The sequence below is a fragment of the Kutzneria sp. NPDC051319 genome (assembly GCF_040682195.1).
Taxonomy (GTDB): Bacteria; Actinomycetota; Actinomycetes; order Mycobacteriales; family Pseudonocardiaceae; genus Kutzneria.
Genome location: NZ_JBFBAM010000030.1, coordinates 55,820 through 105,696 on the forward strand (window position 1 = coordinate 55,820; position 49,877 = coordinate 105,696).

Genomic DNA, 49,877 nt, shown 5'->3' on the forward strand with positions numbered 1-49,877 from the left:
CCGCCGGCTGAACGCACCCGACGGCCGCGCCCCTTCGAGGGCCAGCAGCATCCCCGCGTCATCACGCCGCCGGCCGCCACGCGGGACATCGACGAGACGGACCTGCCCGACGACCGCTACTTCAACCGCGAGCTGTCGTGGCTGGACTTCAACGCCCGCGTGCTGGCGCTGGCCGAGGACGCCTCGCAGCCGCTGCTGGAGCGGGCCAAGTTCCTCGCGATCTTCGCGTCGAACCTGGACGAGTTCTACATGGTGCGGGTGGCCGGACTGAAGCGCCGCGACGAGACCGGCCTCACCGTGCGCAGCGCGGACGGCCTGACGCCGAGCGAGCAGCTGAGCCGGATCGCCGCCCGCAGCCAGGAACTGGTCGACCAACACGCCAAGGCGTTCCTCAACGAGATCCGCCCCGGACTCGAACAGCACAACGTGCGCATCGTGTCCTGGCACGATCTGGACGAGAACGACCAACTGCGGCTGTCCAACCTGTTCAGCGAGCAGGTCTTCCCCGTCCTCACACCGCTCGCGGTCGACCCGGCGCACCCGTTCCCCTACATCTCGGGCCTGTCGCTGAATCTGGCCGTCACCGTGCGCTCGCCCGAGGGCGGTCCCGAGCAGTTCGCCCGCGTGAAGGTGCCGGACAACGTGCCGCGCCTGATCCGGGTCGAGGCCGACCGGCGCAGCGGCACCGCGACGTTCCTGCCGCTGGAGGAACTGATCGCCGCGCACCTCGGCGAGCTGTTCGCCGGCATGGACATCATCGAGTGCCACGTCTTCCGCATCACCCGCAACGCCGACCTCGAGGTCGAGGAGGACCAGGACGAGGACCTGCTCAAGGCCCTGGAACGGGAACTGGCGCGGCGGCGCTTCGGGCCGCCGGTGCGGCTCGAGGTCGGCGACGACATGACCGACCACGTCCTTCGCCTGCTGCTGCGGGAGATGGAGGTGGAGCCCGAGGAGGTCGTCGAGGTTCCCGGTCTGCTGGACCTGTCGTGCCTGTGGCAGGTGTACGGCGTGGACCGCAAGGAGCTCAAGGACCCGCCCTTCGTGCCGGCCACGCATCCCGCGTTCGCCGAGCGGGAGACGCCGCGCAGCGTCTTCGCGACGCTGCGGGACGGGGACGTGCTCGTGCACCACCCCTACGACTCCTTCTCCACGAGCGTGCAGCGCTTCATCGAGCAGGCGGCCGCCGACCCGAACGTGCTGGCCATCAAGCAAACGCTGTACCGCACCTCCGGCGACTCGCCGATCGTGGACGCGCTGATGGACGCGGCCGAGGCCGGCAAGCAGGTGGTGGCCCTGGTCGAGCTGAAGGCGCGGTTCGACGAGGAGGCCAACATCAAGTGGGCCCGTGCGCTGGAAAAGGCCGGCGTGCACGTGGTCTACGGCCTGGTCGGCCTGAAGACGCACTGCAAGACGGCGCTGGTGATCCGCCAGGAGGGCTCGTCCATCAAGCGCTACTGCCACATCGGCACGGGCAACTACAACCCGAAGACCGCGCGGCTGTATGAGGACGTGGGCATCCTGACCGCGGAGCCGACGATCGGCGCCGACCTCACGGATCTGTTCAACGTGCTGACCGGCTATGCCCGCCAGGAGAACTACCGCAGCCTCATGGTCGCGCCCTACGGCGTGCGGCGGGGCATCGTGCGGCGCATCGAGCAGGAGATCGAGCACCAGCGGGCCGGCCGTCCCGCCGGTGTGCGGCTCAAGGTGAACTCGCTCGTGGACGAGCAGGTCATCGACGCCCTGTATCGCGCGTCGCAGGCCGGTGTGCCGGTCGAGGTCATCGTGCGCGGCATCTGCGCGCTCAAGCCGGGCGTGCCCGGTCTGTCGGAGAACATCAAGGTCCGGTCGATCCTGGGACGTTTCCTGGAGCACTCCCGGATCGTGCGGTTCGCCGGTTCGGACGAACTGTGGATCGGCAGCCCGGACATGATGCACCGCAATCTGGACCGCCGGGTCGAGGTGCTGGTGAACGTGACCGACCGCAAACTGGTCGCGCAGTTGGACAGCGTGCTGGATTCGACGATGGATCCGGCCACCCGGTGTTGGGAGCTCACCTCGGACGGGAACTGGGATCCGTCCCCCGCGGACGGTTCCCGCGTTCGCGATCACCAGGTGGAACTGATGAAACTCCACAGTGCGAAGGAACAGCAGGTGTGACTATCCGAGCCGCCGGCGCCGTTGTGTGGCGTCCCAGCAGTGTGACCGAGCAGGTCGAAGTGGCTGTGGTGCATCGACCACGATATGACGATTGGTCACTGCCCAAGGGAAAATTGGACGCTGACGAAACGACGCCGGCGGCAGCGGTTCGAGAAGTGCTGGAGGAGACCGGCTTCTCCATCACCTTGGGCCGCCGTCTGCCGTCCGCCGAATACACGGTGGACGGCAAGGCGAAGGTCGTCGACTACTTCTCGGCCCGCTTCATCGGCGGCGAGTTCGAGGCCAACGACGAGGTCGACCGGCTGAAATGGGTTTCCCCCCGAGCCGCCGGGGATCTCCTTCGCTACCAGCACGACCGCGTGGTGCTGAAGGAGTTCGTCGCGCTGCCCCCGCGTCTGAGCACGTTGTTGCTGGTCCGGCACGCCAAGGCCGGCAAGCGCGACGAGTGGGCGGGCGACGACGACCTGCGGCCGCTGAGCCCTTCCGGGCAACGGCAGGCCGACGCACTGGCACGGCTTCTGCCGCTGTTCGGCGCTGATCGCGTCCATGCCGCGCCGAGGACGCGGTGCGTGGACACAGTGGCCGGGCTGGGCCTGGACATCCGCAGCGAGCCGCTGCTGTCCGAGGAGAGCTACTGGGTCAGCCCGTCCGCCGGCGTGGCCCGGTTGCTGGACATCGTGGCCGCCGGCGGCACTCCCGTGGTGAGCAGCCAAGGTGGCGTCATCCCCGATGTCGTCGCCCGTCTGGCCGACATGAACGGCGTTCGCCTGGACGAGATCGCCAGCAAGAAGGCCAGTTTCTGGCTGCTGTCGTTCCGGCCGCCGACCAGCGGCCGGGAGCCGCGACTGGTCGCCGCCGACTACTTTCCCACCCCGCTGCCGAAACCCTCCGGCCGCTAGCCCTGGGGTCTGCGGGACCCCTTGCCCCCCAGGGGTTGTGGTGACAACTCCTGGGGCGCTGGGGTTTTCCCTATTCTTCGGGCCCCACAAATGGATCAGGGGCCCATGCTGGATGCACGGGCCCCTGCTTCCGAACCGGCACGCGCGGGTCGTGCGCCGGATTCGCGACTACTTCTTGAGAACACGCCCGGCCGAGCGGGTGACTCGGCCGCGCATGGTCACTTCTTGGCGGCAGCGGCCTTCTTCGGCGCGGCCTTCTTGGCGGCGGCGGGCGCGGCCTTCTTCGGCGCGGCCTTGGTCGCGGCCGGCTTCGCGGCAGCGGTGGCGGCAGCGGCCGGCTTGGCGGCGGCCGTGGTGCGCTTCGGAGCGGCCTTCCGCGTGGTGGCGGGCTTCGCGGCCGCGGCGGCCGGCTTGGCGGCAGCAGCGGTGCGACGCGTGGTGGCCGGCTTCGCGGCGGCAGCGGCCGGCTTGGCGGCAGCGGTGCGACGCGTGGTGGTGGCCGGCTTCGCGGCGGCAGCGGCGGTCGTGGTCGCCTTGGCGGCGGCGGCCGGCTTGGCGGCGACAACCTTCGGCAGCTTCTTGGCGCCGCTGATGACGTCCTTGAACGTCGTGCCGGCGCGGAAAGCGGGAACGTTGGTCTTCTTGACCTTCACGGTCTCGCCGGTGCGCGGGTTGCGAGCGGTGCGAGCGGCACGGGCCCGCTTCTCGAACACACCGAAGCCCGTCACGTTGACCTTCTCGCCCTTTTGGACGGTGCGGACCACGATGTCGACGATGCCGTCGACGGCCGAGCTGGCGGCCTTCTTGTCGCCGAGACGCTCGGCCAGAGCCTCAATGAGTTGGGCCTTGTTCACTTCAGTCCCTCCCAGGACACTATCGGCCCGTAGTTGGGCCACTTCAGGCACACGGTAAGCCAACGCGCCAAGAATTTCCACGCGCCACGCCCATTTTTTTGTTGCTGGCGCGTTGGTTCCGCCCCACCGGGGGACATAAGCCCGGTTTTCGAAGCGGCGAGGGAGGGTTCAAGGGCCGCCGGAAACCCGTCCCGGCGGCCCCGCAGATCAGCCCGCGGTGACGGGGTTCGTTGTGGGCAGCCAAGTCGGGCGGCCGCCCTCGAATTCCCCGATCGCATCGACGTTTCGCAAGGTCAGGCCGATATCGTCGAGCCCTTCCAGCAGGCGCCAACGGGTGTAGTCGTCGATCTGGAAGGGGGCCGAGAAGTCCTTGGCGCGGACCGTCTTCGCACTCAGGTCGACCGTGACCTCCGCGCCCGGGTCGTTCTCGAGCAGCTTCCACAACAGTTCGATGTCGGACTGCTCACACTGCGCCGCCACGAGGCCCTGCTTGCCGGCGTTGCCGCGGAAGATGTCGGCGAACCGGGACGAGAGCACCACCCGGAAGCCGTAGTCCATCAGCGCCCAGACGGCGTGCTCGCGCGACGAGCCGGTGCCGAAGTCGGGGCCCGCGACCAGAACACTGCCGGCACGGAAGGGCTCGTGGTTGAGGATGAAGTTCTCGTCCGCGCGCCAGGCCGCGAACAGCCCGTCCTCGAATCCGGTGCGGGTGACCCGCTTGAGGTAGACGGCCGGGATGATCTGGTCGGTGTCCACGTTGGACCGGCGCAGCGGGACGCCGACCCCGGTGTGGCTGGTGAAGGGTTCCATCGGTCTACACCTCTGCTTTTCAGTCCAGGTCGGCCGGGGCCGACAGCGTGCCGCGCACCGCGGTGGCCGCGGCGACCAGCGGCGACACCAGGTGGGTTCGGCCGCCCTTGCCCTGGCGGCCCTCGAAGTTGCGGTTGGAGGTCGACGCGCTGCGCTCGCCCGGCTTGAGCTGATCGGGGTTCATGCCAAGGCACATGGAGCAGCCCGCGGACCGCCACTCGGCGCCCGCCTCCGTGAAGACCTTGTCCAGTCCCTCGGACTCCGCCTGCGCGCGCACCCGCATCGAACCGGGCACCACCAGCATGCGTACGTCGGAGGCGACCTTGCGGCCCTTGAGGATGTCGGCCGCCGCGCGGAGGTCCTCGATGCGGCCGTTGGTGCAGGAACCGAGGAAGACGGTGTCCACGTGGATCTCGCGCAGCGGCGTGCCCGGCTCCAGGCCCATGTACGCCAGCGCCTTCTGCGCCGCCACCTTCGCGTTCTCGTCGCCGATGTCCTCCGGGTCCGGCACAGAGGCGCCCAGCGGCAGGCCCTGTCCCGGATTCGTGCCCCACGTGACGAACGGCGTCAGCGCGTCGGCGTCGATGTCGACCTCGAAGTCGAAGCTCGCGTCCTCGTCCGTGCGCAGGGAACGCCAGTACTCGACCGCCGCGTCCCAGTCCGCGCCCTTCGGCGCGTGCTGGCGGCCCTTGAGGTAGTCGAAGGTGACGTCGTCCGGCGCGATCATGCCGGCGCGCGCGCCCGCCTCGATCGACATGTTGCAGACCGTCATGCGGGCTTCCATCGACATCGCTTCGATGGTGTCGCCCCGGTACTCCAGGATGTAGCCCTGCCCGCCGCCGGTGCCGATCTTCGCGATCACCGCCAGGATCACGTCCTTGGACGTGACGCCCGGGCGCAGCGCGCCGTTGACGTTGACCGCCATCGTCTTGAACGGCCGCAGCGGCAGCGTCTGCGTGGCCATCACGTGCTCGACCTCGGAAGTGCCGATGCCGAAGGCGATCGAGCCGAACGCGCCGTGGGTCGAGGTGTGGCTGTCCCCGCACACCACCGTCATGCCCGGCTGGGTCAGGCCCAGCTGCGGGCCCACCACGTGGACGATGCCCTGTTCCGCGTCGCCCATCGGGTGCAGGCGGACGCCGAACTCCGCGCAGTTGCGCCGAAGCGTCTCCACCTGGGTCCGCGACACCGGGTCCGCGATGGGAAGTTCGACGTCCACCGTAGGAACATTGTGGTCCTCGGTGGCGATCGTCAGGTCCGGCCTGCGCAGTTTCCGGCCGGCGAGCCGCAGTCCGTCGAAGGCCTGCGGGCTGGTGACCTCGTGCACCAGGTGCAGGTCGATGTAGATGAGGTCCGGTTCGGCTCCGTCGCCCTTGCGCACCAGGTGCGCGTCCCAGACTTTCTCCGCGAGCGTGCGGCCCATGGTCTCCTCCCCCTTCGGGGATGTCGGTGTCAGATCGGGATTCTCAGATGGTGGCGCGGCTGGACTTCCCACATCGCGGGAAGCTAGTATCGCGACGTGGGACAGCATAGCGGGATCGGCGTTCTGGACAAGGCGGTGGCGGTGCTCAGCGCCGTCGCCAAGGACCCCTGCGGACTGGCGGAACTCTGTAACCGCACCGGTCTTCCCCGCGCCACCGCGCACCGCCTCGCCGTAGGCCTTGAGGTGCATCGCTTGCTGCGCCGCGGTTCCGACGGCCGCTGGCGCCCCGGCGCCGCCCTGGCCGAACTGGCCGGCGGCGCCACCGATCCCCTCCTGGACGCCGCGAGCTCCGTCCTGCCCCGCCTCCGCGACATCACCGGGGAAAGCGTCCAGCTCTACCGCCGCGATGGCATGCAACGCATCTGCGTCGCCGCCGCCGAGCCCCCCTCCGGCCTCCGCGACACCGTCCCCGTAGGCGCCCGCCTCCCCATGACTGCAGGCTCCGGCGCCAAAGTCCTTGCCGCCTGGGCCGATTCCCCCACCCAGCGCGCCCTTCTCACCGACGCCCTCTTCGGCGAGCGCACCCTCCTGGAAGTGCGCCGCCGCGGCTGGGCCCAATCCGTCGGTGAACGCGAGCCCGGAGTAGCCAGCGTCTCCGCCCCCGTCCGCGACTCCTCCGGCACCGTCATCGCCGCCGTCTCCGTCTCCGGCCCCGTAGACCGCATAGGCCGCCGCCCCGGCGGCCGCTGGGCCGCAGACCTCCTAGCCGCCGCCGAAGCCCTCCAAAACCGCCTCTGATCCCACAGACGCGCGCTTAGTTGGCACAGCCGGCGATGCGCAGCGAGCCCCCCTCCGGCGCCGCACCCCTCCGCTCTCAGAGCCTCTAACCGAGAGTGGGGGGTGCAGGGGGGCGAAGCCCGCCCTGCCTGGGGGTCTGGGGCGCGAGCCCCAGTGTAAAAATGCGAAAGATCCCTGTGCGGTCACACCGCACAGGGATCTCCCGATCTTTCGCGTAGCCCCGACGGGATTCGAACCCGCGCTACCGCCTTGAGAGGGCGGCGTCCTAGGCCGCTAGACGACGGGGCCAGGACTTAGTTTTCTTGCCGGGAGGTACCCTAGCACATCGCTTTGGGTGCCTCACGCTGGGGTACCAGGACTCGAACCTAGACTAACTGAACCAGAATCAGTCGTGCTGCCAATTACACCATACCCCATTGGCATTCTGGATCAGCTTTGGTGTAGCTGGAGGCCGTCCGCCCTGCCGGAATGAATACTAGACCATGACGGGCCCGATCACGAAATCGCCCCCGGGGGTCGGCCGATCGCGCAGGTCAGAGGCCGTCGACGCCGGGGGTGGTGAGCTCGCAGACGAGGAGCTCGGGGAGCTCGGCGAGGCTGTTGATGGTCCACACTCCGTCGGGCGCGGTCTGGTGGTCGGCGCCGTCGCGGTTGAGCCACACGCCGTGCATGCCGGCGTCGCGGGCGCCGATGGCGTCGAGATCGAGGCGGTCGCCGACGTGCACGGTCTCGGCCGGCAGCACGTCGAGGTCGAGGCAGGCGGTGTGGAATATCACCGGGTCGGGCTTGGCGACGCCCAGTTCACCTGCGATGACGACGCGGTCGAAGAATTCGGACAGTCCGACGGCGGCGATCTTGGCGCGCTGCCGGGAGCCGGAGGCGTTGGTGACGGCGGCGACCTTGATGCCGCTGGCGCGCAGCCAGTCGAGCAGGGGCAGGGTGTCGTCGAAGACGCGCCAGGACCGTTCCATGACGGCGAGGCGGCAGTCTTCGCGCCTGCGCACCTCGGCGTCGTCGAGGTGTTCGCCGAGCACGGCGAAGAAGGCCTTGGTGCGCTGCCAGCGCATGGTGTCGTAGTCGAACTCGCCGGAGATGGCGCGGGCGACATGCTCGTCGGTGGTGCGCTGCCATGCCGGCCATGCGCCGTCATGTCCGACAAGGGCGGTCAACGCGGTTCTCGCCGATCCGTCGTAGTCAATCAGCGTGTCGTCGATGTCCAGGCAAACGGCACGGATTTCGACGGTGGTGCGGGTGGTGAATGCGGAGAGAACTGGCGTCACCAGGAGAGGCTAGGTGCGGATCCCTTGTCCGCGATTCGGCTAACAAGGTGAAGCTGCCCCTTGATCGTGGTCACTCTCCGCCGTCCCGCGATTCCGCTGCGCGTGCGACACATCCCCTTTCTCGGTACCCGACAACGGGTTTCTCCGACTCGTGGCGCATCGGTGACGGGGCGCTACCGGGCCGGGTGCCGCGTGTCACGTCTAGCTGTACGGGTGAACCGGGTTGACGGGGGCGGCCCCCGCGAGCATCCTTGACTTATTCAACAGGCGTTGAAAAGAGGGATGGCGATGGAACGCACGACGTGCTGCGTGGTGGGCGGCGGCCCGGCCGGGATGATGCTGGGACTGCTGCTGGCCAGGGCGGGCGTGGACGTGACCGTGCTCGAGAAGCACGGCGATTTCCTGCGGGACTTCCGCGGCGACACGGTGCACGCCTCGACGCTGCGGCTGCTGGACGAGCTGGGCCTGGCCGAGAAGTTCGCCAAGGTCCCGCACCGGCTGCTGACCCAGCTGGGGCTGCCGGTCGGCCCGACCAGCACCGCGCTGATCGACATGAGCCGGCTGCCCGGCCCGCACAAGCACATCGCGATGGTGCCGCAGTGGGACTTCCTCGACATGGTCGCCGACGCGGCGGCGGCCGAGCCGACTTTCCGCCTGCGCATGAACACCGAGGCGACCGGTCTGACCACGAAGGACGGCCGCGTCACCGGCATCACGTACCGCACGAAGGACGGCGAGACCGGTGAGATCCAGGCCGACCTCACCGTCGCCTGCGACGGGCGGCGCTCGATCCTGCGCAGCGCGTTGGGGCTGGGTATCCGCAGCTGGCGGGTGCCGATGGACTGCTGGTGGCTGCGGGTGCCGCGGCACGAGGGCGACCCGGTGGGCATCGGCGGCATGATCGGCGAAGGGCGCATGGTCGTCTACATCGACCGCGGCGACTACTTCCAGCTGGCCTTCCTGATCGAGAAGGGCTCGGACGCGCGCTGGCGCGAAGCCGGCCTGCAGTCGTTCCGGGACAGCCTCGCCGGCGTCCTGCCGTGGCTGGCCGACCGTGTGGACGAGATCAAGTCGCTGGACGACGCCAAGCTGCTGGACGTGAAACTGGACCGGCTGACCAAGTGGTACAGCGACGGTCTGCTGTGCATCGGCGACGCCGCGCACGCCATGTCACCGGTCGGCGGCGTCGGCATCAACCTGGCCGTGCAGGATGCCGTTGCCACCGCGCGGATCCTGGCCGCGCCGCTGCGCCGAGGGACCGTCACGACCGCTGATCTGGCCAAGGTGCAGCGCCGTCGCGGGCCGGCCACCACCATCACGCAGGGCATGCAGCGACTGATGCATGACAACGCTGTCGGTCCCGCGTTGAGCGGCCGTATCGATCTGAGTAAGCGAACCCCGCTCGCATTGCGACTGCTGAACCGCTTCCCGAAGCTCGGCCTGATTCCGGCCTATCTGGTGGCCATCGGCTTCCGCCCCGAACACGCCCCCGATTTCGCCCGGCGTTGAGTGGGGACGCCGTCACGTGGAAAAGCGAGGCCCCGCCCCTGCTTCGCCCGGTTGCCGGATTTTTCGAGGTCCGCCACCCACGGTGCCCCGCCACCGAGCCGATGCGGGCCTCGAAAAATCCGGCAAGGGCGAGGCAGGGGTCACGAGGGGCCGAGCCGCGACGCCGGAGGCGGCGCCATTCAACGCGGCACCCGTCCACTGAGGACCATAGCCACGACCTGTGCCCGGTCCTTGGCGCCCAGTTTGCGCAGAATGGCCTTCACGTGGGTCTTCACGGTGTCCGTGCTGATGAACAGGTGGTGCGCGATGGTCTGGTTGTCCAGGCCCTTGATCATCTCGGCCAGCACGTCGAACTCGCGGGCCGACAGCTGCGGCAGCACGGCGTGCGGCGGCAGGTCGGTGGACATCTGCACCTGCCCGCCCAGCCGGGGATCGAGCACGTGCGTCGCGCCGGCCAGCACCTCGCTGAACACCGACAGCAGTTCCCGCAGGGGCGTCGTCTTGAGCAGGTAGGCGGCGGCGCCCTGGTTCAGCGCCGCCTTGGCCCACTCCGGGCTGTCCATCTCGCTGACCACCACGGTGGTCGCCGACGGCCGCTGGGCCCGCACGTCGCGCACAGTGCGCAGCGCACCAGCGCCCGGCACCGACAGATCCGTCACGACGAGGTCGACGAGCAGCCCGCGCAGGCAGCGCAGCGCCTCGGACGAGGTGTGGGCCACCCCCACCACCCGGAAGCGCTGGGTGCGCTGCAGACAGACGCGCAGACCCTCGGTGATCAGCTGAGAGGCGTCGACCAGCAGCACCCTTGCGGGGTCAGGGACCACCATGCGATCACCTCCGCTGCGCCGCGGCCAACCGGTCCGAGCCGGATTGCTGACCTCACTGGTTTCGCAATCGGCTCAACGCGGAATAGCACGCCATGGTTCAGCAGCGGAAGCCGTCGAAGGGCCGGCCGGCGCGAAGTTGCGCCGACCGGCCCTTCGATCATGGGCCAAGGCGACTAGACGGACACGACCTTGTTGGTGAGTGTGCCGATCCCCTCGACGGACACCGAGACCGTCTGTCCCGCGGTCATCGGGCCGACCCCGGCCGGCGTTCCGGTCAGCACCACGTCGCCCGGCAGCAGCGTCATGCCGGCCGTGATCCACTCCAGGATCTCGCCCACGCCGTGCAGCAGGTCGCTGGTATTGCCGTCCTGCTTGAGCTCGCCGTCCAGCTCCGTACGCAGGTCGAGGCCCGACGGGTCGAGGTTGGTCTCGATCCACGGCCCCAGCGGGCAGAACGTGTCATGGCCCTTGCCGCGCGTCCACTGGCCGTCGGCTTTCTGCTGCTCGCGGGCCGTGACATCGTTGGCGATGGTGTAGCCCAGGATGGCCGAGCCGGCGTTCTCGGCCTTGAGCCGGCGTACCGGCAGGCCGCCGATCACGATCGCCAGCTCGCCCTCGTAGTCCACCCGGCCCAGCCCGGCCGGCACCTCGATGGCCGCGTCCGGGCCGATCACCGAGGTCGACGGCTTGATGAAGATGACCGGGTCGGCCGGCGGCTCCCCGCCCATCTCGCGGGCGTGGTCGGCGTAGTTCTTGCCGATGCACACCACCTTGGACGGGCGGATCGGGGCCAGCAGCTGGACCGAGGCCAGCGGCCAGGTCCGCCCCGTGAACTTCGGGTCCTCGAACACCGAGGTCGACAGTTCCGCAGCGATCAGGCTGTCCGGCTCGCCGCCGATGGCGACGAAGGAAGCCCCTTCTGAGTGAGAGATCCGAGCGAAGCGCACGGGATCGAGCCTAGTCCGACCGACCCCCGACGTGCCCGCAGCGGTCAAGTGAGCCACTCATGTGGCATTCCTGACACACGTGAGTGGCTCATGTGCCATTTCCAGCGCAAATGAGCCACTCACGTGAGATGTCAGGCCAGTTGCCGCACTCGCATCGCCTTGTGGGCCAGTGCGTCGCACAGGGCGAGCCAGCTGGCCTCGACGATGTTGTCGTGCACACCCACCGTGGTCCACTCGTGCTCGCCGTCGGTGGACTCCACCAGCACGCGGGTGACGGCGTCGGTGCCGGGATGGTCGGTCAGGATGCGCACCTTGTAGTCGGCCAGCTCGACACTGTCCATCCAGGACAGATGGGGCCGCAGCGCCTGGCGCAGCGCGGCGTCCAGGGCGTGCACGGGGCCGGTGCCTTCGGCGGTGGCGATCACACGTTCGCCGCCGACGTGCACCTTGACCGTGGCCTCGGACATGATCGTGCCGTCCTGTTGGTGGTCAAGGAGAACGCGGTAGGACTCCAAAGTGAACGGAGGCTCGTCCACTTCGGACAGCTCGTTGCGCAGCAGCAGTTCCAGCGAGGCGTCGGCCGCCTCGAAGGACCAGCCCTTGGCCTCCAGCTCCTTCACCTTCCGCACCGCGTTGCCGACGGCGTCGGGCCGGCCGGCCAGGTCGAGCCCGAGCTCTCGTCCCTTGAGCTCAAGACTCGCCCGGCCGGCCATCTCGGTGACCAGGACCCGCATGCCGTTGCCGACGGTGGCCGGATCGATGTGGTTGTAGAGATCCGGATCCACCTTGATCGCGCTCGCGTGCAGCCCCGCCTTGTGGGCGAAGGCCGACGCCCCGACATAGGCCTGGTGGGTGTCGGGGGCGATGTTCGCGATCTCGGCGAGGGCATGGGACACGCGGGTCAGCTCGGCGACGGAGTCGGCGGGTACCACCGGCATCCCGAGCTTGGTCACGAGGTTCCCGATGACGGCGAACAGGTCGGCGTTGCCGGCCCGCTCCCCGTAGCCGTTGGCCGTGCACTGGACGTGGGTCGCGCCGGCCTGGACCGCCGCGATGGTGTTGGCCACCGCGCAGGACGTGTCGTCCTGGCAGTGGATGCCGACGCGCAGGCCGGTGCGGGCCATCACCTCGGTGACGGTCTGCCCGAGCTGCACCGGCAGCTGGCCGCCGTTGGTGTCGCACAGCACCACCACGTCGGCCCCCGCCTCGCCGGCCGCCTGCAACACACGCAGCGCGCACTCCGGGTCGTAGGCGTAGCCGTCGAAGAAGTGCTCCGCGTCGAGGAACACACGGCGGCCGTTGGCCACCAGGTACCGGACCGTGTCGCGGACCATGGCGCAGTTCTCGTCGACGTCGGTGCGCAGCGCGCGCTCGATGTGCCGGCGGTCGGACTTGGCGACCAGGGTGACGACCGGGGCCTTCGAGTCCAGCAGGGCCTGCACCTGCTTGTCGTCCTCGACCTTCACGCCGGCCTTGCGCGTCGAGCCGAAGGCCACCAGCGCCGCGTGCTGCAACTCCAGCTCGCCGGCCGCCGCACGGGCGAAGAACTCCGTGTCCTTGGGCAGGGCGCCCGGCCAGCCGCCCTCGATGAAGCCGACGCCGATGCCGTCGAGCAGACGGGCCACCGCCAGCTTGTCCGTCACGGAGTAGGTGATGCCCTCGCGCTGGGCGCCGTCCCGCAGGGTGGTGTCGAAGACGTGGAAGCCGTCGCCCAGTGGCGTGCCGGCCGGGGTTGTCCTGCTCAACGGTCTACTCCTCGCGAGGGGGTGGCTGACGTGGCCCAGAAAAGCAAAAAGACCCCCTGCGAATGCAAGAGGTCTGCGCGCCGGGTGCCTGCGGGGGCACTACCCGGCGCGCTGCGAAATGATGATCACGGTGTGGAGAGCCACACCCGCATGCTGCCACACCCGCCCGGCGATGACCAAGCATCGGACGAAATATCCCACCATTCGGGAAATTTCACCGAGACAGCCCATGACCGGTCCACCTGGCCAAAATTGGACTGGTCCAATTTCGTTCGAAGGAGCAGCCTATCCGGTAGCCGCCTTCGTCGAAGGGAGAAGGCTGCGTGGTCACAGTCGTCCTGCTGGGCGCGCCGAACGCCGAAGGCGCCGAGTACGCCTGGTTGATGGACCGCGTCCGCGTCGGGGGCTGCGAGCCGGTCGCTCTCGACGGGGCGGGGGCCGCCGATGTGCTCGTCAAGCTGCACGAACAGGGCCGCCTGCACGGTGTTTTAGCCGTGGGCGGGCCCACCGGCGGCTCGCCCGCCTTCGCCGCCCTGCGGGCGTTGCCGATCGGCGTGCCCAAGCTGCTCGTCACCGCCCGCGACCACCACACCCACGGCGGCGTCACCGACGTCACCACCATGCACTCCGTCGTCGACATCGTCGGCATCGACCAGGTCTCCGAGCGCATCCTCGACAACGCCGCCGCCGCCATCACCGGCATGGCCCGCAGCTACCACGCCGGCCGGCACAACCCCACCCGCCACACCCGGCCGCTCGTGGCCACCACCGTCTCCGCCACCCGGCCCCGCCTCGAACACTGGGGCTACGCCGTCGTGGTCGTCCCCGACAGCCGCCCCCTGCCGTCCCTTGTGGACAGCGGCTTCCTGGCCGGTGTCATCTCCACCAACCCCACCTCCGCCTACGACGTCCCCCACATCGTCTGCGACGACGCCGCCTTCGCCCAGGAGGCCGCCGACACCCTCCACCACCTCATCACCGGCTCCCCCTAACCCCGCGAGTCCCGCTGTGGGGACGTCATGAACCGGTTTCATGGCGTCCCCACAGCGGGACTCGCGAAAACACGTGTGCCCCGGCTCCTTGGAGCCGGGGCACACGAGACAGAGCCTGAAGGTCAGGCGGTGGTGCGGGTGTTGGACGACACCAGGGCCGCGAGGCGGTCGCCGATGGCGTAGGTGGCGCCGGGCGAGGCGTGGTCGCGGGTGGCGAGATCGAAGGCGACGGAGGCCTCGATGCGCCGCGCGGACTCGTGCTCGCCGAGGTGGTCGAGCATCAGCGCGACCGAGAGCACGGCGGCGGTGGGGTCGGCGATGCCCTGGCCGGCGATGTCGGGCGCGCTGCCGTGCACCGGCTCGAACATGCTGGGATTGCGGCGGGTCACGTCGAGGTTGCCGCTGGCCGCCAGGCCGATGCCGCCGGTGACGGCGGCCGCGAGGTCGGTGAGGATGTCGCCGAACAGGTTGTCCGTCACGATGACGTCGAACCGACCCGGGTCGGTCACCATGTGGATCGTGGCGGAGTCGACGTGCTGATAGCTGACGGTCACCTCGGGGTGCAGCAGCGACACCTCCTCCACGACCCGGGACCACAGCGAACCGGCGTGCGTCAGCACGTTGGTCTTGTGCACGAGGGTCAGGTGCTTGCGCGGGCGCGCCGTCGCACGGGCGAAGGCGTCCCGGACCACACGGTCGACGCCGAACGAGGTGTTGATGCTGACCTCGGTGGCGATCTCGTGCGGAGTGTCCTTGCGCAGCAGGCCACCGTTGCCGGCGTACAGGCCCTCGGTGCCTTCTCGCACCACGACCATGTCGATGTCGGACGGGTCGGCGAGCGGGCTGCGCACGCCCGGGTACAGCCGAGCCGGCCTCAGGTTCACGTGATGGTCGAGCTCGAAGCGCAGCCGCAGCAGCAGCCCCCGCTCCAGAATGCCGCTGGGCACCGACGGGTCGCCGACCGCGCCGAGCAGAATGGCATCGTGCTGGCGCAGTTCACCGAGCACCGACTCCGGCAGCAGCTCCCCGGTGGCGTGCCACCTCGCCGCACCGAGGTCGTACCGGGTGATCTCCGCCGTCGGAACCACCTCGCCGAGCACCTTCAGCGCCTCGGCAATAACCTCGGGCCCGATCCCGTCACCTGGGATCACAGCGAGCCGCATCCACACACCTCCCGGAGTACGGTCCCCATGCTCGGGACCATCCATCTCTTGCGTGAGGCTACCCGTACTTCCCCCACTAATCGGAGTCCGGACACGCTTCTGGGGTGATCTCTCCCGAAGTGCGGGACACCCGGATGGCGCAATCACCACCCGTACGGGTGACATCGGGCCCCTGACCGGCCCCAACATGCGGTGAAGGGGACCTCCCCGGCGACGACCGCTGGGAAGGTCCCCTTCCGGACAAACGGGTCAGATCAGCGAGATGGACCGCACGGTGTGCGCGCCCACGGCGGCGCCGATCGGCTCCAGCACGCCGGCGTCGACCGCACGGTCGGCGCGGATCAGCATGACGGCGTCGGAGCCGTCCTTGGTCTGCGAGATCTGCGCGGCCTCGATGTTGACGCCGGCTTCGCCGAGCAGGGTGCCGACGGTGCCCATGACGCCGGGCCGGTCGGGGTACTCCAGCAGCACCAGGTCGCCGGCGGCGCGCAGGTCGAAGCCGCGGCCGTTGACCTCCACCAGCTTCTCGATGGCGTCCAAGCCGGACAGCGTGCCCGAGACGCGCAGCGCGGTGCCGTCTGGCAGCGCGGCGCTCACGGTGACCAGGCTGCGGTGGTTCGCGCTCTCGGGCTCCTTGACCAGGTCCACCGCCACGCCGAGGGTCTCGGCCAGCGCCGGCGCGTTCACGAACGTGACCTGCTCGTCGACGATGCCGGAGAACACGCCGCGCAGCGCGGCCAGCGGCAGCACCGAGACATCCTCGTTGGACAGTTCGCCGCGGACGGTGACGGTGACCGAAGCCGGGGCCTTGCCGGCCAGGGCCGACAGCACCACGCCGAGCTTCTGGGTCAGCGGCAGGTACGGGCGGACCTCGTCGTTGACGACGCCGCCGCTGGCCACGTTCACCGCGTCCGGCACGAAGTCGCCGCGCAGGGCCAGCCGCACCGAGCGGGCCACGTCGGTGCCGGCGCGGTCCTGGGCCTCGGCCGTCGAGGCACCCAGGTGCGGCGTCACGACGACGTTCGGCAGCTCGAACAGCGGTGAAGCCGTGGTCGGCTCGGTCTCGAAGACGTCGATGCCGGCGCCGCCGACGTGACCGTCCCGAATGGACTCCGCCAGGGCCGTCTCGTCGACCAGGCCGCCGCGGGCGGCGTTGACGATGATGACGCCCTTCTTGGTGCGGGCGAGCGCCTCCTTGCCGATCAGGCCCTTGGTCTCCGGGGTCTTCGGCAGGTGGATGGAGATGGCGTCGGCCCGCTCCAGCAGCTCGTCCAGGGTGACCAGCTCGATGCCCAGCTGCGCGGCGCGGGCCGGCGCGACGTACGGGTCGTAGGCGATCAGCGTGGTGTTGAAGGCCGCCAGGCGGGCCGCGAACAGCTGGCCGATCTTGCCGAGGCCGACGACGCCGACGGTCTTGCCCGACAGCTCCACGCCCGAGAACGAGCTGCGCTTCCAGGCGCCGCCACGCAGGCTGGTCGAGGCCTCCGGGATGCGGCGGGCGACCGCCAGCAGCAGGCCCACCGCGTGCTCGGCGGCCGAGGTGATGTTGGACGTGGGCGCGTTGACCACCAGCACACCGTGCTTGGTGGCGGCCGGCACCTCCACGTTGTCCAGGCCGACGCCGGCGCGGGCGACCACCTTGAGCTTGCTCGTGGCCGCGAACACCTCGGCGTCCACCTGGGTGGCCGACCGGACCAGCAGCGCGTCCGCGTCGGCGACGGCGGACAGCAGGGCGGGCCGGTCGGTGCCGTCGACGTGGCGGATCTCCACCTCGTCCCCGAACACCTCGATGACGGACGGTGCGAGCTTCTCGGCGATCAGAACGACGGGACGACTGGCATTGGTCACGACACAGCTCCAGGTTTCGGCGCGCGACTTCACGGACGGCCCACCGGCACCCCGTTGTGCTGGACCTCGTCGCATCCTACGAGTTGGCCGCCCCGATGGAAGGGGTGATGTTAACTTCCCCGTAACTACCAGGGCTCATCGAACTCGCCGTCGCGCGCGCCCTTGACGAAGGCGTCCCACTCTGCGGGAGTGAACACCAGAACGGGGCCGTCCGGCTGCGCCGAATTACGCATCACCATGTACGTCACGCCGTCGGTGTGCGGCACCGCCGCGACCTCCACGTGGTCCCCGTCGCCGTCGTCCCCGTCACCCCGCTGCCACTGCGCCCCGGTCAGGTCGAGGCTGCCCCGGACCTGCTTCTTGTCGTCGTAGATGGGCGCAACCTCGTCGCTCATGCGGGCAGGGTAACGGCACACTGCTCCCATGCTGCGAACAGCGCTGGTGGCCGGTCTGCTCCTGGTCGGCACCCTGACGGGCCTCGCTCCCGCGCACGCCGCCGACGCCGGTCCCAGCCGGATCCGGTCCGACGGCACGCGCCTGTACGACACCACGACGAACGCGACGTTCACGCCCAGGGGCGCGAACTACATCCGCCTGGCCGATGACGGCCACGGCGTCTTCCACTCCACCTTCGAACCCGGGCGGTACTCGCCGTCCGACGCCCAGCGAATGCTGAACCAGTTGAGCCATGACGGCTACAACACGGTTCGGGTGTTCGTCGACGCCGGCACGTGGAACTTCGACCACGGGCTGGACACCGATCCGTCGCCGGACGCCCCGTGGCTCAACAAGGCCTATGTGGACAATCTGGCGGCCTTCATCGACGCTGCTGCCGCCGACCACATCTACGTGCTGCCCACGTTCGAGTACGCGCCGATGAACCGGCACTACGCGGACATCGCCGGCGGGACGCGCAATCCGAACGTCGGCGGCACCAACTCGTGGTACCTGGATCGCGGCATGATCGCCGCCAAGAAGGCGTACCTGACGAACATCGCCGCCGCGTTGGAGGGCGAGCTCGGCGTGAACCGGACCGACATCCTGTCGTACGAGATCGACAACGAAGTGTTCTGGCAGACCGATCAGGCGCCGTTCGCGACCATGTCCGGCACGGTGGTCGGCGTGGACGGGATCACCTACGACATGTCGGCGCCGGCGGACCGTCAGCAGGCCGCCGACGCCAGCCTGGTCTGGTACGTCAACCAGGCGGTGCAGGGCGTGCACGCGGCCGACCCGGACGCCCTGGTGTCGATCGGCATGTTCACCAACAACGCGGTCGGGCGGACGGGATTCGACGGCCTGATGGCCGATCCGAACACGCGGCCCCTGTCACCGGGCAACCCGGTGGCCATCGCGCACTGGAGTGCCATCGATTTCATCGACATGCACACCTATCCCTGGGGCGCCGGCTACACGCCGGCGGGCGACCTGGCCAGCTCCGACCTGGGCCGGCCCGGCGTGGAGTCGATGGCCAAGCCGTATCTCGTCGGCGAGCTGGGCGCGCGCAAGGACGTGTACGGCAACGACATCACCTCGGCCGCCTTCGACCTGCGCGACCGGCAGATCCAGACCTGTCACGTCGACCGGGGCGCGCAGGGCTGGCTGCTGTGGACCTACGACACCGACCAGGTGAACCCGGACCTGGCCGGCCAGGGCGACTACTACTCGCTGACCGACAGCGGCGGCGCGATCAACGGCCAGCTGGCCCCGATCGTGCGCCCCGATCCCTGCCGATAAGACGAAACGGCCGTGGGGCGTGCTGCCCCACGGCCGTTTCCGGCAACCAGAAAAAGATCAGGCCGTCTCGGTGATCGGACGGTCCACCCACGACATGAGGCCGCGCAGCTTCTTGCCGACCTGCTCGATCGGGTGAGCCTCGCCCTCGTCCTGCAGCTTGGTGAAGTTGGGACGGCCGGCCTCGTCCTCGGCCACCCACTCCCGCGCGAAGGTGCCGTCCTGGATCTCGCCCAGGATCTTCTGCATCTCCTGCTTGACCGACGCGGTGATGACGCGCGGGCCGCGGGTCAGGTCGCCGTACTCGGCGGTGTCGGAGATCGAGTAGCGCATCTTGGCGATGCCGCCCTCGTACATGAGGTCGACGATCAGCTTCAGCTCGTGCAGCACCTCGAAGTAGGCGATCTCCGGGGCGTAGCCGGCCTCGGTGAGCACCTCGAAACCGGTCTGCACCAGCGCGGAGGCGCCGCCGCAGAGCACGGCCTGCTCACCGAACAGGTCGGTCTCGGTCTCCTCGGTGAAGGTGGTCTTGATGACGCCGGCGCGCGAGCCGCCGATGCCCTTCGCGTAGGACAGGGCGAGCGCCTGCGCGTTGCCGGTGGCGTCCTGCTCCACGGCGATGAGGCAGGGCACGCCCTTGCCGTCCACGAACTGGCGGCGCACGAGGTGGCCGGGGCCCTTGGGGGCGACCATCGCGACGTCCACGCCTGCCGGCGGGGTGATCAGGCCGTAGCGGATGTTGAAGCCGTGCCCGAAGAAGATCGCGTCGCCGTCGTTGAGGTTGGGCGCGATGTCGTCGGCGTAGATCTTGCGCTGCTTGGTGTCCGGAGCCAGGATCATGATCAGGTCGGCCTCGGCGGACGCCTCGGCGGGGGTGAGCACCCGCAGGCCCTCCTCCTCCGCCTTCGCCCGCGACTTGGAGCCCTCCGGCAGGCCGATGCGAACGTCCACACCGGAATCGCGCAGGCTCAGCGCGTGGGCGTGGCCCTGGCTGCCGTAGCCGATGACGGCCACCTTGCGGCCCTGGATGATGCCGAGGTCGGCGTCGTCGTCGTAGAAGGTCTCGACAGTCATGGCTTTCCTTGTGTTCCTTCCGGGATTTTTCAGCGGGCCGCGGTCGCGGTGATGGAGCGGGCGCCGCGTCCGATGGCGACCATGCCGGACTGCACCATCTCACGCAGGCCGTAGGGCTCCAACATCCGCAGCAGGGCGTCGAGCTTGTCGCCCGTTCCGGTTGCCTCAATGGTCAGCGCCTCGGGCGAGACGTCGACCACCTTGGCCCGGAACAGCTGCACCGTCTCCAGCACCTGGCTGCGCACGGTGGCGTCGGCACGGACCTTGACCAGCAGCAACTCGCGCTGCACGGCCGTGGTCGGCTCCAGCTCGACGATCTTGATGACGTTCACCAGCTTGTTCAGCTGCTTGGTGACCTGCTCCAGGGGGAGCTCGTCGACGCCGACGACGATGGTCATGCGGGAGATGTCGGGATGCTCGGTCGGACCGACCGCCAGCGACTCGATGTTGAAGCCACGGCGGGAGAACAGGCCGGCGACACGGGCGAGGACACCGGGCTTGTTCTCGACCAGAACGCTGAGAGTGTGCTTCGTCATGGTCATCACCGCACCTCGCTAGCGCTCGGCGCGGCGCTGACGCTGGTCGCTGTATTGAATGATTCGCTCGCAAGCTCGCTCATCACACGTCCTCGTCGAACAACGGGCGGATGCCGCGGGCGGCCATGATCTGGTCGTTGCCGGTGCCGGCGGCCACCATCGGCCACACCTGCGCGTCCTTGCCGACCACGAAGTCGATCACGACCGGACGGTCGTTGATCTCCATCGCCTGTTGGATCGTGGCGTCCACGTCCTCCTTGCTCTCACACCGGAGGCCGGCGCAGCCCAGCGCCTCGGCGAGCATCTTGAAGTCCGGGATGCGGTGCTTGTGGGTGCCCAGGTCGGTGTGCGAGTACCGCTCGGCGTAGAACAGGTTCTGCCACTGCCGGACCATGCCCAGGTTGCCGTTGTTGATGACGGCGACCTTGATCGGCGCGCCCTCGATGGCGCAGGTGGCCAGCTCCTGGTTGGTCATCTGGAAGCAGCCGTCGCCGTCGATGGCCCACACGACCTTGTCCGGGGAGCCGAACTTCGCGCCCATCGCGGCCGGCACGGCGAAGCCCATCGTGCCGAGGCCGCCGGAGTTGATCCAGCTGCTGGGCCGCTCGTACTTGATGAACTGGGCCGCCCACATCTGGTGCTGGCCGACGCCCGCGGTGTAGATGGCCTCCGGGCCGGCGATCTGCCCGATGCGCTCGATGACGTACTGCGGCGACAGCGCGCCGTCCGACGGCCAGTCGTAACCGAGCGGGTAGTTCTCCCGCCAGCCCGAGGTCTCGGTCACCCACTGCGCGATGTCGACGGTCTCGGTGTGCTCGCGCTCGGCCTTCACGGCGGCGATCAGGTCGCCGAGGATCTCCTTGCAGTCGCCCACGATCGGCACGTCCGCACGGCGGTTCTTGGAGATCTCCGCCGGGTCGATGTCGGCGTGCACGATCTGGGCGTCCGGCGCGAACGAGCTGAGCTGGCCGGTGACGCGGTCGTCGAACCGCGTGCCCAGCGCGATCAGCAGGTCGGACTTCTGCATGGCGGCGACCGCCGCGACGGTGCCGTGCATGCCGGGCATGCCCAGGTGCTGCGGGTGCGAGTCGGGGAACGCGCCGCGGGCCATCAGCGTGGTGACCACGGGAATGCCGGTCAGCTCGGCCAGCTCGAGCAGCTCGGCGGTGGCGCCGGACTTGATGATGCCGCCGCCGACGTAGAGCACCGGCCGGTGCGCGGCGGTGATCAGCTTGGCGGCCTCGCGGACCTGCTTGCCGTGCGGGCGCGTGGTCGGGCGGTAGCCCGGCAGGCGCAGTTCCGGCGGCCAGGAGAAGGAAGTGGTCTCCTGCAGGACGTCCTTGGGGATGTCCACCAGGACCGGGCCGGGTCGGCCGGTGCTGGCGATGTGGAACGCCTCGGCGATCGCCCGCGGGATCTCCGCCGGGTCGGTCACGAGCACGTTGTGCTTGGTGATCGGCATGGTGATGCCGCAGATGTCGGCTTCCTGGAACGCGTCGGTGCCGATGAGGGCCCGGCTCTGCTGGCCGGTGATGGCCACGACCGGCACGGAGTCCATGTACGCGTCGGCCAGCGGGGTGACCAGGTTGGTCGCGCCCGGGCCGGACGTGGCCATGCACACACCGACCTTGCCGGTGGCCTGGGCGTATCCGGTGGCGGCGTGGCCGGCGCCCTGCTCGTGGCGGACGAGCACGTGGCGCAGGGTGGTCGAGTCGAGCAGCGCGTCATAGGCCGGCATGATCGTGCCGCCGGGAATGCCGAACACGATCTCGCAGCCGACGGCCTCGAGCGAGCGCACGAGCGAGGCGGAGCCGGTCACGCGGACCGGGGCGCCGCCGGGCGGCGCGGGTTTCGGGGGCGGGCCGGGGCGCGGCGGTGTCGCGCCGGGGACCGGGGCTTGTCGCGAGGGTGCGCTGGTCATCGGGGCTGCCTCGGGGTCGGTGGTCCTGCGGAAGTTTCATGGTGCAACAAGCATGAAAAAACCCCCGCCAACCACTGGACAAGACGTGGTCGAACGAGGGTCGCGCGCCGACGCGGACTCATGGTCCCTAGGCGTCGGCGCGCCTCGGAAGTACGAGGCCGGTGTCACGCAGCATGCTCGGAAGGTACTGCCGGCCGGGCCGAGGCGTCAACTCTGCGGGAAAACGCTCCCGGATGGTGGAACGAAAAACCCAGGTGCGAGGATCGGAGCGTGACTGAGTCCGCTCCTCCGTCCGTCCAACGAGTGATCTTTCGCGTGCCGACGACGGGCCTGCTTCCGCTGGGCCTGCTCGCCATCTGCGAGACGCCGGTGGTGGCCACCGCCGGACCGGTGTTCTCGCTGCTCTACCTCATCCCGATCGTGTTCGCGGTGTGGATCCTGCGCACGCGCACGGTGGTCGACTCCGAGCAGCTGCGCACCCGCAGCCTGTTCGGCGCGCGCACGCTGAACTGGGCCGACATCCGCTCGCTGCGGCTGCCCCGCCGCGGCTGGGTCAACGCCGTGCTCGACAAGGACGAGCAGGCGCCGCTGCCCGGCGTGCGCACCCGGCATCTGTCGATGCTGGCGGCGCTGTCCGGCGGGCGGCTGTCCGATCCCAACGCCGCCGCCGAGGACGCGGAGTAACCTGGTCTGCGAGCCGCGACCCGGTCCACGTCAACTTTTCCGCAAGGCCAATCAGTTTTTGGAGGAGCAGTGCCCCAGCTGCGCTCCCGCACCACGACCCACGGACGCAACGCCGCGGGCGCCCGCGCGCTGTGGCGGGCCACCGGCATGACCGACAGCGATTTCGGCAAGCCGATCGTGGCGATCGCCAACTCCTACACCCAGTTCGTGCCGGGTCACGTGCACCTTCGCGACCTCGGCGACATCGTGGCCGAGGGCGTGCGCGCCGCCGGCGGCGTGCCCCGCGAGTTCCACACCATCGCCGTCGACGACGGCATCGCGATGGGTCACAGCGGCATGCTGTACTCGCTGCCCTCCCGCGAGATCATCGCCGACTCGGTCGAGTACATGGTCAACGCCCACCAGGCCGACGCGCTGGTGTGCATCTCCAACTGCGACAAGATCACGCCCGGCATGCTCAACGCCGCGCTGCGGCTGAACATCCCCGTGGTCTTCGTCTCGGGCGGGCCGATGGAGGCCGGCAAGGCCGTCGTCGTCGGCGGCGTCGCGCAGGCCCCGACCGACCTGATCACCGCCATCTCGGCGTCGGCCAGTTCCGACGTCGACGACGACGGCCTGGCGGCCGTGGAGCGCTCGGCCTGCCCGACCTGCGGCTCGTGCTCGGGCATGTTCACCGCCAACTCGATGAACTGCCTCACCGAGGCCCTGGGCCTCTCGCTGCCCGGCAACGGCTCCACGCTGGCCACCCACGCGGCCCGGCGCTCGCTGTTCGAGCGGGCCGGCACCACCGTCGTCGAGCTGTGCCGTCGCTGGTACGGCGAGGACGACGAGTCCGCGCTGCCGCGCTCCATCGCCAACCGCAAGGCGTTCGAGAACGCCATGGCGCTGGACATGGCCATGGGCGGCTCCACCAACACGGTGCTGCACATCCTCGCCGCCGCCAACGAGGGCGAGATCGACTTCACGCTGGCCGACATCGACGCGATCGGCCGCCGCGTGCCCTGCCTGTCCAAGGTGGCTCCGAACTCCGACTACCACATGGAGGACGTGCACCGTGCCGGCGGCATTCCCGCGCTGCTGGGCGAACTCTGGCGGGGCGGCCTGCTCAACGAGGACGTGTACTCGGTGCACAGCCCCTCGCTGTCGGAGTGGCTGTCCACCTGGGACATTCGCGCCTCGTCACCGTCGGAAGAGGCCGTCGAGCTCTTCCACGCGGCGCCGGGCGGTGTTCGCACCACACAGGCGTTCTCCACCGAGGCGCGGTGGTCGTCACTGGACACCGACGCCGCCGGCGGCTGCATCCGCGACTTCGCGCACGCGTACACGAAGGACGGTGGCCTCGCGGTGCTGCGCGGCAACCTGTCCGTGGACGGCGCCGTGATCAAGTCGGCCGGGATCGAGGAAGAGCTGTGGCGCTTCCAGGGCCCGGCCCGGGTCGTGGAGAGCCAGGAGGAGGCCGTCTCGGTCATCCTCAACAAGGAGGTCCAGCCGGGCGAGGTCATCGTCGTCCGCTACGAGGGCCCGGCCGGCGGTCCCGGCATGCAGGAGATGCTGCACCCGACCGCCTTCCTGAAGGGCTCCGGCCTCGGCAAGAAGTGCGCGCTGATCACCGACGGCCGCTTCTCCGGCGGCTCCTCGGGCATCTCCGTCGGGCACGTCTCGCCGGAGGCCGCGCACGGCGGCGTCATCGGGCTCGTCGAGGACGGCGACCAGATCCTCATCGACGTGCACGAGCGCAAGCTGGAGCTGCTGGTCGACGAGGCGGTGCTGGCCGAGCGTCGGGCCAAGATGGACTCCAGCGAACGGCCGTGGCAGCCGCGCGACCGCCAGCGCCACGTCACCCTGGCCCTGCGCGCCTACGCCAAGCTCACCACCTCCGCCGCCACCGGCGCCGTCCGCGACCCCTCTCTGTAACCACCCTTTATGCAGGGAAGGACGCCTTACCCTCGTTGAACGAGGGTAAGGCGTCCTTCCCTGCATCGGGGGTCACCTCCAGGGGCGGGGGTCGGTCACCAGGAGTGACCAGATCTCGGCGTCGTGGCGGCGGCCGCCGAACAGGTAGGACTCGCGCATCACGCCGTCCAGGGTCATGCCCAGGCGTTTGGCCGCCGCCTTGCTGCGCTCGTTGGACGTGATGGTGATCCACTCGATGCGGTGCATGCCCCGCGCCTCGAAGGCCCAGTCGATCATCAGCTGGGCCGCCCTGGTGATCAGGCCGTGGCCCTGGGCGTGCGGGGCCAGCCAGACGCCCAGCTCGCAGTTGCCGGAGGCCGCGTCGAACTTCGGGAACAGGATCGCGCCCACCAACTCGCCGCGCAGCCGGATGCCCAGCAGCCGGCCGGCCCCGGTGGCCTGGCGGTCGGCGTAGCGCTGGAGCAACTCCCGCGCGCTGGCACTGTCGGTCACGGTGCTGGCCAGCGGGATCCACGGTGCGAGATGCTCGCGATGCCGGTCGATGTGCTCGGCGAACTCGTCCGCCTGCCAGGGTTCGAGCGGGGTCAGTTCGGCGTCCGGGGCCAGCGGCAAGGAGAGCATGGATCAGTTATCTCAGCAGCAGCTGCAGCGCGGCAACCGCGATGACGGCCAGTGAGAACAGCGAGGTGCCGTACGCGAGGGCGTGTCGGTACCAGGGCGTGCGCCGGTCGAGGGAGATCCGGCCCGGGCCGGCGAACAGCACCGCGAAGGCCGCGCCGGCCAGCGCCGCCGCCAGCTCGTAGTCGGCAAGGCCGCCGTTCCACTGGAGGATGATCGTGTTGCCCACCACCGCCAGCACGGCCGCCGCCGCCAGCGGCGTGAACAGGCCGAGCACGATCAGCACCGCGCCGCCGAACTCGGCGTAGCCCAGCACCGGCGCGAGGATATCCGAGTAGCGGAAACCCGCCTGCTGCAAGGACTTCGCGAAGTCGCTCAGGCCGTGGCCGCCGAACAGGCCGAGCGTGCGCTGCGCCCCGTGCACGCCGACCAGGCCGCCCAGCATCAGCCGCAGGCCGAGCAGCCCCAGGTCCGCGCCGCCGTGCCAGGCCGCCACCGGCCGTGACGGTTCCTCGTACGCGAGCGTGCTGCCGTACTCGGGCGGTTCGTCGTCGTCGAGGTGGTGCAACCCCGTTTCGAAGGTGCTCACCGCCGGCAGGGTAGGGCCGATGCGCCAGCTCCGGGACCGCCGAACAGAGCAGCTAGACCTGTGCGATCCGCTCCAACATCGCGACCAGTCGGTCCCGTTCGGCCTCGGACAGGTCGGCCAGCAGCAGGTCGTCGGCCTCGGCGATCAGACGGTCGAACCGGGCCAGCGCCGCGGCCCCGGTGTCGCTGATGGTGACCACGTTGCGCCGGCGGTCGGCCGGATCCGGCTCGCGGGTCACGTAGTCGTCCGCCTGGAGATCGTTGAGCACGGCCACCATGTCGCTGCGGTCGAGATGGAGCCGGCGGCCGATCTCGGCCTGCGACTGCTGGCCGAACTCCTTGAGCGCCGCCAGCACCGCGTAGTGCCACTTGCGGATGCCGCCGGCCTCCAGCCGTTCCCGCGCCAGCGCGTGGCCGCGTTGGGCCGCACGGCCCAACAGCCAGAGCACGGTGCCGCTGAGCCGATGCGGTTCGGACATGGCGCCAACGTACCGTCACGGCTATTGTTGGTCCCGCCAACATTGGCGTCGCCAACAATAAGGGGTGGATGTTCGTGCGACTCGTTCGCTTCCATGCTCACGGCGGTCCCGAGGTGCTCCGGATCGAGGAGGCCGAGGTGCCCACGCCCGGCCCCGGACAACTCCTGGTTCGAGCCGAGGCCATCGGCGTCAACTTCGCCGACACCAAGATCCGCGCCGGCGCCGCCGGGATCTTCGTCCGACCGTTGCCCTTCGGTCCCACGGGCGACGTCGTCGGCAGTGTCGCCGCCGTCGGCCCCGACGTCACCGGCTTCACCGTCGGCGACCGGGTGGCCGCCCTGGTCGCCGAGAACGCGTATGCGGACTACGCCCTCGTGGACGCCGCCTGGGCCGCCCTCGTCCCGTCCGGCCTCGACGCCGCCTCGGCCACCGCGCTGCCCATGCTCGCCCCGGTGGCCATCGGCGTGCTGCACGCGGGCCGGGTCACCGCCGGCGACACCGTGTTGATCCAGTCCGCCGCCGGCGGTGTCGGCCACCTCGCCGTCCAGATCACGAAGTTGTTGGGAGCCAAGGCAATCGGCGTCGTCGGCTCGCCCGCCAAGGCCGACTTCGTCCGTTCCCTCGGCGCCGACGACGTCATCACCGCCGACGCGGAGTGGCCCACCGTCGACGTCGTCCTCGACGCCGTCGGCGGCTCCTCGTTGACCCGCGGTCTTGACGCCCTCGCCCCGTTGGGCCGGGCCGTCATGTACGGGGCCGCCAGTGGCGAGATCCCCGCGGTCCCGGCCCGCTCGCTGTTCGGTCTACGTTCTCTCACCGGCTTCGGCATCACAACCTTGCGGGAGGCTCGCCCCGACGAGGCCCGCGCCGACATCGCCCGGGCCACCCGGCTCATCGCCGACGGCAAGCTCCGGGTCGCCCAACACGCCGCGTTCCCGTTGTCGGACGTGGCCATGGCGCACCAGGTGCTCGACGACCGCGCCAACCTCGGCCGGGTCCTGCTGATCCCCTAGTACTCGCCGCGCACGAGGTTGTGCGGTTCCTCTCCGTTCACGAACCGCGCGACCTCGGCGGCGGCGATGCCGTACGCCCGCTTCTCCCGGCCGGTGCAGCTGCCGGCCACGTGCGGCGTGAGCAGCAGGCCGTCGACGCTCCACAGTGGATGGTCTTCGGGAAGCGGCTCCGGGTCGGTGACGTCCAGCGCGGCCCGGAGCCTGCCGTTCTGCAGCTCCGCCACGAGCGCGTCGGTGTCGACCACCGGGCCCCGGGCGGCGTTGACCAGGATCGCGCCGTCGGCCATGCGGGACAGGAACTCCGCGTCGACCATGCCCGTCGTGTCCGAGGTGAGCGGCACCACCAGCACCACCACGTCGTGCTCACCCAGCAGGGCCGGCAGTTCATCCTCGCCGTGCACACCGTCCCGCGCCGTGCGTCCGACGATCGTGGTCGTCACGTCGAACGGCGCCAGCCGCCGGGCCAGCTGCGTGCCCAGGTCGCCCGCGCCGACGATGAGGACCCGCTTGTCCTGCAACGTGTCGGTGACCTGGAACGCCCAGCGGCCCTCGCGCTGGGCGTCGAGGAAGTACGGGAGGTGACGGTAGAAGGACAACAGAACACCGACGACCCACTCCGCGGTGCTGCCGCCGTGAGCGCCCCGGCAGGTCGACAGGGCCACCCCGTCCGGTGTGTGGCCGAGCCACACCTCGGCCCCGGCGCTGAGCAGCTGCACCAGCCGCAGCTTGGGCAGCTTGTCCAGCAGCGGGACGGCGCGTTTGCCGGCCAGGAACGGCGGGATGAGCACCTCGGCCTCGGCCGCCTCCGCCGGCAGCTCGCCGTCGACGTCGTAACGGACCGGGCGGACGCCCTCGATCGCGGACAACGCGTCGAGCGCGTGCTCGTCGGGCACCAGCACGGTGATCGTGTCGTGATCGGTCACGCCACGACACTAGTCTGCGTCGCCCCGCAGCTCGGCCACGTGCCGACAGATGTGACCCCGGGACGACTGCGAAGCTACAGAGATCTGAGTCTCACTTCGAGCGGAGGCTTGTCCGTCCCCACGTGAGTGGCTCACTTGGCCCTGAGCCCCACCTGAGCCACTCATGTACCTGCCGGCCGGCGCGTCTCGACCGCACGTGAGTGGCTCAGGTGACCGTGGAAGTCAAATGAGCCACTCACGTGCGGTGGGGGACGGGGGCGGGGTACTCACCTGGGGTTCACGCAGGCCCGCTTAGGCTCGGGCATCATGCGGAGAGCTAGCCGGGTTGTTGCCTCGACGGTGGCGCTCGGTCTGCTGCTCACGGGGTGTGCGAGCTTCCCCGACCAGTCGAACGGCGCGGGCGTGCAGGACTGGCAGCCGCAGCCGAAACTGACCGACGCGCCCGGGCCGCAGCCGAATGCGCCGGGCGGCTCGAACGCGGACGGCGGGGGCACGGTCCCGGGGCCGAACGGCACGCCGAAGCCGGTGCCGCCGCCGCAGGGGTGCACGGACTTCGACCAGAACGTGATCGGCACCTGCATGGCGCCGCTGGCCGCGGTGGCGGCGCTGCCGGGCGGGGCGAGCGGCCTGGCGGCGGAGCGGACCACGGGCCGGGTGCTGGCGGTGCAGAAGGGCCAGGACCCGAAGCCGGTGGCGACCATCGAGGTGGACGCGGCGACCGACGGCGGCCTGACGGGCCTGGCGCTGTCGCCGACGTACCAAGAGGACCAACTGGTGTACGCCTACGTCACGACGGCCACGGACAACCGGGTGATGCGGTTCGCGGTCGGGGACACGCCGAAGCCGGTGCTCACGGGCATCCCCAAGGGCCCGACCCACAACCGGGGCGTGCTGTCGGTGGACCGCAGCGGCGCGCTGCTGGTGGCGACGGGCGACGCCGGCAACACGGCGGCGGCGGGCGACCCGAACTCGTTGGCGGGCAAGGTGTTGCGCATCGACGGCCTGGGCCACCCGGCGCCGGGCAACCCGAACCCGGCCTCGGCGGTGGTGATCGGCGGCCTCCAGGATCCGGGCGGCATGTGCGCGGCGGCGGACGGCAGCGCGGCCTGGGTGACCGACCAGACGGCCACCGCGGACCAGCTGTACCGGATCACGCCGGGCCAGCCCCAGCTGGGCAGCCCGGCCTGGTCATGGCCGGACAAGCCGGGCGTGGCGGGCTGCGCGGCGTTCACCGACGAGGTCAGCGTGGCGACGGTGCACAAGGCCGGCATCCAGGTCCTGTCCCTGGCCAAGACCGGCGGTTTCAGCGGCAAGCCCAGCACCATCCTGGACGGCCAGGGCGGCTACGGCCTGATCGGCGCGATGGACGTCGTCGACCAGAACACGCTGCTGGTCGGCACGGTCAACAAGGACGGCGGCAAGCCGGTGTCCAGCGACGACCGGGCGATCATCATCCCCAAGCCCAACGGCGGCCAGCCCAAGGACTAGCCCCAATGCAGGGAAGGACGCCTTACCCGCGTTCAACGAGGGTAAGGCGTCCTTCCCTGCATAAAGCCGGGGCTCAGCTGCAGCGTTCGATGATCAGCTCGCGCACGCGCTTGGCGTCGGCGGAGCCCTTGGTGGCCTTCATGACGGCGCCGACGATGGCGCCGGCTGCGGCGACCTTGCCGCTGCGGATCTTCTCGGCGACGTCCGGCTGGGCGGCCAGGGCCTCGTCGACGGCGGCGGTCAGGGCGGAGTCGTCGGAGACGACCTTGAGGCCCCGCGCCTCCACGACCGCGTCCGGCTCGCCCTCGCCGGCCAGCACACCGTCGACGACGGCGCGGGCCAGCTTGTTGGTGAGGCTGCCGTCGGCCACCAGCGCGGAGACCCGGGCGACCTGAGCCGGCGTGATCGGCAGCTCGGCCAGCTCCTTGTTCAGGGTCTTGGCCTGCTGCGACAGGTACGACACCCACCACGACCGGGCGTCGTCGGACTTGGCCCCGGCGTCGACGGTGGCGGCGACCAGGTCGAGGGCGTCGGCGTTGACGAGGTCCCGGAGCTCGGCGTCGCTCAGGCCCCACTCCTCCTGGAGGCGCTTGCGGCGCACCCACGGCGGCTGCGGCAGACCGGCCTTCAGCTCCGCCACCCACTCCCGCGACGGCGCGATGGGCACCAGGTCGGGCTCGGGGAAGTAGCGGTAGTCCTCCGCGGTCTCCTTGGTCCGGCCGGCCCTGGTGGTGGCGGTGGACTCGTCGAAGTGCCGGGTCTCCTGCTTGATCTTGCCGCCGCCGACGAGCACCGCGGCGTGCCGGGTCATCTCGTAGCGCACGGCCCGCTCGACCGACCGCAGCGAGTTGACGTTCTTGGTCTCGGTGCGGGTGCCGAACTCGGTGGCGTCCTTGGCCATCAGCGACACGTTGGCGTCGCAGCGCAGGGAGCCCTGGTCCATCCGCACGTCGGAGACGTCGAGGCCACGCAGCAGGTCGCGCAGCGCGGCGACGTAGGCGCGGGCCACCTCGGGGGCGCGGGCGCCGGTGCCGACCAGCGGCTTGGTGACGATCTCGATCAGCGGCACGCCGGCCCGGTTGTAGTCCAGCAGCGAGTAGTCGGCGCCGTGGATGCGGCCGGTGGCCCCGCCGACGTGCAGCGACTTGCCGGTGTCCTCTTCCATGTGGGCGCGCTCGATGTCCACCCGGAAGATGCTGCCGTCGTCCAGCTCGACGTCGAGGTAGCCGTTGAAGGCGATCGGCTCGTCGTACTGCGAGGTCTGGAAGTTCTTCGGCATGTCCGGATAGAAGTAGTTCTTCCGGGCGAACCGGCACCACTCGGCGATCTCGCAGTTGAGCGCCAGGCCGATCCGCATGGCCGACTCGACGGCCTTGCCGTTCACGGCCGGCAGCGCGCCGGGCATGCCCAGGCACACCGGGCACACGTGCGTGTTGGGCTCGCCGCCGAACACGTTGGCGCAGCCGCAGAACATCTTGGTGTTGGTGTTGAGCTCGACGTGCACCTCGAGCCCGAGCACGGGGTCGAACCGCTCCAGGACCTCGTCGTAGTCCATCACCTCGGCCACGGCGGTCACGCTTCCCCGTCCTTTCGTGCGCCACGGATCGCGAGCGCCCCACCGGTGACGGCGACCAGCACGCTGGCCAGCGCGTTCACCAGGGACAGCTTGTCGCCCTTGGCCACGGCCTTGCGCGCCTGCGCGCCGGCCGCGACAACCCCGATCGCCGAGCCGACGATGGTGATGACCAGGCGGATCTTGTTGACGTTCATCGCGAGATCGCCTCCAGTTCGGGCACACGGTTGATCAGCGGGCCGCCCTGCGCGGCATCACGGGCGACCTCGTAGGCGGCCGCGACGCGGTACATCCGCTCGTCGGCCAGCGCGGGCGCCATCACCTGCAGGCCGGTCGGCAGGCCGTCCTCGGCGGCCAACCCGGCCGGCACGCTCAGCGCGGCGTTGCCGGCCAGGTTGGACGGGATGGTGCACAGGTCGTTGAGGTACATCGCGAGCGGGTCGTCGATCCGCTCGCCGATCTTGAACGCGGTGGTCGGCGTCGTCGGCGCGACCAGCACGTCCACCTGCTCGAAGGCCGAGGCGAAGTCCCGCGAGATGAGCGTGCGGACCTTCTGCGCCGAGCCGTAGTAGGCGTCGTAGTAGCCGGCCGACAGCGCGTACGTGCCGAGGATGATGCGGCGCTTGACCTCGGGCCCGAAGCCGGCCTCGCGGGTCAGCGACATGACCTGCTCGGCCGACAGCTCGCCGAGGGCGCCGTTGTCGACCCGCAGGCCGTAGCGCATGGCGTCGAAGCGGGCCAGGTTGGACGAGGCCTCGCTGGGCGCGATCAGGTAGTACGCGCCCAGGGCGTACTTGAAGTGCGGGCAGGAGACCTCGACGACCTCGGCGCCCAGGTCGCGCAGCTGCTGCACGGCGGCGTCGAAGCAGTCGATGACGCCCTGCTGGTAGCCCTCGCCACGGAACTCGCGCACCACGCCGACCTTGACGCCCTTGAGGTCGCCGGTCGCGCCTTGGCGGGCGGCCTCGACGACGGGGCGGACGGGCTGGTTGATGGAGGTGGAGTCCATCGGGTCGTAGCCGGCGATCACCTCGTGCAGCAGGGCGGCGTCGAGCACCGTCCGCGCGCACGGACCGGCCTGGTCCAGCGAGGAGGAGAAGGCCACCAGGCCGTAGCGGGACACGGTGCCGTAGGTGGGCTTGACGCCGACGGTGCCGGTGACCGCGCCGGGCTGGCGGATCGAGCCGCCGGTGTCGGTGCCGATGGCCAGCGGCGCCTCGAAGGCGGCCAGCGACGCGGACGAGCCGCCGCCCGAGCCGCCGGGGATGCGCTCCAGGTCCCACGGGTTGTGGGTCGGGCCGTAGGCCGAGTTCTCGGTGGAGGAGCCCATCGCGAACTCGTCCATGTTGGTCTTGCCGAGGATCACGATGCCGGCGGCGCGCAGCCGCTCGGTCACGGTGGCGTCGTACGGCGGCAGCCAGTTCTCCAGGATCTTGGAGCCGGCCGTGGTCGGCGCGTCGATCGTGGTCATGACGTCCTTGAGCGCCAGCGGCACGCCGGCCAGCGGCGAGGCGACCTCGCCGACGGCGATCTGCTCGTCGACCTTGGCCGCGGCGGCCAGCGCGCCCTCGGTGTTGACGTGCAGGAACGCGTGCACGGCCCCGTCGACCTCGGCGATCCGGTCCAGGTGGGCCTGGGTGGCCTCGACCGCGGAGACCTCACGCTTGTGGATCTTGTCGGCCAGATCGGCGGCGGAAAGACGGATGAGCTCGTTCACTGTTCCTCCCCCAGGATGCGGGGCACGCGGAAGCGGCCCTCCTCGGCGGACGGCGCGCCGGACAGCGCCTGCTGCTGGGTCAGGCACGGGCGGACCACGTCCTCGCGGAAGACGTTGGTCAGCGGCACGGCGTGCGAGGTCGGCGGCACGTCCTGCTGGCTGACCTCGCCGACCTGGGCCACCGCGTTCAGGATGGTGTCGAGCTGGCCGGCGAACAGGTCCAGCTCGTCGTCTGTCACGGCCAACCTGGCCAGCCGGGCGAGGTGCGCGACCTCGTCTCGGGAGATGCTGGGCATGCGGAGGTGCTCCTCCAAGCGTGAACGGGGCTAACGTGCATGACCGACCGAGTCTAGGACGCAGCCCCGCGCAGCTCCGAGCGGGTATCGGGCCTGACGCGTCTCGTCCGGCGGACGACGATCCTCACGGTCGCCGCCGGTCTGCGACAATCGGCGGCCGGGTGCGGGCGGCGAGGTCCCGCGCACGAGCACGGCATGGAGGCGTTCCGCGGTGTCCTTCCTGATCCGGGTGCAGCTCCCGGACCGACCCGGCACGCTGGGAGCGGTCGCGTCCGCCCTCGGCGAGATCGGGGCTGACATCCTCAGCGTGGACGTGGTGGAGCGCGCACCGGGCCTGGCGATCGACGACCTGGTGGTCGAGTTGCCGTCCGGCCGGCTGCCGGACGCCCTCATCACGGCCGCCGAGTCGATCGAGGGCGTCGAGGTCGACGCCGTCCGGCCGTACGCCGGCGTGCTCAACACCCATCGCGAGCTCGAACTGGTCGAGGAGATCGCCGCTCAGCCCCGGCAGGGCCTGGCCATCTTCGCCGAGGGCGTGCCGCGCATCGTCCGAGCCGGCTGGGCCGTGGTCATCACCCACGACGGCGACGGCGTGCACCGCGTCGCCGCCAGCACCGCCGCCCCCGAGACCCGGATGGTCACCGTGCCGTGGATGCCGCTGCCGCGGGCCACCATCCTGGACGGCGAGGAGGACTGGGTGCCCGAAACCTGGCAGGAGCTCGGCACCGAGCTGGCCGCCACGCCCCTGGGCAAGCCCGAGCGGGTCCTGCTCGTCGGCCGCCCCGGCGGCCCCATGTTCCGCGCCGCCGAGTTGGCCCGCCTGGCCCACCTGGCCGGCATCGTCGCCGTCGTCCTGCCCGACTGACCCAGCTTTTCCGGGCAGTGCCTTGATTCCCTCGATCGAGGTATCAAGTCAAGGCCAGGTTGACTTGATTTGTCTACCCCACCTTGACTAAGCGTGGTGACGTACTGAAGAAGATCCGCAAGGGAGCCAAGCGCGCAGGTGTGCAGCTCACGGTTTTCGAGGGCGCCAAGCACACCAGCCTCGATTGCGGCGGCACTCTCACCACCGTTCCGCGACACAACGAGGTGCCCGACCGACCGGTAGAGGCGATCTTCAAACAACTCGAGGGTCCGCTCGGGAAGGGGTGGTGGCGATGAGTCCGGTGACGTACGAGGTTCACGCCGAGCGGGACAACGGATGGTGGGTTCTGACGGTGCCCATGGTGCCCGGAGCCTTCTCACAAGCACGCCGCCTGGACCAGGCGCCGGAGATGATCACGGACGCGATCGCTCTCGTGCTCAGGGTGCCGGAAGCCTCTTTTGCCGTATCGGTGATCGCGGTGGTGGACGAGGACGTGCGTCGGGAACTGGCCGAGGCCGATCGGCTGCACGCGCAGGCACGCGAAATCGAAGAGGCTGCCGCCGGCACTCGACGTCGGGCGGTCGCCGCACTGCGCCGACAGGGCTTGACGGTGCGGGATATCGCCAAGGTGACCGGTGTCTCGTTCCAACGCGTCGCACAGTTGCTCGCGGACCGCACCAGAACCAGCTAGGTCCCGAGCAGTGCTCGGGCGGCGGCGATGAGGTCGGCGTTGCCGAGGGTCGGGGCGCCATCAGGGCGGTGCAGGGCGTCCTCCAGGCCCATGCGGGTGGACAGGCCGAGGCGCGCGGCCTCGGCGAAGACGGGCCAGGCGTCGTCGTCCTGACCGTGCAGCAGGATCGGCAGATCCGACCAGGACAGGGCGGCCAGCAGGACGGCCGGCGACTCGCCCGGCTGGACTTCGGCCAGGACTCGGACGGAGCCGGGCGGCACTCCGTTGCCCCGCAAGGCCTGTGCCGCCGGCACGTGGAAGACGCCGAGTTCGATGCCGATGCCGGCGGAGTGCAGGGCGGCGCAGGTGTGCTGCCAACCGTCCTCGTGCACGTTCACGGAAGCGGTGTCGGGGCGGCCGGCGGCCAGCGCGGCCCAGCCGGCGACGAGTTCGGCCCGCCGCACGGGATCCGGCTGGATCCAGGCGCCGGTGGTGACGCTGATCTCCACGCCCGGCACGGCGGCCCGCACGACGGAGACGGCGGTGGCGACCTCGGGGCCGGCGAGCACCTCCGCGCCGGCCGTGTCACGCGGATGCACGTGCAGCGCGGTCACGCCGAGCTCGGCGACGGCCGCGGCGTCGGCGGCCAGCGCCTGGGGCGTGACCGGCAGCGCGGGATGGGCGTCCCGCTGGCGATTCCCGTTCAGGCAGGCTTGCAGCATCCCTCGACCGTGCCCTGCCGCAGCCGCAACGGCAACGGGGCCGATTCATTCGATCGAGCTAAGAGTGCGGGGTTGGCGCACAACGGCTTGGAGCGACGACGACTCCTCCAGTACGTTCGCCAGCGGCCAGGGCGCAGGCTCGGCACGAAGCGAGGAGACGTGATGCGAGGCCATCACCGGGTGGTGCATCCCGAGGCGGCCCTCGCGGTCTCGGCCGGCATCACCGGCATCACCTTCGCCGCAGTGGTCGCCGTCATGGCCGTGCAGCACGTCAGCGAGCAGGCCACGGACGTCCGCAACGCGGGTCAGACCCCGATGCCGACCCCGACCACCACCACAGCCACGACCACACCGACCCAGCAGCCGCCGACGACGATCATCGTGCAGCAGCCCGCGCCGCAGACGAAGGTGCTGGTGGTGACCAAAGAGGTGCCGGCCCCGCCCGTGAGCTCGGCGCCGAGGACCACGCCGGAGCCGAGGGATCTGGTTCCCTCGACCACGACGCGTGCCCCCTACGGCCAGATGATGACCGAGTGGCCCTCCATGGCCGGCAACGTCTTCGACCTATTCGTCCGCTGACGCTTCCGCCGCTGATTCCTCGTCGGCGCCGATCGTGGCGACCTCGATCGCCGCGTCCGCGCCCTGGGCCAGCAGCACCCGGAAGCCGTCCTCGTCCAGCACCGGCACCTTGAGCTGGATGGCCTTGTCGAACTTGGATCCCGGGCTCTCGCCGACCACCACGAACGAGGTCTTCTTCGACACCGAGCCGACGGCCTTGCCGCCGCGCACGATGATCGCCTCCTTGGCCTCGTCGCGGGACAGGGTCGGCAGCGTGCCCGTCACCACGATGGACATGCCCTCCAGCACGCGCGGCGTCGAGCCGTCCTGCTCCTCCTCCATGCGAACGCCGGCGGCGCGCCACTTCTCGATGATGTCCCGGCGCCACTCCCACTCGTGCCACTCCAGCACGGCGGCGGCGATCGTCGGGCCGACACCGTCGGCGGCGGCCAGCTCCTCCTCGCCGGCCGCGAAGATCCGGTCGATGGAGCCGAACGTGACGGCCAGCGCCCGCGCCGCGGCCGGCCCGACGTGCCGAATGGACAGCGACACCAGCACGCGCCACAGGTCCCGGTCCTTGGCCGTGGCCAGGTTGGCCAGCAGCCGCTCGCCGTTGGCCGACAGCTTGTAGCCGAGCTCGGAGCGCTTGTCCTGGGCCCGGAACAGCTCGGTCCGCAGCAGCTTCTCCTCGTCGAGGTCGAACACGTCGCCCTCGTCCTCGATGACGCCGGCCTCCAGCAGCGCGGTCGCCGCCTCGTAGCCGAGCACCTCGATGTCCAGCGCCTTGCGGCTGGCCAGGTAGAACAGCCGCTCCCGCAGCTGCGCCGGGCAGGACTGCTGGTTGGGGCAACGGATGTCGGCGTCGCCCTCCTTCTCGTAGCGCAACGTGGTGCCGCACTCGGGGCAGTCCACCGGCATCACGAACTCGCGCTCGTCGCCGGTACGGGCGTCGACGACCGGGCCCAGCACCTCGGGGATCACGTCGCCGGCCTTGCGGATGACGATCGTGTCGCCGATCAGCACGCCCTTGCGCTTCACCTCGGACGCGTTGTGCAACGTCGCCCGCGCGACCGTGGAACCGGCCACCAGCACCGGTTTCGTCACCGCGAACGGCGTCACGCGGCCGGTGCGGCCGACACCGACCTGGATGTCCAGCAGCGTGGTGGTGGCCTCCTCCGGCGCGTACTTGTAGGCGATCGCCCAGCGCGGGGCCCGGGAGGTGGAGCCGAGGCGGCGCTGCAACGCGACCTCGTCGACCTTGACCACGATGCCGTCGATCTCGTGCACGGCGTCGTGGCGATGCTCGCCCCAGTACTCGATGTGCGCCTCGACTTCGCCGATTCCCTTGACCAGCTTGGTGTGCGGCGACACCGGCAGGCCCCAGGCGGCCAGCGCGCGGTAGGCGTCGGACTGGCGCTGCGGCTCGAAGCCCTCACGCTTGCCCAGCCCGTGGCAGATGAAGCGCAGCGGGCGGCTGGCGGTGACCTTGGGGTCCTTCTGCCGCAGCGAGCCGGCGGCCGAGTTGCGGGGATTGGCGAACGGCGGCTTGCCCGCCTCGACCAGGCCGGCGTTGAGCTCCTCGAAGTCCTCCACCCGGAAGAACACCTCGCCGCGCACCTCGACCAGCTTGGGCGTCGGGAACTCGTCGTTGCCGGTCAGCACCTCGGGGATGTCGGTGATGGTGCGGACGTTGAGGGTCACGTCCTCGCCGGTGCGGCCGTCGCCACGGGTCAGCGCCCGGACCAGGCGGCCGTCCTCGTACAGCAGGTTCAGCGCGAGGCCGTCGATCTTGAGCTCGCACAGGAAGTGCGAGTCCTCGCCGATCTCCTTGTGCACACGCTCGGCCCAGGCCTGGAGGTCCTCGGTGTTGAAGACGTTGTCCAGGCTGAGCAGCCGCTCCAGGTGGTCGACCGCGGTGAAGTCGGTGGAGAAGGCGCCGCCCACGCGCTGCGTCGGCGAGTCGGGCGTGACCAGGCTGGGATAGGTGTCCTCGATGCCCTGGAGCTCGCGCAGCAACGTGTCGAACTCGCCGTCGGTGATCGTCGGCGAGTCCGTGACGTAGTAGCGGAACTGGTGGCCGCGGATCTGCTCGGCGAGTTCGCCGTAGTGCGCTCGAACGTCGTCGGGAACGTCTTCGGTGCTGGTCACGGCCCTAAGACTATCGGCACCCACCGACAGTTTCGCTGCGCCGCGTGCCGCGTCGGGCGAGGTCGCCCAACCAGGTCGACGCCTTCCCTTGGCTTGTTTCGATCGATGGACAGACTCGATCGAAACAAGCCCGCGGTCCAGGCGTCGACGGCGACCTCGCGCCTGCGTTGAACCGGCGGTCAGCAGCTGTCGGTCAAGCGTCACCACCAGGAGTGGTGTGCCCGATCGGATTGCCGTCGGCGTCCTGCCCGGCCAGGCTCCGCACGATGGTCCTCAGCTCCACCAGCGTGATGCCCTGTTCCGGCGCGGCCTCGGCGGTCTCCACTCGGCGCAGGCGCTCGGCGGCGAGGCGCTCGCCGAGGGTGGCGTCGAGCGGCAGGAAGGTCATGGCGGTGCGGGCCTCGTCGGTCAGCGCCGACAGCTCGGGATGGTGCACGGCGACGTCGACGACGCCGGCGTCACGGTCCACCTGCGCCACCACCCGCACGTCGGCCAGCCGCAGGCGGTGGGCGCCGATGTTGACGGTGACCTCGGTCGGGTCCGGCACCGGCGGCACCGAGTCGTGGTACTCCCAGATCATGTCCTCGGGCGGCGCGGCGGCCTGCCAGGCGTCGGTGAAGGGCCGCAGGTCGGGGCGCTCCTGACCGGTGACGACGAGGGCGTAGACGGCGCGCTGGCCGCGTTCCACCGAGAAGTGCAGCTCCGGGTGGATCGCCGCGACCTCCTCGCACAGCAGGTTCTCGATCCGCTTGGGCTCGCTGTCGCCGAGGGCGGAGTTGATCTGCGGCAGCAGCTCGTACCAGCGCTCCCAGAACCGCTCGGCCCGGGAGCGCGGGGTCTGGATCGCGGGTTCCAGCCACTCCGCCACCTGGTCGGAGTCGGGCTCGACGACGGGAGTGTCGTGCTCGGCGTGACGGCGCCGCCACGGGAACCACTTCATCCCGCCATTGTCCGCCTCGGCGCGACTTTGTCTGCCCTGTTGGGACCGTTCGGGCCAGTGATTGCGGCCATTCGCTGCACTTTTTCCGGCGTTGCGCACGGGGCTCGGCCGCCCACCGGGCCTCGTGGCACGTCACCCCAACAGGTGAACGATATTCGCGTTGGTCAGCCGCCGGCCACTGCCGCAACAGCGGCCTTGCAGACCGCCGAGGCCTGGTCGATGCCCGTCTGCTCGTCGGGCTGGGAGCTGGACAGATAGGCCACCAGGTAGCTGTGGCCACCGTGGCTGACCTGGCCGATGCTGTTGACGGCCCACAGGTCGTTGTCGGAGTCGATGGGCAGCCAGCCGTTCTTCAGCGCCGGCGTGGTGCCGGGGTCGGCGGCCTCGGAGACGCCCCATACCTGGTCGGGCTCGACCTCGTGCATGAGGCCGGCGGCGTACTTGCGGGAGGCGTCGTCCAGCACCGACCGCGGCGAGGTCAACACGTTCATCACGGTGAGCTGGTCGGCGACGTTGGTGGTGGTCAGGCCCCAGTAGTCGTCCGCGCCGGGAGTCGTGTCGCGTAAGCCGAAGGCGGCGTTGGCGGTGGACATCCCGGCGGCGCTGCCCACGTCGTCCCACAGCGTGGTGGCCGAGTCGTTGTCGCTGGCCTCGATCATCTTGGTGGCGGCCGTGTCCTCGTCGTCGGTGAGCGGCGTGCCCTGCTGCTGGGACTGGTAGAGCAGCACGGCCAGGATGTCGGCCTTGACGATGCTGGCGGTCGCATAGGCCTCGTCCGGGTTGAAGACCGAGGTGACGCCGGTGTCCTGGTTGAGCACGGCGACGGAGAAGTCGCCGGACTTCTCGGCGCTGAGCGGGGCCATCGCGGCGGCCAGCGCCGCGTTCGGGTCGGCGGCCGGGACCGAGGTGGCGTCGACGGTCGGCTTCGGGGCGCTGGACTTCGTCAGCGTGTTGGTGGCGGCCGCGGAGCGCGGCTTGGGCTGCGCGCTGCCGGCGACCGGGGACGCGGCGACACTGCCGTCCACGCCGACCACGACGGCGGCCAGCCCGGCGCCGGCCACAACGGCCGCGAGCATCACCAGCACACGGTGGCGCGTCCACGCCCCGCGCGAATTTCGACCCATGCGGTAAGCCTCGTATACGGACCTGCGGAGAAGCTGAAGAGCAAACCGTGAAGACCTTAAGAGTTGCCTGTCCGGATTGCCAGGGTGACGTGTTGGACAACAGTGAACCGAATCACAACACCGCAGCTCACAGGCTATTTTGACGCTGTTCACAGCTGACGTTGAGACAGGGCGAATCGCCCCTGGGAGTGAGTTGCATGATCACACTGAACCGGAATTCGGAGTGATCAGACCGGATTCGTAGGCCATCACCACCAGTTGCGCGCGATCACGCACGCCGAGCTTGCCGAGCAGGTGGCTGACGTGCGTCTTCACCGTGCCGACGCCCAGGTGCAGCCGGCCGGCGATCTCGGCGTTGGACAACCCGCGCCCCACCAGTCGCAGCACATCCTCCTCCCGCTGCGTGACCCCGGTCAGCGTCGACCGGCCCGGGTCGCTCGGCCGAAGAAGCTCAGGCGTGCGGCCGAACTCGGCGATCAGGCGTCGGGTGACCGAGGGCGAGAGCAGGGCTTCGCCCGCGGCGACGATCCGGATCGCCGACAGCAGCTCGGCCGGCGGCGTGTCCTTGAGCAGGAAGCCGCTGGCTCCGGCCCGCAGCGCGGCGAACACGTGCCGGTCGAGGTCGAACATGGTCAGCACGAGGACCTTCGTGGCCATTTCGGCGCAGATCTGGCGCGTGGCCTCGACTCCGTCCAGCACGGGCATGCGGATGTCCATCAGCACCACGTCGGGTTGGCAGGCGCGGGCCAGCTCGACCGCCTCGGCCCCGTTCTCGGCTTCGCCGACGGTCCACAGCTCGGGGTCGCTGTCGATCAGCAGCCGGAACGTGCCGCGCAGCAGCGCCTGGTCGTCGGCGATCAGGACACTAGCCATAGGGAACCCTTGCGGAGACGGCAAAGCCGCCGCCCGGTCGCGGCCCGGCGGTCAGCGCGCCGTCGAACATCGCGACGCGTTCCCGCATGCCGGCCAGCCCGTGCGAGCTCTGGCGGCCCTGGTTGGTGACGTCCACCCGAACCGCGGTCCCGGTGACGTCCACCAGCACCTGGCAGCTGGTCGGGGCGGCGTGCCGGACCACGTTGGTCAGCGCCTCCTGCACGATCCGGTACACGGCGAGGTCGACGCCTTCGGGCAGCGGCCCGCCACGCACGTCCACACTCACCTCGACCCCCAACTCCCGGGCCATGTCGGCCAGTTCCGGCAGCTCGGCCAGTCCCGGCGCGGGACGCAGCGGCTCCTCGGCCCTCAGCACGCCCAGCAGCCGACGCATTTCCGCCAGCGCCTCGCGGCTGGTCGACTCGATGACCCGCAACGCGTCCGGCGCGGATTCGGGCAGGTGGTTGGCGACGCCGGCCTTCACCGCGATGACGCCGAGGCTGTGCGCCACCACGTCGTGCAGCTCGCGGGCGATGCGCAGCCGCTCTCCCACCACCGCCTGCTCGGCCAGTTTCTCGGCCTGGCAACGACTTCGGCGCACCAGCCGGCCGATCGTCCAGGCCCCTGCGAGCACCAGTGCCCCGGACACCACCATGCCGACACTGTCGAACGACCAGAACGGGCCGGTCACGCTCCGTCGGACCAGCACCGCCGTCGCGCCGAGCCCGCCGATGGCCAGCACGGTCATCCAGCGCCGACCGGTGTCGCCGGCCGCAACCGTGTACAGGGAGAACCCCGCCGCGAGGAACGGATCCACCAAGGTGCCGAGCAGCACCGACAACCACGTCACGGTCAGCACGAACGCGAACACCGGCAGCGGCCACAGCCGACGCAGCCCCGCCGGCAGCGCGGTCGCGGCCAACATGAGCACCCGCAGCCACGCCGGGGCCGCCGTGTGCATGCCGGTGACCATGAGCAGCAGCGCGACATAGGCGACCGCGATCCCGCAGTCCCCCAACACGAGCCTCCGTCGTGAGCCCATCACCGCCACGCTAGTGGATGCGCGCCGCCGGCACCTCTGCCTACAGACAGAGATGCGAACGGGCCGCCAGACAGACGCGAACCGGGGCCGAGGTCGCCATCGTTGCCGGCATGAAGACGCTCATCCTGGCGCTCGCCATGGCCACGGTGCCACTGACACCGACACTCACACCGCCCGCGCTGGCCTGGACACCGTGCGACGGTGGCATGGAGTGCACCACGCTCACGGTCCCGCTGGACTGGCAGCATCCCGACGGCCGCAAGGTCACGCTCGCGGTGGGGCGGCTGAAGGCGACCGGTCCGTCCCAGGGCACGGTCCTGGTCAACTACGGCGGCCCCGGTGCGGCCGGCATCGAGGTCATGGGCGGCGGCATCCTGTCGCCGGGTTCGCAGCCGTTCGACCAACTGCGGCAGCACATGGACATCGTCACCTGGGATCCCCGCGGCTACGGCCTCATGGGCAGCAGGAGCACGCCGGTCATGGACTGGTCGTGCCTGAATTCGGCGCCACTGCACGGCATGCCGCAGTTGCCGACGTCGCAGGCGGAGTTCGACCAGCTGGCGGCGGACGTCCGCACCAGCGCGGACGTGTGCCGGCAGCAGGATCCCGCGCTGTTCGACAACATGGACACGCTGACCAACGCCCACGACATGGAGGCCATCCGGCGGGCCCTCGGTGTCGCCCAGCTGAATCTCTACATGGGTTCCTACGGCGGCGTGTACGGCCAGACCTACGCCGACCTCTACCCGAACCGGGTCCGCACCATGGTGATCGACGGCAGCGGCGATCACAGCGGCGACTTCGACCGCAGCCAGGACGCCATCGCCCGGGACAACGTCGTTCGGCTGCAACGGTTCTCGTCGTGGTGCGCGGCCGACGCCACGTGCGCCCTGCACGGCCAGGACGTGCCGAAGGTGGTGGCGACCGCGCTGGACGACTGGTCGTCCAAGCTGGCCATGACCTTCCGGTTGGTGCGCGGCGACCGCAAGGACTTCCCTCAGCTGGCGACCGACCTGGCCAAGGCCGCGGCCGGCGACAAGTCGGCGTTTCCGCATCCCAGCATGGTGTATCCGGTGTCCGAGTGCCACGAGTGGCCGACGCCGCGCAGCTTCGCCGCTCTCCGGGCGACCGTGGCCCGACTCGGCCGGATCGACCCCGTGCTCGGCGCGGCCGGCACGATGATCCCGTTCACGCTGGCGTGCCTCGACTGGCCCGGCCCCGTCGACAACCCGCCGCGACCGCTGCCCGTGGGCCTGCCGCCGCTGCTGGCCGTCGGCTCCTGGGGCGACTTCCCGGCGACCGACCGGGTGGTGTCCCGGGTGCCGGGCAGCGGGTCGATATATCACGACGGTGCCGGCCACGAGCTCTACACCACCGGCAACACCTGCGTGATCCCGTTGGTGGACAGGTACTTCCTCACGGGAGTGCCGCCGAAGGCCGTGTGCTGACAACGACGAAGGGCCGCCCGATCGGGGATCGGGCGGCCCTTCTTTCCCTGCCTCAGCCTGCCGCAGTCAGGCTGAACGCGAGCGCGGCGGTCGAGGTGAAGTCGAGCGCCGGCTCGGAGCTCTGCCACGTGCGTGCGTCGTCCATGTAGCGCGACGTGGTCGAGTCGTAGGTCTTGAACGAGGCGACACCGCACTTCTTGCCGCCGTCGGGCAGGGTGTCGATGCTCTTGAACAGGCTCGCCTTGTTCGGCCCGTTCACCACCGCGCCCACCGCGACCTTGTCGCCGCCGGTGAGGCTGCCGGCCAGGTTGGCCACCTGGTGCTGCATGCAGTTCGGGAACGTGCTGCCCACACCGACCACCAAGGAGGTGCCCCACGCGTTCGAGCCCAGCGTGAAGTCGCGCTGCTGGGTGGCGAAAGCGTCGTAGTCGTGCTTGCCGGTCAGCTGGTCGTAGAGCAGGGCCGTGGCCACGAAGCCGAAGCTGTGGCTGGCCACGTCGAAGTCGGTCACGGAGGCACCGGTGCGGAACGGGCTCTTGGCCGCCTCGGTGACGCCGTCGGACAGCTGGCGGGCCAGGTCGCCGGTCAGCTGGGCCTCGGTGACGTCCACCTTGGGCGCGTCCTTCAGGCGCAGCAGCCTGGCCAGGTCGGCGTGGGCCAGTGCGCTGGTGTCGTAGACGTTGAGCGTGCCCTGGTCGCTGCTGGCCAGGTAGGCCTTGGCCCACTTGCCGGCGTCGGTCGTGAAGGCCGCCGCGCGGCTGTCGCCGAGGGCGCTGGCCGCCAGGCCCAGCTCGGACGCGCCGAGCTCCAGGTCGTCCAGATAGGACGACTCGGGGTAGTAGCCGTGCGGGTAGGCCGAGACGATGCTGCCGCCCGCGGTGTCGGCCAGGCCGTAGATCGTGGCCGCGGTCGTCAGGTACTGGGTGGCCTTGGCCTTGTCGGTGGCCGCCAGGTTCTGGGCCGCCACCGCGAACGCCGCCGCCACCCGGCCGGCCAGGTTCGGGCTGATCTTCGCGCCGGCCTTGTTGGCCGCGAACACCGGGCGGTACTTGATGTAGTAGTTCTCGTCGCCGACCTTGACGTTCAGCTTGTCGTCGGCCTCCGGCAGGCGCCACACGTCGTGGTCGCCGACGAAGTTCTCCTTGCTGCTGCCGCCGCCCACACCGACCTGCGCGTACAGCACGCCGGTCTTCGCGTCCCACATCTTGCTCAGGAAGTCGAGGCCGTACTGCGCCTCGGCGTTGAGCGAGGTGCTCGGGCGGGACCGCTCCGACAGCAACAGGTTCGTCACCGCATAGGAGGTGGTCACCGTGAACTTGAGGTAGTCGCCGGCGTCGAACCAGCCGCCCGACGCGTCGATCGTGGCGCCGGTCTTGGCCATCTTGCTGGTGATCGTGTCGTCACCGGTGAAGGTGGGCACGGCGTAGACCGAGGCCGTCTTGTCGGTCAGGTGGCTCGGCTTGCGGTTGAGCACGCCCGGAATCACGTCCGAGCCGTCCCGCTGCACCTGGAAGAACTTCACCACGTCGTCGGCGATCGGCGAGAACAGCGCGTTGGCGCTGTCCACCTTGAACTTCGGCGACGTGGTGGCGCCGACCTTGACCTGGTAGGTGCCGTTGGTCTTCAGCGCCGTGAGGTCGATCGGGTACACCGCGCTGTAGGCGGTGCTCCACTTGCCCGTGCTGGCGCCCACCTTCCCGGTCAGCACCGACTTCCCGGCGGCATCCACCACCGAGAAGGCGGCGCCCGCGCTCGAGGTCGTGCCCATCAGGTAGGCGGCCTTGGTCTCCCCGGTCGCATAGCCGACCTGGTCCACCCTGATCTCGGCGGTCGTGGCCGCCGCGGCGGGCACGGCGAAGCCGACCGAGGCGATCGCGGCCAGGGTCGCGATCACCGCTGTTCCAACTCGCATGGGGTCCTCCGGTGCAGGGCCGGCGGCGGTGGAGCCCAAACAGTTAAGAAAGTTTCCTAATTGGTTGAGATGAAAGCTACGTCACAGTCACATCCCCGGTCAAGGGGATCATCCGGACAAACCGCAGCTGAATCGAGCCGGTACCCCCACCTCTTCAAGCCACGTGAGTGGCTCATTTTCCCCCTGGACGCACCTGAGCCACTCACGTGCGACGACGACGGGCACATGAGTGGCTTAGGTGGGCGCTGAAGACACCTAAGCCACTCACGTGCGACGACGGGCACATGAGTGGCTTAGGTGGGCGCTGAAGGCACATAAGCCACTCACGTGCCCGGGCGGGGTTGTGCCTGGCTCACCAGCTCTCGGGCGGCTCGACGAAGGCTTTGGCCAGCTCCCGCGACAGGGCCATCGCGCGGCGGGCCCAGGTGTGGGTGGCCCCGGCGAGGCCGCAGGTCGGGGTGGCCACGGCGCGCTCGGCCAGCAGGGTGCGGGCGAAGCCGAGCTTGTCGACGAGGTCGAAGGCCGGCTGGGCGAGGGCCTTGAGCGTGGGGGGCTGGGTCGGGTCGACGGTGGGAACGAGGCCGAGCAACAACACGGCGCCGTCGTCCCAGGTCTCGCCGATCTGGTCGAGGACCTCGGCGGAGGCGTTGCGCAGGAGGGTGAGGTCGAAGGCCAGGGCGTCGGCGCCGGCCGATCGCAGCAGGGACAGCGGCGGCTTGTCGGCACAGCAGTGCACGACGACCGGCTGCCCGCTGGCCCGACGGGCGGCCTCGACGACCGAGCCCAGCAGCTCCCGGACGTCGGGCTCGGGCACCGGGGCGACGTAACCGAGCTTGGACGGAGTGGGCAGCATGCCCCTCAGCACGGACGGCAGCATGGGCTCGTCCAGTTGCACCACAACGGAGGCGCCCGTTCGCTTGGCGACCTCGGCGACGTGCAGGGCGAGGCCCTCGGACAGCGACGCCGTGAACTCGCGCAAGGCGCCAGGGTCGGTGAGGACCCGGTGGCCGCGGGGCAGCTCGATCAGCGACGCGAGGGTCCACGGGCCGGTGAGCTGGACCTTGACGACCGGGGGCTTGGCGTTCTCGACGGCGTCCTGGAAGGCGTCGAGGTCGAAGCGCATGAAGTCGACGGCCCGGCGGTGGTCGTGGCCGGGGCGGGAGGCGACCCGGTAGCCGGACGGCACCACCTCGACGGCGAGGTCGACGAGCAGGCCGGCGGTGCGGCCGATCATGTCCGCGCCGACGCCCCGTGACGGGAGTTCGGCCAGGTGGGGCAGGTCGGGCAGCTCGCCGACGATGACACGGTCGGCTTCGCCGGGATCGGTTCCGGGCAGCGAGCCGATGCCGGTCGCGACGGCGGTCGCCCAGGGTGAGTTCTGCACGGTCAGCAATCCTTCGCCATCTGGTGAACTCCTCGAAAAAGGTCTAGACCCATTGACGTTGTGGTCTAGGCCACTTACCGTCGGAATGCGACGTGAACCCACGGGGCCACCCGCCGCGTAAAGCGGAGGGTCGCCCCCAGTGGGCGACAGCCGTGGTGTGGGGGCGTGACGCGCCCTCGCCCCCACACCACCCCGCTGCGCGTGCACCACTCTCCGCTCCCCTGCCGCAGAGAGGCCCTGACCATGCGCTCCTCCGTCCTGCTCGCCGCCGCCCTGATGATCATCTCGGGGACGGTCGCGGCCGCCCCGGCAATGGCGGCTCCCGCCTACCCAGCCTGTCAGCACTTCTACACGGGTCCCATCCCGGACCGCCCGGTGACCGGCGGACACGGCCCCGGCACCCTCGTCCCGCCGGTGAACGTCAGCGGCCGCCTGCCCGCCCCGTCCGGCGTCAGCGGCGGGATCTCCGGCAGCACCGTCACCTTCACGTTCAAGCGGGTGGCCGGCGCGGTCGCCTACCGGGCCTTCCGCAACGGCCAGGCCCTCCAGTGGATCAGCGACTGGGGCCAGCCCACGCTCACGGTGACCGACAGCAATCCCTGCCAGAACGCGAACTACCAGCTCTACGCCATGAGCGACGCCTCGGGCTCGGAGCCGTCGATCGGCCAGATCTCCACCTCCTACCGCGTCGGCACGGACGGCAAGCTCGCGCCGTGGTCGCTGCCGAAGGGCACGGTCCTCAACTACCGGGTCACCTCCTACAACGACACCGGTCAGACCGCGCTGGGCTACCTGGCCGGCTCGGGCTTCTGCGCCGTCGACGCCCGCAACATCCCGTGGGGCACCAGGTTCGCGGTTCCCGGCTACGGCAACTGCTACGCGGCTGACATCGGCAGCTGGATCAAGGACGACATTGTGGACGTGTGGCTGCCCGGCAACCAGGCCGACAACTGGGGCATCCAGCGGCTGAACCTGGTGGTGAGCTGATGCGGGCCCGGATGCTCGTCGCACTGGCCGCCGCCTTGCCGGTGGTCGGGCTGTTCGTGGCGGCCGGGCTGACCGAGGCGGCGACGCCGGCCGGCGCGGTGATCTCCACCGACTCGAACTGGGGCAGCGGCTACCAGGAGAAGGTGACGATCACCGCCGGCAGCACGGCGATCACGGGCTGGAAGGTGGAGTTCGACCTGCCGGCCGGGTCGACCATGGGTTCCTACTGGGACGCCGTGAACACACCCAGCGCACAGCACCAGGTGTTCACCAACCGTGAGTACAACGGTTCGCTGGCCGCGGGCGCGAGTGCGAGCTTCGGCTTCCTGGTCAGTGGCTCGGGCCAGCCGGCCAACTGCAAGCTGAACGGCCAGCCCTGCGGCGGCGGCAGCACCCCGCCGAGCAGCACGACCACAACCACCACAACGACGACCACCACGACCACGACGGGCACTCCGCCGCCGACCGGGGCGAAGTTCTCGCCGTACATCGACATCACGGCGGCCACGCCGACGCTGGCCGACGTGGCCCGGGCGACGGGCCAGAAGAACTTCACCCTAGCCTTCGCGCTGGCCGATTCGACCGGCTGCACCGTGTCGTGGGGCGGCACGATTCCGCTCAACGACGCCAGGATCATCGGCGAGGTCAATGACCTGAAGGCCCTCGGCGGAGCGGTGACGGTCTCCACCGGCGGCGCGGCCGGCCCGTACCTGGAGAACACCTGCGGCTCGGTGTCCGCGCTGACCGCGGCGTACGAGAAGGCCCTCGACGCGGTCGGCAGCAACAGCCTGGACGTGGACATCGAGGCGTCCATCCCGACCGCCACGGTCAACCAGGCCCTGCTCGCCGTGCAACGGGCCCGTGGCACCACCGTCAGCTACACGCTGCGGGTGCAGGGCCAGGACTACGGCATCGACCCGTTCTCGGTGTCGATCCTCCAGGACGCCGCCAGCCGAGGCCTGAACGTTCTGGTCAACCCCATGGTCATGGACTTCGGCTACACCGGCGACTGGGGCCAGGCCATGGTCTCGGTGGCCAACGCCACCCTGGGCCAGATGCGCTCGATCTGGCCGTCCACATCGGACGCTCAGCTCAGGGCGATGCTCGGTCTGACCCCGATGATCGGCGTGAACGACAGCGGCATGGTCACGACCAGGGCGGCGGCCCAGGCGGTGCTGAGCTTCGCTCAGTCCAACCACATCGGACGGTTGGCCTTCTGGTCGGTTGGCCGCGACAACGGCAACTGCCCCAGCGGCGGCGTCTCCCCGTCGTGCAGCGGCATCTCGCAGGGCCTGTACGACTTCATCAACCTCTACAAGGGCTACAACGGCTGAGCCCCGGCTTTATGCAGGGAAGGACGCCTTACCCTCGTTCAACGAGGGTAAGGC

General features: G+C 70.1%; 45 protein-coding genes and 2 tRNA genes (1 of these 47 cut by a window edge). 16 read left to right on the forward strand and 31 right to left on the reverse strand.

Annotated features, from left to right (window positions below; genetic code table 11):
* Both AB0M73_RS27160 and AB0M73_RS27165 read left to right on the forward strand, forming a co-directional pair.
* Nucleotides 1-2,163, forward strand: the 3' portion of a protein-coding gene (locus AB0M73_RS27160; RefSeq protein ID WP_363895812.1) for an RNA degradosome polyphosphate kinase. Its footprint begins 585 nt before the window's first position; only the last 2,163 of its 2,748 coding nucleotides appear in the window; its start codon lies off the left edge, out of view; the stop codon is at nucleotides 2,161-2,163.
* Nucleotides 2,164-2,165: 2 nt separating this feature from the next.
* Complete coding sequence (locus tag AB0M73_RS27165) at nucleotides 2,166-3,062, forward strand: NUDIX hydrolase (protein ID WP_363895913.1); 897 nt, start codon at nucleotides 2,166-2,168, stop codon at nucleotides 3,060-3,062.
* A 218-nt stretch (nucleotides 3,063-3,280) separates the two neighbouring features.
* Here AB0M73_RS27165 and AB0M73_RS27170 read toward each other — a convergent pair whose 3' ends face one another.
* The 3 genes from AB0M73_RS27170 to leuC form a co-directional block, all read right to left on the reverse strand.
* Nucleotides 3,281-3,916: an HU family DNA-binding protein gene (locus tag AB0M73_RS27170; RefSeq protein ID WP_043722681.1), complete on the reverse strand. Its 636-nt coding sequence runs from the start codon at nucleotides 3,914-3,916 to the stop codon at nucleotides 3,281-3,283.
* 207 nt (nucleotides 3,917-4,123) lie between these two features.
* Complete coding sequence (gene leuD, locus AB0M73_RS27175; RefSeq protein WP_043722680.1) at nucleotides 4,124-4,726, reverse strand: 3-isopropylmalate dehydratase small subunit; 603 nt, start codon at nucleotides 4,724-4,726, stop codon at nucleotides 4,124-4,126.
* A gap of 19 nt (nucleotides 4,727-4,745) precedes the next feature.
* Nucleotides 4,746-6,149: a 3-isopropylmalate dehydratase large subunit gene (leuC, locus tag AB0M73_RS27180; protein WP_043722677.1), complete on the reverse strand. Its 1,404-nt coding sequence runs from the start codon at nucleotides 6,147-6,149 to the stop codon at nucleotides 4,746-4,748.
* 96 nt (nucleotides 6,150-6,245) lie between these two features.
* Between leuC and AB0M73_RS27185 the strand changes: the two genes are divergently transcribed.
* Nucleotides 6,246-6,947, forward strand: coding sequence for an IclR family transcriptional regulator (locus AB0M73_RS27185; protein ID WP_052395712.1), 702 nt, complete (start codon nucleotides 6,246-6,248; stop codon nucleotides 6,945-6,947).
* A gap of 215 nt (nucleotides 6,948-7,162) precedes the next feature.
* Here AB0M73_RS27185 and AB0M73_RS27190 read toward each other — a convergent pair.
* The 3 genes from AB0M73_RS27190 to AB0M73_RS27200 all read right to left on the reverse strand — a co-directional run bounded on the left by AB0M73_RS27190 (nucleotide 7,163) and on the right by AB0M73_RS27200 (nucleotide 8,227).
* Nucleotides 7,163-7,235 (reverse strand) — tRNA-Glu (locus tag AB0M73_RS27190).
* 56 nt (nucleotides 7,236-7,291) lie between these two features.
* Nucleotides 7,292-7,363: transfer RNA gene (locus AB0M73_RS27195), tRNA-Gln, on the reverse strand.
* Nucleotides 7,364-7,480: 117 nt separating this feature from the next.
* Nucleotides 7,481-8,227, reverse strand: coding sequence for an HAD family hydrolase (locus AB0M73_RS27200; protein WP_052395711.1), 747 nt, complete (start codon nucleotides 8,225-8,227; stop codon nucleotides 7,481-7,483).
* 288 nt (nucleotides 8,228-8,515) lie between these two features.
* Here AB0M73_RS27200 and AB0M73_RS27205 point away from each other — a divergent pair, with 288 nt between their 5' ends.
* Complete coding sequence (locus AB0M73_RS27205) at nucleotides 8,516-9,736, forward strand: FAD-dependent oxidoreductase (RefSeq protein ID WP_043731544.1); 1,221 nt, start codon at nucleotides 8,516-8,518, stop codon at nucleotides 9,734-9,736.
* Nucleotides 9,737-9,915: 179 nt separating this feature from the next.
* Here the strand turns inward: AB0M73_RS27205 and AB0M73_RS27210 are convergent, their stop codons facing one another.
* From AB0M73_RS27210 to cimA, 3 genes are all read right to left on the reverse strand, one after another.
* Nucleotides 9,916-10,563: a response regulator transcription factor gene (locus AB0M73_RS27210; protein WP_084580083.1), complete on the reverse strand. Its 648-nt coding sequence runs from the start codon at nucleotides 10,561-10,563 to the stop codon at nucleotides 9,916-9,918.
* 173 nt (nucleotides 10,564-10,736) lie between these two features.
* Entirely contained in the window at nucleotides 10,737-11,510 is a 774-nt protein-coding gene (locus tag AB0M73_RS27215; RefSeq protein ID WP_043722675.1) for a fumarylacetoacetate hydrolase family protein, read from the reverse strand.
* Between the two features lie 131 nt (nucleotides 11,511-11,641).
* Complete coding sequence (cimA, locus tag AB0M73_RS27220) at nucleotides 11,642-13,255, reverse strand: citramalate synthase (RefSeq protein WP_363895820.1); 1,614 nt, start codon at nucleotides 13,253-13,255, stop codon at nucleotides 11,642-11,644.
* A gap of 323 nt (nucleotides 13,256-13,578) precedes the next feature.
* Between cimA and AB0M73_RS27225 the strand changes: the two genes are divergently transcribed.
* A complete protein-coding gene (locus AB0M73_RS27225; RefSeq protein WP_363895823.1) occupies nucleotides 13,579-14,247 on the forward strand; it encodes a Tm-1-like ATP-binding domain-containing protein in 669 nt (222 codons plus the stop codon).
* 122 nt (nucleotides 14,248-14,369) lie between these two features.
* Here the strand turns inward: AB0M73_RS27225 and AB0M73_RS27230 are convergent, their stop codons facing one another.
* The 3 genes from AB0M73_RS27230 to AB0M73_RS27240 form a co-directional block, all read right to left on the reverse strand.
* Nucleotides 14,370-15,410: a 3-isopropylmalate dehydrogenase gene (locus tag AB0M73_RS27230; protein WP_363895826.1), complete on the reverse strand. Its 1,041-nt coding sequence runs from the start codon at nucleotides 15,408-15,410 to the stop codon at nucleotides 14,370-14,372.
* Nucleotides 15,411-15,659: 249 nt separating this feature from the next.
* Nucleotides 15,660-17,258, reverse strand: coding sequence for a phosphoglycerate dehydrogenase (gene serA / locus AB0M73_RS27235; RefSeq protein WP_363895829.1), 1,599 nt, complete (start codon nucleotides 17,256-17,258; stop codon nucleotides 15,660-15,662).
* Nucleotides 17,259-17,383: 125 nt separating this feature from the next.
* Complete coding sequence (locus tag AB0M73_RS27240) at nucleotides 17,384-17,653, reverse strand: DUF397 domain-containing protein (RefSeq protein ID WP_363895831.1); 270 nt, start codon at nucleotides 17,651-17,653, stop codon at nucleotides 17,384-17,386.
* A gap of 28 nt (nucleotides 17,654-17,681) precedes the next feature.
* Here AB0M73_RS27240 and AB0M73_RS27245 point away from each other — a divergent pair, with 28 nt between their 5' ends.
* The gene (locus AB0M73_RS27245; RefSeq protein ID WP_363895834.1) at nucleotides 17,682-18,995 is read left to right on the forward strand and encodes a hypothetical protein; all 1,314 of its coding nucleotides are present in this window, start codon (nucleotides 17,682-17,684) and stop codon (nucleotides 18,993-18,995) included.
* Nucleotides 18,996-19,052: 57 nt separating this feature from the next.
* Here the strand turns inward: AB0M73_RS27245 and ilvC are convergent, their stop codons facing one another.
* The 3 genes from ilvC to AB0M73_RS27260 all read right to left on the reverse strand — a co-directional run bounded on the left by ilvC (nucleotide 19,053) and on the right by AB0M73_RS27260 (nucleotide 22,523).
* Nucleotides 19,053-20,066: a ketol-acid reductoisomerase gene (gene ilvC / locus AB0M73_RS27250; RefSeq protein ID WP_043722663.1), complete on the reverse strand. Its 1,014-nt coding sequence runs from the start codon at nucleotides 20,064-20,066 to the stop codon at nucleotides 19,053-19,055.
* 29 nt (nucleotides 20,067-20,095) lie between these two features.
* Nucleotides 20,096-20,602: an acetolactate synthase small subunit gene (gene ilvN, locus AB0M73_RS27255; protein ID WP_043731535.1), complete on the reverse strand. Its 507-nt coding sequence runs from the start codon at nucleotides 20,600-20,602 to the stop codon at nucleotides 20,096-20,098.
* Between the two features lie 82 nt (nucleotides 20,603-20,684).
* Complete coding sequence (locus AB0M73_RS27260; RefSeq protein ID WP_363895839.1) at nucleotides 20,685-22,523, reverse strand: acetolactate synthase large subunit; 1,839 nt, start codon at nucleotides 22,521-22,523, stop codon at nucleotides 20,685-20,687.
* A gap of 270 nt (nucleotides 22,524-22,793) precedes the next feature.
* Here AB0M73_RS27260 and AB0M73_RS27265 point away from each other — a divergent pair, with 270 nt between their 5' ends.
* On the forward strand, nucleotides 22,794-23,207 hold the full coding sequence (locus AB0M73_RS27265) for a PH domain-containing protein (RefSeq protein WP_043722658.1): 414 nt from the start codon (nucleotides 22,794-22,796) through the stop codon (nucleotides 23,205-23,207).
* A 69-nt stretch (nucleotides 23,208-23,276) separates the two neighbouring features.
* A complete protein-coding gene (ilvD, locus tag AB0M73_RS27270) occupies nucleotides 23,277-25,121 on the forward strand; it encodes a dihydroxy-acid dehydratase (protein WP_363895843.1) in 1,845 nt (614 codons plus the stop codon).
* A 72-nt stretch (nucleotides 25,122-25,193) separates the two neighbouring features.
* On the opposite strand, the gene AB0M73_RS27275 is transcribed toward ilvD, so the two are convergent.
* From AB0M73_RS27275 to AB0M73_RS27285, 3 genes are read right to left on the reverse strand one after another with little or no spacing between them, the layout of a single operon-like run.
* Complete coding sequence (locus AB0M73_RS27275) at nucleotides 25,194-25,742, reverse strand: GNAT family protein (protein ID WP_363895846.1); 549 nt, start codon at nucleotides 25,740-25,742, stop codon at nucleotides 25,194-25,196.
* 7 nt (nucleotides 25,743-25,749) lie between these two features.
* The gene (locus AB0M73_RS27280) at nucleotides 25,750-26,328 is read right to left on the reverse strand and encodes a DoxX family protein (RefSeq protein ID WP_363895849.1); all 579 of its coding nucleotides are present in this window, start codon (nucleotides 26,326-26,328) and stop codon (nucleotides 25,750-25,752) included.
* 52 nt (nucleotides 26,329-26,380) lie between these two features.
* Nucleotides 26,381-26,806 carry a MarR family transcriptional regulator gene (locus tag AB0M73_RS27285; RefSeq protein WP_363895852.1) on the reverse strand — a complete coding sequence of 142 codons (426 nt, stop codon included), beginning with the start codon at nucleotides 26,804-26,806 and terminating at the stop codon, nucleotides 26,381-26,383.
* A 74-nt stretch (nucleotides 26,807-26,880) separates the two neighbouring features.
* Between AB0M73_RS27285 and AB0M73_RS27290 the strand changes: the two genes are divergently transcribed.
* Complete coding sequence (locus AB0M73_RS27290) at nucleotides 26,881-27,819, forward strand: zinc-binding dehydrogenase (protein ID WP_363895855.1); 939 nt, start codon at nucleotides 26,881-26,883, stop codon at nucleotides 27,817-27,819.
* Here AB0M73_RS27290 and AB0M73_RS27295 read toward each other — a convergent pair.
* Nucleotides 27,816-28,742, reverse strand: coding sequence for a 2-hydroxyacid dehydrogenase (locus tag AB0M73_RS27295; protein ID WP_363895858.1), 927 nt, complete (start codon nucleotides 28,740-28,742; stop codon nucleotides 27,816-27,818). The two genes, AB0M73_RS27290 and AB0M73_RS27295, sit on opposite strands and share 4 nt — an antisense overlap.
* Before the next feature lie 306 nt (nucleotides 28,743-29,048).
* Here AB0M73_RS27295 and AB0M73_RS27300 point away from each other — a divergent pair, with 306 nt between their 5' ends.
* Nucleotides 29,049-30,230: a PQQ-dependent sugar dehydrogenase gene (locus tag AB0M73_RS27300; RefSeq protein ID WP_363895861.1), complete on the forward strand. Its 1,182-nt coding sequence runs from the start codon at nucleotides 29,049-29,051 to the stop codon at nucleotides 30,228-30,230.
* Between the two features lie 73 nt (nucleotides 30,231-30,303).
* Here the strand turns inward: AB0M73_RS27300 and gatB are convergent, their stop codons facing one another.
* From gatB to gatC, 4 genes are read right to left on the reverse strand one after another with little or no spacing between them, the layout of a single operon-like run.
* Entirely contained in the window at nucleotides 30,304-31,806 is a 1,503-nt protein-coding gene (gene gatB, locus AB0M73_RS27305; protein ID WP_043722647.1) for an Asp-tRNA(Asn)/Glu-tRNA(Gln) amidotransferase subunit GatB, read from the reverse strand.
* On the reverse strand, nucleotides 31,803-32,000 hold the full coding sequence (locus AB0M73_RS27310) for a hypothetical protein (protein ID WP_043722645.1): 198 nt from the start codon (nucleotides 31,998-32,000) through the stop codon (nucleotides 31,803-31,805). The genes gatB and AB0M73_RS27310 overlap by 4 nt, the downstream gene beginning before the upstream one ends.
* A complete protein-coding gene (gene gatA, locus AB0M73_RS27315; protein WP_363895866.1) occupies nucleotides 31,997-33,520 on the reverse strand; it encodes an Asp-tRNA(Asn)/Glu-tRNA(Gln) amidotransferase subunit GatA in 1,524 nt (507 codons plus the stop codon). The genes AB0M73_RS27310 and gatA overlap by 4 nt, the downstream gene beginning before the upstream one ends.
* Complete coding sequence (gene gatC / locus AB0M73_RS27320; protein WP_363895869.1) at nucleotides 33,517-33,816, reverse strand: Asp-tRNA(Asn)/Glu-tRNA(Gln) amidotransferase subunit GatC; 300 nt, start codon at nucleotides 33,814-33,816, stop codon at nucleotides 33,517-33,519. Before gatC ends, gatA begins: the two co-directional genes overlap by 4 nt.
* Before the next feature lie 211 nt (nucleotides 33,817-34,027).
* On the opposite strand from gatC, the gene AB0M73_RS27325 reads away from it, so the two are divergent.
* Both AB0M73_RS27325 and AB0M73_RS27330 read left to right on the forward strand, forming a co-directional pair.
* Nucleotides 34,028-34,681, forward strand: coding sequence for an amino acid-binding protein (locus AB0M73_RS27325; protein WP_043722642.1), 654 nt, complete (start codon nucleotides 34,028-34,030; stop codon nucleotides 34,679-34,681).
* 292 nt (nucleotides 34,682-34,973) lie between these two features.
* The gene (locus AB0M73_RS27330; RefSeq protein ID WP_363895874.1) at nucleotides 34,974-35,372 is read left to right on the forward strand and encodes a hypothetical protein; all 399 of its coding nucleotides are present in this window, start codon (nucleotides 34,974-34,976) and stop codon (nucleotides 35,370-35,372) included.
* On the opposite strand, the gene AB0M73_RS27335 is transcribed toward AB0M73_RS27330, so the two are convergent.
* Nucleotides 35,369-36,073 carry a 3-keto-5-aminohexanoate cleavage protein gene (locus AB0M73_RS27335; protein ID WP_363895877.1) on the reverse strand — a complete coding sequence of 235 codons (705 nt, stop codon included), beginning with the start codon at nucleotides 36,071-36,073 and terminating at the stop codon, nucleotides 35,369-35,371. The two genes, AB0M73_RS27330 and AB0M73_RS27335, sit on opposite strands and share 4 nt — an antisense overlap.
* Nucleotides 36,074-36,235: 162 nt before the next feature.
* Between AB0M73_RS27335 and AB0M73_RS27340 the strand changes: the two genes are divergently transcribed.
* A complete protein-coding gene (locus tag AB0M73_RS27340) occupies nucleotides 36,236-36,652 on the forward strand; it encodes a hypothetical protein (protein WP_363895880.1) in 417 nt (138 codons plus the stop codon).
* Here AB0M73_RS27340 and ligA read toward each other — a convergent pair.
* From ligA to AB0M73_RS27365, 5 genes are all read right to left on the reverse strand, one after another.
* Nucleotides 36,638-38,779: an NAD-dependent DNA ligase LigA gene (gene ligA / locus AB0M73_RS27345; protein WP_363895883.1), complete on the reverse strand. Its 2,142-nt coding sequence runs from the start codon at nucleotides 38,777-38,779 to the stop codon at nucleotides 36,638-36,640. The genes AB0M73_RS27340 and ligA overlap by 15 nt on opposite strands.
* A 193-nt stretch (nucleotides 38,780-38,972) precedes the next feature.
* Entirely contained in the window at nucleotides 38,973-39,719 is a 747-nt protein-coding gene (locus AB0M73_RS27350; protein WP_363895886.1) for a hypothetical protein, read from the reverse strand.
* A gap of 164 nt (nucleotides 39,720-39,883) precedes the next feature.
* Entirely contained in the window at nucleotides 39,884-40,843 is a 960-nt protein-coding gene (locus AB0M73_RS27355) for a hypothetical protein (protein WP_363895889.1), read from the reverse strand.
* 201 nt (nucleotides 40,844-41,044) lie between these two features.
* Nucleotides 41,045-41,716, reverse strand: coding sequence for a response regulator transcription factor (locus AB0M73_RS27360; RefSeq protein WP_363895892.1), 672 nt, complete (start codon nucleotides 41,714-41,716; stop codon nucleotides 41,045-41,047).
* Nucleotides 41,709-42,758 carry a sensor histidine kinase gene (locus AB0M73_RS27365; protein ID WP_363895895.1) on the reverse strand — a complete coding sequence of 350 codons (1,050 nt, stop codon included), beginning with the start codon at nucleotides 42,756-42,758 and terminating at the stop codon, nucleotides 41,709-41,711. Before AB0M73_RS27365 ends, AB0M73_RS27360 begins: the two co-directional genes overlap by 8 nt.
* A gap of 110 nt (nucleotides 42,759-42,868) precedes the next feature.
* Here AB0M73_RS27365 and AB0M73_RS27370 point away from each other — a divergent pair, with 110 nt between their 5' ends.
* Nucleotides 42,869-44,206 carry an alpha/beta fold hydrolase gene (locus tag AB0M73_RS27370; protein WP_363895898.1) on the forward strand — a complete coding sequence of 446 codons (1,338 nt, stop codon included), beginning with the start codon at nucleotides 42,869-42,871 and terminating at the stop codon, nucleotides 44,204-44,206.
* 52 nt (nucleotides 44,207-44,258) lie between these two features.
* On the opposite strand, the gene AB0M73_RS27375 is transcribed toward AB0M73_RS27370, so the two are convergent.
* Both AB0M73_RS27375 and AB0M73_RS27380 read right to left on the reverse strand, forming a co-directional pair.
* Nucleotides 44,259-46,118, reverse strand: coding sequence for a glycoside hydrolase family 9 protein (locus AB0M73_RS27375; protein ID WP_363895901.1), 1,860 nt, complete (start codon nucleotides 46,116-46,118; stop codon nucleotides 44,259-44,261).
* A 352-nt stretch (nucleotides 46,119-46,470) separates the two neighbouring features.
* The gene (locus AB0M73_RS27380; protein ID WP_363895904.1) at nucleotides 46,471-47,502 is read right to left on the reverse strand and encodes a methionine synthase; all 1,032 of its coding nucleotides are present in this window, start codon (nucleotides 47,500-47,502) and stop codon (nucleotides 46,471-46,473) included.
* A gap of 243 nt (nucleotides 47,503-47,745) precedes the next feature.
* Here AB0M73_RS27380 and AB0M73_RS27385 point away from each other — a divergent pair, with 243 nt between their 5' ends.
* A complete protein-coding gene (locus AB0M73_RS27385) occupies nucleotides 47,746-48,489 on the forward strand; it encodes a 3D domain-containing protein (protein ID WP_363895907.1) in 744 nt (247 codons plus the stop codon).
* Nucleotides 48,489-49,823 (forward strand): cellulose binding domain-containing protein, encoded by a 1,335-nt coding sequence (locus tag AB0M73_RS27390; protein ID WP_363895910.1) that lies wholly within the window; start codon nucleotides 48,489-48,491, stop codon nucleotides 49,821-49,823. Before AB0M73_RS27385 ends, AB0M73_RS27390 begins: the two co-directional genes overlap by 1 nt.
* Nucleotides 49,824-49,877: the final 54 nt, after the last annotated feature.

Excerpts from the sequence above, each read along its gene's own strand:
- leuD (WP_043722680.1), bottom strand. The coding sequence starts at position 4,726 with ATGGAACCCTTCACCAGCCACACCGGGGTCGGCGTCCCGCTGCGCCGG.
- leuC (WP_043722677.1), bottom strand. The coding sequence starts at position 6,149 with ATGGGCCGCACGCTCGCGGAGAAAGTCTGGGACGCGCACCTGGTGCGC.
- AB0M73_RS27205 (WP_043731544.1), top strand. The coding sequence starts at position 8,516 with ATGGAACGCACGACGTGCTGCGTGGTGGGCGGCGGCCCGGCCGGGATG.
- AB0M73_RS27210 (WP_084580083.1), bottom strand. The coding sequence starts at position 10,563 with ATGGTGGTCCCTGACCCCGCAAGGGTGCTGCTGGTCGACGCCTCTCAG.
- AB0M73_RS27230 (WP_363895826.1), bottom strand. The coding sequence starts at position 15,410 with ATGCGGCTCGCTGTGATCCCAGGTGACGGGATCGGGCCCGAGGTTATT.
- AB0M73_RS27240 (WP_363895831.1), bottom strand. The coding sequence starts at position 17,653 with ATGAGCGACGAGGTTGCGCCCATCTACGACGACAAGAAGCAGGTCCGG.
- AB0M73_RS27245 (WP_363895834.1), top strand. The coding sequence starts at position 17,682 with ATGCTGCGAACAGCGCTGGTGGCCGGTCTGCTCCTGGTCGGCACCCTG.
- ilvC (WP_043722663.1), bottom strand. The coding sequence starts at position 20,066 with ATGACTGTCGAGACCTTCTACGACGACGACGCCGACCTCGGCATCATC.
- ilvN (WP_043731535.1), bottom strand. The coding sequence starts at position 20,602 with ATGACGAAGCACACTCTCAGCGTTCTGGTCGAGAACAAGCCCGGTGTC.
- AB0M73_RS27260 (WP_363895839.1), bottom strand. The coding sequence starts at position 22,523 with ATGACCAGCGCACCCTCGCGACAAGCCCCGGTCCCCGGCGCGACACCG.
- AB0M73_RS27275 (WP_363895846.1), bottom strand. The coding sequence starts at position 25,742 with ATGCTCTCCTTGCCGCTGGCCCCGGACGCCGAACTGACCCCGCTCGAA.
- AB0M73_RS27285 (WP_363895852.1), bottom strand. The coding sequence starts at position 26,806 with ATGTCCGAACCGCATCGGCTCAGCGGCACCGTGCTCTGGCTGTTGGGC.
- AB0M73_RS27300 (WP_363895861.1), top strand. The coding sequence starts at position 29,049 with ATGCGGAGAGCTAGCCGGGTTGTTGCCTCGACGGTGGCGCTCGGTCTG.
- AB0M73_RS27310 (WP_043722645.1), bottom strand. The coding sequence starts at position 32,000 with ATGAACGTCAACAAGATCCGCCTGGTCATCACCATCGTCGGCTCGGCG.
- gatC (WP_363895869.1), bottom strand. The coding sequence starts at position 33,816 with ATGCCCAGCATCTCCCGAGACGAGGTCGCGCACCTCGCCCGGCTGGCC.
- AB0M73_RS27330 (WP_363895874.1), top strand. The coding sequence starts at position 34,974 with ATGAGTCCGGTGACGTACGAGGTTCACGCCGAGCGGGACAACGGATGG.
- AB0M73_RS27335 (WP_363895877.1), bottom strand. The coding sequence starts at position 36,073 with ATGCTGCAAGCCTGCCTGAACGGGAATCGCCAGCGGGACGCCCATCCC.
- AB0M73_RS27340 (WP_363895880.1), top strand. The coding sequence starts at position 36,236 with ATGCGAGGCCATCACCGGGTGGTGCATCCCGAGGCGGCCCTCGCGGTC.
- AB0M73_RS27350 (WP_363895886.1), bottom strand. The coding sequence starts at position 39,719 with ATGAAGTGGTTCCCGTGGCGGCGCCGTCACGCCGAGCACGACACTCCC.
- AB0M73_RS27355 (WP_363895889.1), bottom strand. The coding sequence starts at position 40,843 with ATGGGTCGAAATTCGCGCGGGGCGTGGACGCGCCACCGTGTGCTGGTG.
- AB0M73_RS27360 (WP_363895892.1), bottom strand. The coding sequence starts at position 41,716 with ATGGCTAGTGTCCTGATCGCCGACGACCAGGCGCTGCTGCGCGGCACG.
- AB0M73_RS27365 (WP_363895895.1), bottom strand. The coding sequence starts at position 42,758 with ATGGGCTCACGACGGAGGCTCGTGTTGGGGGACTGCGGGATCGCGGTC.
- AB0M73_RS27370 (WP_363895898.1), top strand. The coding sequence starts at position 42,869 with ATGAAGACGCTCATCCTGGCGCTCGCCATGGCCACGGTGCCACTGACA.
- AB0M73_RS27375 (WP_363895901.1), bottom strand. The coding sequence starts at position 46,118 with ATGCGAGTTGGAACAGCGGTGATCGCGACCCTGGCCGCGATCGCCTCG.
- AB0M73_RS27385 (WP_363895907.1), top strand. The coding sequence starts at position 47,746 with ATGCGCTCCTCCGTCCTGCTCGCCGCCGCCCTGATGATCATCTCGGGG.
- AB0M73_RS27390 (WP_363895910.1), top strand. The coding sequence starts at position 48,489 with ATGCGGGCCCGGATGCTCGTCGCACTGGCCGCCGCCTTGCCGGTGGTC.